Here is a 46,419-nt window from a genome sequence, read left to right on the forward strand (position 1 = left end):
CGGCGATGTGCCGGCTGAGCTCAGCCGGAGTTCACATCAGCTGCGCGGGGTCGTGACGTACTTGACCTCGAGGAACTCGTCGATGCCGACCTGTCCGCCCTCACGGCCGAGACCGGAGTGCTTGACTCCGCCGAACGGCGCGCCCGGGTTCGACACGAGACCGGTGTTGAGGCCGATCATGCCGCATTCGAGCTGCTCGGAGAGCTTCATGCCGCGAGCGAGGTTCTCGGTGAAGAGGTAGCCGGAGAGACCGAAGTCGGTCTCGTTGGCCATCTCGACGGCCTCTTCATCGGTGTCGAAGGTGAAGATCGCAGCGACGGGCCCGAAGATCTCCTCCTTGCGGATCTCGGAGTCCTCCGAGACGTTCGTCAGCACGGTCGGCTCGTAGAAGTAGCCAGGTCCGTCGACCTTCTTGCCGCCGGTGAGGACCTTCGCGCCCTTCTCGACAGCGTCGTCGACGAGGCTGGCGACCTTGTCGCGAGCCTTCTCCTCGACGAGCGGGCCGATCTTGTTGTTCTCATCCAGGCCGTTGCCGACGGTCATCTTGCCCATCTCATCGGCCATGCGCTGCGCGAACTCATCGGCCAGCGAGGAGTGGACGAAGAAGCGGTTGGCAGCCGTGCAGGCCTCGCCGATGTTGCGCATCTTGGCCAGCAGCGCACCTTCGACGGCCTTGTCGAGGTCAGCGTCCTCGCACACGACGAACGGGGCGTTGCCGCCGAGCTCCATCGAGGACTTCATGACGTTCTGCGCGGCCTGCTCCAGCAGTCCGACACCGACCTCGGTCGAACCGGTGAAGGTGACCTTGCGGGCGATGTTCGACTCCATCCACGGGGTCACAACCCGGCGAGCGGAGTTCGAGGTGACGACATTGAGCACACCGGCGGGCAGGCCGGCGTCCTTGAGCACGTCGACGAGCATGAGCGAGGTCAGCGGGGTGAGCTTCGCAGGCTTGAACACCATCGTGCAGCCGGCCGCGATCGCCGGGCCGATCTTGCGGGTGCCCATCGCCAGCGGGAAGTTCCACGGGGTCACGAGCACCGACGGGCCGACCGGCTCACGGGAGACCATAATGCGGTTCTTGCCATCAGTGGACTGCATGAAGTTGCCGGAGACGCGCACGGCCTCCTCGGCGAACCAGCGGAAGAACTCAGCACCGTAGGCGACCTCGCCGCGGGCCTCGGCGATGCCCTTGCCCATCTCGGCGGTCATCACCGTGGCGATGTCCTCCTGGCGCTCGATGAGCAGCTCATAGGCCCTGCGCAGGATCTCGCCGCGCTCACGCGGGGGCACGGCAGCCCATTCGGCCTGCTTCTCACCGGCGACCCGGATCGCCTCCTCGGCATCGGCTGCCGAACCGTCGGCGACAGTCGCGATGACCTCACCGGTGGCCGGGTTCTCCACGTCGATGGTCTTGCCGCCTTCGGCCTCGCGCCATTCGCCGTTGATGAAGAGACCGGTGTTGACCTTGTCCAGAATGGGCTGGATGTCCATGTTCGCCTCCTTGAGAAACGAGAGTTCGTATGAAACTGCGGGGTTCCGCTGCCAGTCTAGACCGCGGCCGCACATTGTGAAGCCGGGCTGAGCGCACATGAGACACCGCAGCGCTGACCGGCGATAGAGCCGGTCAGCTGGGTGGGGAATCAGGCGAGGTGGTCCTGCCACTGCGGGTGCTTGCCGACGTAGCGTTCGACATACGAGCACGTCGGGCGGATCCGGTAGCCGGCATCGACGGTGTCGGTCAGTGCATAGTCGACGAGCGCGCCGGCCAGCCCGCGGCCGCCCCATGCAGGGGAGACGACGGTGTGGTCGAAGTCGCGGATGCCCCCGGCATCCGCCTCACCGGACTGGTGATAGTCGGCGAACCCGATCTGCTCGCCGTCATGCCTGATGGTGTACCGGCTGGCCTCTGCATCGTGGGCCAGGGTGAAGGTCTCGGAGTCGACGGTGATGTCCATGTGCGTCCTTTCATCGGCCTACCGGCAGCCGGCTGGGAGTCCCGACCGCCTCGGAAACGGCAGTGTCCTCACCGCACGACTCTACTCCCGTCATGCGAGCGGCCCGGACGCGGGGCGATCTGCCCGCTAGGCTGGTGGGAGACCGCCGCAGGCCCAACCCGGGAGGACCCATGAAGATCATCGACGGTGACACGATTCTCGCCCACATGGATTACGGGCAGGCGATCGAGGCGCTGCGCAATGCACTGGCCGGGGACTTCGACCCTGCGAACGATTCGGCCCGGGTGTCGGCTGAGCTCAGCCGCGGCGAGTTCCTCTTCATGCCCGCCGAACTCGGCCGCTACTGCGGGTTCAAGGCCCTGACCGTCACCCCGGACAACCCCGATGACGGGCATCCGCGCATCCAGGGCAGCTACCTGCTGCTCGACTCCTACAACCACACCACCCTGGCCTACCTCGACGGGATCGCCATCACGAACATCCGCACCCCGGCCGTCTCACTGGCTGGAGTCAAGGACGCCATCGAGGAGCGGTTCCCCGACGGTGTGCGCCTGGCGCTCTACGGAGTCGGCCCGCAGGCTCTGCCGCACGTCGACGCCACCGCGGCGGTCACACAGATCCACGACGTCAAGGTCGGCGTCAAGAGCCTGGAACGCGCCGATGAGGTGCTGGCCGGCCTCGCCGACCGCGGGCTGAGCGGCTCCCCGATCCTCTCCGGCAGCGAAGGCGCCGAGCAGGCGCTGGCCGACTGCGACCTCATCATCACCGCGACATCGTCCTCCGAGCCGCTGTTCAATGCCGCGAGCATCCGCAAGGACGCGATCGTCGTGGCGATCGGCTCCCATTCCCCGGACAGCCGTGAGCTGCCGGCTGAGCTGCTCGGCCGCGGCACCGTCATCGTCGAAGCCAAGCACACCGCCGAAGCCGAATGCGGCGACCTCGTGCTGGCGATCGCGGAGAACGAGCTGACGATCGATGACGTCGTGACCTTCCGCGACGTCGTGTGCAAGGGCACCGCGATCCTCGACCCGGACAAGCCGGTCGTGTTCAAGACCTCCGGCATGTCGTGGGAGGACCTCGCGATCGCCTCAGCCGTGTACGAGGCGCTCGAACGGTGACGACACCGGCAGGAGAGGCCTTCGCCCCCGTGCAGGTGGGCGAGGCCGACATCCCCGACTGGGTCGTCCTCATCGAGTCCGCCTACCGCGGCGATGCCTCCAGGGCAGGGTGGACGACCGAGGCCGATCTGCTCGACGGACAGCGCCTCGATGCGCAGCTGGCCGCCCAGACTCTGGCCGAACCCGGCACCGTCGTGTTCCTCGTCCGCGCAGCCGACAGCACACCGCTGGCGACCGTGCAGCTCGTCGAGCGCGATGATGCCTGCGCCTACCTCGGAATGTTCGCGGTCGCCCCGGCCGCGCAGGGCACCGGCACCGGGTCGAAGCTCATGGCCTGGGCCGAGGCGTGGGTTGAGGAGAACTGGCACGCCGCCCGGATCCGGATGAGTGTCATCCGGCAGCGCAGCGAGCTCATCGCCTACTACCAGCGCCGCGGTTATGCGCCGACCGGCGAAGTCGAGCCGTTCCCCTATGGGGACGAGCGCTTCGGCATCCCCAAGCGCGACGACCTGGAATTCGCGATCCTGGAGAAGCAGCTCGGCTGAGGAGCATCAACCGATCGCGACGCGTTCGCGGTTCCGGCCCATCGGCAGGCTGAGGGCGGCGAGCGTGTGGATGATGATGCCGGCGATGAGTGCGGCCAGGGCCAGCCATGCGGCAGCCGGCATTCGCTCGCCGAGCACGATCGTGCCCATGAGGGTGGCGGCGATGAGCTGGACGAGCATGACGATCGCCGCCACCGGCGCGGCGATGCGTGTGACCGTGGTGAAGAACAGCGGATAGGCGACGAGGAACGTCAGCGTCGTCGTCCCGAATACCGAGGTGCCGCCGGTCGACAGACGCTTCGACGAAATCGTCATGAGTGCGTGTGCGGCAGCGGCAGTGACGGCCAGGCACACGCCGATGACCCACACCTCGGAGGCGGTCGCTCCGTTCGTCAGCCCGACGACACAGGCCATGGTGACCAGCGGCGGGATCATCGTCAGCCAGCCGGCGTCGTGATGCGCACATGCTTTGTCCGCCTAACCCTGTACAGGTACACTTGATGTGTCAAGGGTTAGGAGGCTCGGATGCCAATACGCGAACTTGGGCCAGCCTTCACGCTCGGGGACGCTCGCGCGGCGGGTCTCACCAAGGATCAGGTGTACTCCTTGCTCGATCGCGACGAGATCGAACGGGTGGGGCGGGGAGTCTATGTGTGTCCCGACGTCCTTCAGCCTGCGCTCACCGTGCTTGCTGCGGCAACCGCGCTTCGTCACGACGCGACGCTATGTCTGACGAGCGCTCTTGTGCACCACGAGCTCAGCGACGCGATCCCGTTCGGTTCCGACATAGCGCTGCCGCGCGGAACTCACCAGCCCGCCGGCCTCTCGAATGTGAGCTGGCATAGCTTCGACCCGGCTACTTTCGCGATCGGACGTGAATATGCAGACGCGGGAGGAGGAGCCAGGGTTGCGATCTACTCCGCAGAGCGGACCATCGTTGACGCTTTTCGGCTCATGCACCAAGAAGGCAGCGACGTTGCGTATGAGTCGCTTCGACGCTGGCTGCGACAGCGAGGCAACACGCCAGCAGGTCTGCTGAAGGTTGCGGGCTCGTTCCCGAAGGCGCTCCCTCGGATCCGTCACGCTTTGGAGGTGCTCCTGTGACTCCGCCAACGCCCTCCAGAGATACCCCAGCGGGGCGCGCGTACAACGACCTCCGTAATCTCGCCAGGCGGCAGAACCGTGACCCAGCGGAGTACATCACCCTGTACGCGCTGGAAGGCTTCTTAGCCCGACTTGCCTCGTCCGAATCTGCCACAGACTTCGTCCTTAAAGGTGGCGTGCTCATGGTGGCCTTTGCTGATCGGCGACCAACCAGGGATATCGACTTCGCGGCGCGAGGGTTCACCAACGATATCCCCGAGGTTGAAAGACGCGTCATAAGCATCCTTGCCGTTCGCCGCGATGACGGGCTCGAGTTCGATCTCGATTCCGTCAACGGAGAGCGGATCCGTGATGAAGCCGACTACAACGGTGTGCGAGTCAAAGTGACCGCACAGTTGGCGACCGCGCAGGTTGCGCTGCATATCGACGTGAACTTCGGGGACCCCATCTGGCCTGCACCCGCAGAGGCGGTCCTGCCGCTCCTATTGGGCGGCACGCTGCGCCTCCTGGGATACCCGGACCACATGGTTCTCGCAGAGAAGATCGTCACCGCCCTCGAAAGAGGAGAGCAGAACACCCGTTGGCGAGACTTCACGGATATCGCCGCCATTGCCCGCTCCCGAGTCGTCTCAGGTGCGGATCTACAGGAAGCAATCGGTGTTGTCGCCCGCTACCGGCAGGTCGAGCTGGAACCGCTTGGTCCGCTGCTGTCTCAGATGCCAGCATTCGCACAGCGCAAGTGGCAAGTCTGGCGAAAGAAGCAGAGGATCGAGCAGTCGACCCCAGTGAGATTCGCAGACCTGCTCGCAACATGTTTGGACTTCGTCGAGCCGGTCCTCGCAGGCAATACAGACCGATTGCATTGGAACTTTTCTTCTCAAGCCTGGGAAGAACCAACGTCGGTAAGTATTGAGCGTGCACTGAATAGTTCGTCGAGCCTCATTGAAGGGGAGAAGACCAGTGAACGAACAGGTACGGACTCGGCTGAGAATGGCTATAGATGACAGCGTGTGCGGCGCGAGGGCCAGCGGATCATGCGGCGCTTGATTCGAGCGGCTGCCCGTTCCGATCTGCCTCCCGGCTTTGACCGTGACCGGTGCGCTGAACTGCGTGTCGCCTCTATCGCCAGCCCGTAGTCGACTTCAGCTCATCGCGACGCGTTCGCGGTTCCGGCGCATCGGCAGGCTGCGGGCGGCGAGCGTGTGGATGATGATGCCGGCGATGAGTGCGGCCAGGGCCAGCCATGCGGCAGCCGGCATCGGCTCGCCGAGCACGATCGTGCCCATGAGGGTCGCGACGATGAGCTGGACGAGCATGACGATCGCCGCCACCGGCGCGGCGATGCGCTTGACTCCGGCGAAGAACAGCGGATAGGCAACCACCGAGGCGAAAACGGCCAGCACGGCCAGGCAGCCGATGACCGCCCACGGCCGGTCCGTGTGGCCGAGGAATCCGTTGGCTGCTGCGAACGGGGTGAGGGCGACCGAGGCGATGAGGAAGGTCAGCGTCGTCGTGCCGAACACCGAGGTGCCGCCGGTCGACAGGCGCTTCGACGAAATCGTCATGAGTGCGTGTGCTGCGGCGGCGGTGACGGCCAGGCACACGCCGATGACCGACACCTCGGCGGCGGTCGCTCCGTTCGTCAGCCCGACGACGCAGGCCATGGCGACCAGCGGCGGGATCATCGTCAGCCAGCCGGCGAGGTTGAGACGGGTGCGCAGCAGCGGCATCGACAGCACCGCCATCGCCACCGGGCTCACGGCCAGCGGCACGATCGTGCCGAGGCCGGCGCCGAGGGAGGCGACCGAGGCGTACATGAGCGACTGGGCGGCCGCGAGCGCCGAGCCGATGATGATGAGGGCGAAGCCGTGCCGGTGCATGATCGCCAGCAGGCTCGGCTCACCGCCGTGACGCTCAGGTGAGAAGACGCGGCGGGCCTCATAGGCAAGGGCGAGGATGATGCCGGCGGCGAGGAACCGCCAGAACGTCACGGTGGCAGCCGACATCGTCGAGATCGCGAAGATGAAGCCGGCGACACCGGCGCCGACTCCCCAGGTGGCAGCACCAGCAGCGACCGAGGCGACACCGGCCCAGTCGGTGCGCTCACCGACCGCCGTGGCAGGTGAGACCGGCAGGCGGGAAGCAGGCGTGAGCGTGTGCTGTGCAGGGGAGTGGACCATGAGGCTCATGGTAGGAGAAATCGGTTGGCACGCGATTGCCGCTATTGCCCTTCAGCCGAGAATCTTGGCATGATTCACTCATGGATACCATCGATCGCGCTATCATCGACCACCTGGCTCTGGACGGGCGGCTGAATAACACCGAACTGGCCGACCGGGTCGGCCTCACCCCGTCGCCGTGCCTGCGCCGGGTCCGTCGGCTCGAAGCCGAGGGCATCATCACCGGCTATCACGCCCGCATCGACCCGGCGGCGATCGACCGGGCGTGTGAGGTCATCGTCCACGTCGACATGGGCACGAAGACCAAGCAGATCGCCGAGACCTTCGAAGGTGAGCTCATCGACTGCGATGAGGTCATCGAGCTGCGCCGCATGTTCGGCAACCCCGACTACCTCGTGCGCATCGCCGTGAAGGACTTGGAGGCCGCCGAGCACTTCATCTCCCAGGTGCTCACCGCCATCGAGGGTGTCGAGCGGGTCAGTTCCCACATCACCATGAAGGTCCTCAAAGCCCCGCTGTGAGGCCGAACATGTAGATACAGCTGACGCCGGTAGGCATCGTTCGTTAACTTGTGATCATTGACGAGTAGTCGAACACATGTATATGGTGTGTGGCACAGGACACATGAGTGATGATCAAAGGAGATCACCCAATGGCTGCTGCCCCGCCAAAGTCAAGTGCGGTACTTAGTACGAACGCGCTAGGAAGTGATCTTGAGTCGATGCTCCCCCTCACGCTTCTGCGTGTGCGGGAGGCGTTCATGGTTCGCATTAGGCCTCTATTGGCCGATGCCGGCATCACTGAGGCTCAGTGGCGAACATTGCGAGTGCTTTATCGACACAACAAGCTTGATTTCGGCGAACTTGCTGACGCGGCCTTCGTTCAGCGTGCGAGCCTAACGCGGATTATTAAACAATTGGCGGATCGCTCATCGGTCACACGGACGATTAACCAGCAGGATCAACGCCAAGTAGATATTGAGCTTACTGCCATGGGGCGTGAACTAGTGGACTCGCTACTGCCGGTTATCGAGGCGACCTACGAGAAAATTGCTGATCAGGTAGGTGATCCCCACCTGATGGGCCTTCGGAATGCCTTGACTGACTTCATCGAGTCTCTCGACGGATAGGCAGCCTGACAGAACGACTTCCTCGAAGCGTAGAGGTGGACGACTTATATGGCGGTCCTGTGGAGGCAGTGACCGCGAACGTTATAGAAGGAGATTTCCATGTTTAAGAATCGAAAGACCGTCATCGCAGCGGTGAGCTCGGCAGCTACGCTAGCCATAGTCCTTTCAGCATGTGGCGAGTCCGGCGCTAGCGGGGGAAGCGACGAAAAGGTAGTTCTCGGCTTCCCCGGCGGCCTTGGACCGACGGATGTTCCCGCCGTGAAGGCGCTCGAGGTCATGAAGGACGAAGGGTGGGATACGGACTACATCGAGTTCGATTCCCCAGACGTCCAGACGCAGGCGCTTATCTCAGGCGACACAAATCTCGCATCAATGGGACCGGCCACTGTCATGGCCGCCGACGTCCAGGGCGGTTCGATGAAAATGGTGGGTGAGAACAACAGCAACGACCTGCTCATTGTGACTGCTGGTGATGTCAACGAATGCTCAGAGTTGGACGGTAAGCCAGTTGCCTATCATTCGGAAGGCTCGACCTCGACGGCGCATCTGCGAGCGTGGATAGACGACCAGTGCTCCGGTACTGAGCCTCAGTGGATGGTCATTTCAGGCTCTGGGAACCGCACAGCTGCGCTCGTCGATGGTCAGATTGCAGGAACTATCGTCCGTACCGAGGACTGGGTTGCAGGAACCGAAGGAACGAACACTGATGCTCATGTCCTCGACGAGCTCTCCGCGACACAGTCGGATCTACTCACTCAGACAATTGTAACTACAGAGGAGAACACGGATTCCGAAGCTACGGACAAATTTCTCGAAGAACTTGACAAGCAATTCCAGGCTGTAAACGAAGACCCTGAAACCTACGCGGAGGGGGCCGCCGACCTGTTGCCAAACATCGAAAACGACACACTCACGAACATCTACGCTTCGCTCGTAGAGCAAAACGTCTTCCCAGAATCGCATGAACTCTCGAAAGACAAAGTCGATGCTACCATCAGCTTTTACGAGGATTCGGAAACAATCCCAAGGGGGGAGGTCAGCAGCGAAGACGTAGCGAAACTGTGATTGGGAGAGAGGGAATACATGTCCTCGGCAATTGCTGACCCACGATCCTCACGCAACCCAATAAATCCAGGCGGAGGTCATCGAAATAATACGCCTAAAATAAGGGTCCTGCGTCTACGGCAACCCCAGACTCAGTTGAAAGCATGGGCTCTGAGGCTGATAGCTTTCGCAATTTTTGCGGGTGTTTGGCAACTCGCCGCGATAAGAGCTGACTCAATTCTAATCCCAACTTTTCTTGAGACCGTCCGTGGATTCTGGGAGCTCACGTTTACGACTGGTGAACTATGGCCGGCGTTAGGCGTATCAAACTTAGCTTTGGTAGCAGGTTTTCTAGCCGCAGTTGCCGTGTCTTTGCCCCTCGGCTTGGCAATGGCGCGCTGGCGAGTGGTTGATGACTTCTTCAATCCTTTGGTGGCAGTTAGCCTAGCGTTGCCAATCGCGCCTTTGGTGCCGGTTATCCTAGTAGCAATGGGTCTAGGTTTATTGCCTAAAGTGGTAGTAATCTTTCTCTTCAGCTGGGTGTTTATCGTTACAAACGTCCGGGCGGGGGTGCGAACTGCCGATAAGTCGCTTATCGATATGGCGCGAAGCTACGGTGCAAGCGAAGCCACGGTCTGGTGGAGGATACTCATTCCAAGTGCCCTGCCTGCGATTTTCTCGGGTTTGCGCGTTGGTCTTGGACGAGCCTTCGCAGGAATGGTGATCGTCGAGCTAATTATGTTGCCTGTCGGTATTGGTGCACTCCTGCTTGATTTCCGTGGCGATTTCCGAGCGGACCTACTCTATGCCACAGTCATTGCGGTTGTGATAGAGGCCGTGCTCATCACAGTCGTCATGCAGTTCTTTGAAAAGCGACTCTCTTCTTGGAGGTAAGAATGATCCGTATCGATAATGTGGCGCACCAGTACGAGACGAAGACCGGTGCGTTGACAACTGCGCTTACTGACGTCAACCTGACCATCGGAGACAACAAGTTCGTTACATTGCTTGGACCATCGGGCTGCGGCAAGACCACCTTGATGCGAATAATTGGTGGTCTTGTCACCCCTACTTCTGGCAATGTCGAGGTAAATGGTAAATCTGTGAACGGACCAGACACGGATTGTGCCGTTGTTTTCCAGAATTTCGCTCTCATGCCTTGGGCGACTGTTCGAGATAATGTTGCCTTTGGTTTGGAGATGAGGGGTGTTAAGAAGTCTGAGCGATATGCAGAAGCCGATAGGCAGATCGGGATAGTTGGCCTTAAGGGGTTCGAAACGAAGCTCCCGAAGGAACTCTCCGGAGGTATGCAGCAGAGGGTGGGTCTGGCTCGCGCGCTTGCTGTCAATACGAACATCATGCTTATGGACGAACCCTTTGGAGCCTTAGATCAGCAAACCCGCCGCTACATGCAGGAAGAACTCATTCGGATTTGGGAGGAGCATCGCAAGACGGTCGTGTTTGTGACTCATGACATGGAGGAGGCGGTGCTCTTAGCGGACCAGGTGGTGCTTATGTCCGCTCGACCTGGACGGATTGAAGAAGTTATTGATGTTGGCATTCCGCGTCCGCGTAATCCCGAGGCAGTGGAACGAATGCCAGAATTTATTGAGATGAAAGAGTATCTTTGGGGACGCCTTCGTGACATGTACAAGCTTAGCGAGCGTGCGTCATGAGTCTTGCAGGTGTCAAGTCGGTCGGGCCGGATGCGGATGGGTTTGAATCGAAGCGCCGCTATGGCGTGGGAAGCGTGATCGCAACTTCATGGCGAGCTTTTGGCTCGCTTCTTGTTCTCCTCGTTGTCTGGGAGGCTGTCGGTCGAGCCTCCGATGTAGTTTGGCTCCCGCCCGTTTCCAAGGTAGTGATCCAGCTAGTTGAGTTGTTTGCAACCGGGGAACTCTCGACCCATCTGTTTGCAAGTCTGTCGTCGCTGGCGATCGGTTTTTCCTTATCGTTAATCATCGGCCTCGTGGTTGGTGTATTAATGGGCTTGTTCCCATCAGTTTACACTGCCCTCGATGTTTATGTTAACGCCATGTTATTCGCGCCGTCGCTGATTTTTGCACCGATTTTTTTCGCGATTTTTGGACTATCGGATGCGACTCGTATCAGTGTCGTGGTCATGTACACGGTTTTCGTTATCATCATTAATACTGCTACCGCGGTCCGTGATGTGGAAGCTCCGCTCCTCGAAATGTCTGCTGTTTTCGGTGCAAACCGGTGGAAGACGCTTCGAAAGATCGTCATTCCGGCCTCTTATCCGCTTGTTATCGCGGGTCTGAGGTTAGGGGCTGGTCGAGCTGTGAAGGGTATGATCAATGGAGAGATCTTCATTGCCTTGGTGGGTATTGGTGGGCTTGCCGCCAAATACGGTAAGGCCTACGACTTTGTATCGCTTTGGGCGATTTCATTGTTCATCATGATCCTTGCTGTAGTAATCAATTTGGTAGTGAGTTGGCTCGAGAAGCGTTTAACTTCATGGGTCGAATGAGTCCAGGTTTCAGTGATGTTGCGGGTGCTTGGTGCGCATGCAACGTTGTGGGTCGCGGGGCTATCCTGTCTCTGCGATGATGTTCCCTGTAACCGGTGGCTTGTCTAGTGGCGCCACTTTGAGGGAAAGGTCGTGTGCATGCCGGTCTCGCCGCGGGTCCGCAGCCAGCTCAAGCTCATGGGCGCCCAGCTCTTCGCCGGCGCCGGCATCGCCTCAGGCTACGCCGTCGGCGGGCTGCTGGCCGAGCAGATCACCGGGCACACCGAGATGGCCGGGTTCGCGCAGATGGCCGTCATCCTCGGTGCCGGGCTCATCTCCTACCCGCTGGCCACCCTCGCCGGAGCGCGCGGGCGCCGCTTCGCACTCTCACTGGGCTTCGGCATCGGCGCTGCCGGCACCATCGTCGTGCTCGCCGGCGTCATCATCGCCTGGCTGCCGCTGTTCCTGGCGGGCATGCTCATGTGCGGCTCAGCGACCGCCGCCGGCCTGCAGGCCCGCTACGCCGCCGTCGACCTCGCCGATCCGGCCCGCGCGGCCCGGGCGATGTCGCTGGTCGTGTGGGCCACGACCGTCGGCTCGGTGCTCGGGCCCAACTTCACTGCCCCTGGCGCCCGGCTCGGCGAGCAGCTCGGCCTCAACCCGCTGGCCGGGCCGTATGTCATCTCGATGGTCTGCTTCGCCCTGGCCGTCGTGTGCACGGCCCTGCTGCCCGGCCGCCTGGCCCAGCAGCTTCCCGAACCGGCCGCCTCTGCAACGGTGCCGGAACAGAAAGTGGAGACCACCGCCTCGGGACCGGAGGCCACCGCGCCCGAGGCGGGTGAGACCGCCCAGCACCCGCACCCGCCCGACCGGTCGCGTTTAGGACTCATCGCCGCGCTCCGGTTCGTCGCCGCCCGGCCGATTCCGCTGTTCGCCATCATCACGATCGTCGCCGGGCAGATGATGATGACCAACGTCATGGTCATGACGCCGCTGCACATGGACCACCACGGCTTCCACCTCGGCGAGGTCGGGCTCGTCATCAGCATCCACATCGCCGGCATGTACGGGCTGTCCCCGGTCTTCGGGTGGATGGCCGACCGGTACGGCCCGTTCACCGTCATCATCACCGGCATCATCAGCTTCGTCATCACCATCATCCTCGGCGTCCTCGATGCACTGCGCGAGGTCTCCTCGATGCCGCTGCTGACGACCGCGCTGTTCCTGCTCGGGGTGTCCTGGTCGATGACGCTCATCGGTGGCTCGGCGCTCCTGAGTGCCAGTGTGCCGGCGCGGGCGAAGCTGACCCTGCAGGGCGCTTCGGATTCGGCGATGAACCTCGGCGGTGCGCTCATGGCGGCCACCGCCGGCACCGTTCTCGGGCTCGGCGGGTTCCTGTGGATCAATCTCTCAGCCTCGTTCGTGCTGCTGGCCACCGTGCTCGTCGGCCTGCGCGCAGCCCTCTACGCTCGCAGGGCGTCCCGGGCGGTGCGCGGACCCCGCCAGCCGGCCGCCACCCACCGCTGAGCGCACAGCAGCAAGGCCCCGGTCACGCGACCGGGGCCTCACTGTGTGAGCAGACTCAGACGGCCAGCCAGATGCCGAGGCCTGCGACGCCGGCGACGATGAGCGTCGACAGGGTGGCCAGCAGCACCGGCATGAACCCGAGCTTGATGAGCGACTTGATGTGCACACCCGAACCGAGGGCGAACATCGCCGCGGTCAGCGCGATCGTCTGGCCGATGCCGGCAGCAGTGACGGCCCAATCGGGCAGCCAGCCGAGCGTGCGGACGATCGCCATGGCGAGGAATCCGATGATGAACAGCGGCACGAGCGGCGGACGGGAAGCCTTGACCTCCGAGTCCGGGCCCGGGGTCAGCGCCGAAGCCGAGGAGCGGCGCACCGAGATCGCCAGGATCGCGACGATCGGGGCGAGCATGAGCACGCGGGCGAGCTTGACGACGACAGCGACCTTGAGCGCCTCGGGACCGATGATCCCGCCGATCGCCACCACCTGGGCGACCTCGTGGGTCGACGCGCCGGCCCACATGCCGGCGGTCTCCTCACCCAGCCCCAGCAGCCCGGCGATGAGCGGGACGGCTGCGATCATGAGGGTGCCGAAGAGCACGACGAGGGCGATCGCGGCGGCGACGTCCTCCTTGCGGGCGCGGACCGTCGATTCGACACCGGCGATCGCAGCGGCACCGCAGATCGAGAAGCCGCAGCCGATGAGCAGTGACAGATCCCGGCCCATGCCGAGCGCGCGGCCGAGCCCGATCGTGCCGAGCATGCCGATGGTGACAACGGCGATGACGACGAGGATCATCTTCCAGCCCAGCGACACAATGTCACCCAGCACCAGCTGCGCACCGAGGAGGATGATGCCCAGGCGCAGGATCTTCTTCGAGGAGAACTGCATGCCCGGAGCCCACGACGCCGGCAGATCGCCCATGACATTGCGCAGCACGATGCCGAGGATGATCGCGATGAGCAGCGCGGAGGCCAGCGGCACGAAGTGCGCGATCCCCATCGCCACCGGCGTGGCCGCGGCACACACGAGCAGCCCGGGGAGGAACTTCCCGAGGCGGTGGTCGGTCAGCTTGTTGCCGGACCCGTGCGGGGCCTGCGGGCTGGAGGCTGCTGGGCGTGCCGGGGCGGCAGTCGCGCCTGCCCGGGTCGTCGTCGAGTCGTTGTTCTCTGCCATGCCCTCCACTTTGGGGGAGCAGGCGGCCGGTCAGTAGGCCCCAGTTCCGTCCCACCCTCATATGAACTTGATATGACCGCCTGCTGGGCGCACACTTGAGACCATGACCTCGCCCGATGATGCGCACCCGCCTGCCGGCCGCCTGCCCGACCCGCAGGTGCTGGCCCTGCTCGTCGAACTCGACCGGCACACCACCTCGATCGGGCAGGCCGCCCGGGCCCTCGACCTGGCCCAGCCGAACGCCTCTAGGATGCTGCGCACCTTCGAACGCGAATCCGGCATCCCGCTGCTCAACCGCAGCCCGCGCGGCACCAAGCTCACCCCGCAGGGCCAGGCGCTCGCCGCCTGGGCTGCAGAGATCATGACCGGTTACGACCACCTGCTCTCCGGGATGGCGGCACTGCGCCGCGAGGTCGGCGCGCGCGTGCGGGTGAGCGCGTCGATGACGATCGCCGAGCACCTGCTGCCGCAGTGGCTCGAGCGCTTCCGCACCAACCATCCGAATGCCGATGTCGGCATGAGCATCTGCAACACGACCGCCGTGTGCGCCAACGTCCGCGAGGGCAGCTGCGACATCGGGCTCATCGAATCGACCCGCGTGCCCGATGACCTCACTGCCCACCCGATCGGCACTGACACGCTTGTCATCGTCGCAGCTCCTACCGTGGCTGCTCAGTTCGCCGCGCCCGAGGCGGTCGACGCCGCCCAGCTCGCCGCCCGTCCGCTCGTGGTTCGGGAGGAGGGCTCGGGCACCCGCGAGGTCATCGAAGCAGCTTTGCGCAGTGCTGGGGGAGTGCAGGTGGCAGCGGCGTTTCCTTCGAATGCCGCCGTCAAAGTCGCCGCGCTCGCAGGCCTCGCCCCGGCGGCGATCTCACGCTTGGCCGTCGAGTCCGAGCTGCGCACCGGCAGCCTCGTCGAGGTGCCGGTCACAGATGAGGTGCGGCTGTCCCGGCCGCTGCATGCCCTGTGGGCGAAGGGTCCGCGGCTGCGCGGGGCAGCCGCGGACTTCCTCGCGCTCATCAGTGCGGAGTGACCGCGCGCCTCACTCTGGCCGGTGAATACTGAGCCGCCCCCGCGTATGGTGGCTGCGGGGGCGGCATGAGTATCAGTTAGAGAGCAGTTTATCCAGGATTCGGTTTCTGGATCCTCGGTTGAAACCTTCAAAGTACGTGCTGTGTGTGACCTTGACCGTTTCGATCGAGTCAGACCCAACAAGGACGATATCGACTGCGCTCGAGTCACGGTACTTGGCTTCCCGGACGGCATATTCTTCGACAGCACGCTCGGCGTCATCACCGAAGTCGAGCTGCTCGAGGAGCTCGTCCTTGGCATGGTCAAAGACCAGCAAGAAATGCTTGATTCCGCTCATTCTTCCTCCTCAGCCGTGCCTAGAACCGCATCTACCTGGATCCACAGGGACTCGAACTCGGCGCTGAGATGCGCTGGCGGAGTCGTTCCCTCGTCCTCATGAGCGTACAACTCAGACAGAACGCGGGCAAACCTCTGAATAACGTGATCTTTTGAATCCTGTTTGAAGTTCTCACCGAGTTGTCCTGAGAACCCTTCTACCATCTGAGCCCACGCATGCATCCTTCTAGATCTCAGTTGTACCTCCAGGTGAAGGCCTGATTCGGAGACCACGACATGGATTGCCCGATAACCGGAATCTCTGGGACAGGATATGTAGTCTCGTCGGTCCACGATTCGGTCGGACCAGCGGTCGCAGAGTGCGGAGTCATAACGGATCAAGTTTGCCAACGAATCTACGACAACCCGTAGACCACCGATATCTTGCATTCGTGAGAAATCTAGCCCGGGTTCTCGGATGCACAGCTTCTCCACGATTGTTGCTTCTCTCTTGAGCCGTTGAGTCACGCTGGCTTCGATGCTGAGCTGAGACGCGAGGCTTCTCAGCTCGGTGTTCAGATCGACCATCGGCCGGTTGAAGCGGGATCGATGAGCTTGCATCGTCCTGATAGCGCCCTGAAACTCCTCTAAGGTCGCTTCACCGCGCATGTACTTGCGCATGATCGAGCCAGCTTTGCGGAGGGCAGACCTCGAAGGAGGTGGAGAAGTTCCTGTGTTCATGCCTGTCAGCCTAAGACGAGGCACGGACGTTGGGCGTGTCCGCCGCCTAGCTCAGACTGCTGATCGTCCGATTCTCGCTCTCGCTCACGTGGACGAAATGCCTCACCCCGGCCGGTGTTCGGTGAAGACCTCCTCGAACACGGCGGTGCCGAACTTCCGGTAGTCGGTGTCGTCGTCGTACCACTCATCGAGGTCCTCAACCCCGCCGCCGTCGGTGAAGCCGAGCTCCTCGATCCGCGTACTCCACTTCTCACCGGCAGCGCTCATGTCATCGGCAAGGCTGTCCTGCCCGGCCTGCTCACCGGCTTCACGGCTCATCTGCTGCGTCTGCTCACCGAGTTCCTTCTGCACCTCGGACGGGAACTCGGTGATGGTCCCGCCGGCATCCTTGACCGCCCCGACTGCCACAGCATTGCCGCCGACGGAGACCTGCATCTGCCCGTCGAAGGCGGCGATCATCGCATCGTAGATGACCTGCTGGTAGGCAAGCGGCAGCTCACGGTAGGTCTTGCCCGCCATATACGCCCCAGGGGAGCGGGAGAAGCTGTGCTCGGTCGGATACGCGATGTGCTTGGCGACATCGAACATGCCCGACTCGGCTGCCGGGATGAGCTGGCCGAGGTCGCAGTCGATGGTGTTGCGCTGCAGCGCCTCATAGGTCTCTGGGAACGGCAGCGACACCGGAGTCGCACCGAGGTTCTGGATCTGCTCGGACTGGGCCGAGGATCCGATCCGGATCTGCCGTCCGTCGAAGTCCTCAGCAGTCTCCAGCGGGTCGGTGCAGATCGTGTAGTACCCGCCAGAGGCAATGAGCGGGATGAGCGGGCTCAGCCCCTGCGCCTCGAACTCCTCGACCAGCGCATCGGAGCCCCACGCCACCTCGGCGCCGGCGGCATTGGCGACGAGCTCACCGGCGTACGGCGAGCTCGGCAGCAGCGCAAGCGCGGTGCTCATCGCATCGAAGGCGGGGAACTCGGCCGGGTCGTAGGCCGGCAGCGTGAAGGCCAGGTCGACGCGTCCGTCGGCGAGGGCATCGTGGACTTCGGTGTAGCCGGCGATCGCCTGGCCCCATACGATGTCGACGCTGATCTTGCCGCCGGAGCGCTTCTCGATCTCCTCGGCCAGCACCGTGCCGCCGGGCGCCATGACGGACTTCTCGCTGGCAGCCGTTGGCTGGTAGGTGATCGTCACCGGGTCGAGATCGGCCAGAGCCGCATCGACGTCGGTCTGTTCGGCCCCGAAGTCGAAGCCGCTGCCGGCGCCTGCACTGTTCGTCGACGGGCCGCCGGCCGATCCTGCGCATCCGGCCAGCATGACAGCCGCCGAGGCGGCCGCGGTGGCGAGCAGACGGCGAGCGAGGGTCGGGCGGGGAGATGATCCGGAGGCAGGCAGTCGTGTCATGTCAAACATCTTATGGACAGCGCACGCGCAGCGGTCTATGAGAGTCCTCACATACCGCTGCGCGTGCGTGCCGGTCAGCTGTTCAGCGTCCAAGCGCTGAGCCGCCCAGGCGCTGTGCCGCCCAGGCGACGTGCCGGTCAGCTCGGGCGGTGCTCGATCGCCTTGCCGTTTTCGTAGTTGTGCTTGGCGAACTCGGTGTAGTCGGTGTCCTTGTCGTACCACTCGTCGAAGTCACCGGTCTCACCGTCGTCGACGTAGCCGAGGTCCTCGATCGCGCGCTGCTGGCGGTTAGTCGCCTCGGCGATCGCGTCGACGTTCTCCTGGCTCAGCTTGCCGTCGGTGACGGCCTGCTTGATGAGCTCCTGGGAGTACTCGCCGACGTTGTCCTGCACATCATCGTCGAACGGCTCGACCTCACCACCGGCTGCCTTCGCCTGGCTGATGGCATCGGCGTTGCCGTCGATGACGGCCTTCATGCCACCGGAGGCGGCCAGGGCATTCGAGTCGAAGATGATCTGCTGGTAGGCCAGCGGAAGCTCCGTGAACGTCTGGCCGGCCAGGTAGGCGCCGGCTGTGCGCGAGAAGGAGTGGTCGGTGGTGTAGCCGAGGTTCGGTGCGACATCGAAGATGCCGGACTCTGCCGAGGGCACGAGCTGGCCGAGCGTGCAGTCGACGGTGCCGCGCTGCAGCGCCTCATACGTCTCCGGGTACGGCAGCGAGACCGGAGAGCCGCCGAGCTTCGTCACCTGCGCAGCCTGTGCCTGCGAGGCGATGCGGATCTGGCGTCCCTTCCAGTCATCGGCAGAGGAGGTCGGCTCAGCGCACACGTTGTAGTACCCGCCCGAGGCAGCGAACGGCGTGAGCGGGACGAGGCCCTTGGACTCGTATTCCTCGATCGCCTCCGGGATCTGCCAGGCGATGTCGCTGCCGACGGCGTTGGTCACGAGCTCGCCGGCGAACGGCGAGGCCGGCTGGTCGGCCATCGCGGTGCCGATCGCATCGATGACCGGGAACTCATCGGGGAAGTAGCCCGGCAGCGTATAGGCCACGTCGACACGACCGTCGGCCAGGGCGTCATGCACCTCAGCGTAGGAGGCGATCGCCTGACCCCACACGATGTCGACGGTGATCTTGCCGCCGGAGCGCTCCTCGACGAGCTCCTTGAACACGGTGCCTGTCGGGGCCATGACCGACTGCGCGCTGGCCGAGGAGGGCTGGTACTTGATGGTGACCGGGTCGAGATCCTTGATGAGCTCATCGACCTCGGACTGGTCGGCGCCGTACTCGAAGCCGTCACCGCCGCCTTCGCCTCCGCCGCCCCCGCCGGCGCTGCCGGCACAGGCGCCCAGCGTCAGTGTGAGTGCGGCGCCGGCAGCCAGGGCACCGGTGGCGTGCGCCCGCCGCGTCTTCATCAGGTGGGTTGTCACGAGAGTCTCCTTCTCTTCCTGCGCCGGGTCAAGCCCCAGCAGGCTGTGCCGGCAGCGCCGCCGGCGGTGTGGGTCGGGGTCTGGCGCCGGGTGGCAGCAGACCGAACGGTTGAGTCGGGAAGTCATCGTCAGCCGCCGGCTGGGTTCATCTGGGCCGGCAGCCAGGTCGCCATCTCCGGGAACAGGATCATGAGGGCGAGGAACAGCACGGCGATCGGCAGGAACCACAGCAGTGCAGTGAACACGTCCTTGAGGGTGATCGTGTGCCCGAGGTTGACCTCCGGCGCCTTGGCGATGTTGTGGACGATGTAGGACAGGATGCCCACCGGCGGGGTGATCATGCCGAGCTCGCCCAGCAGGACGACGAACACCCCGAACCACAGCGCCGAGACGTCCATCGCGTCGAGGGTCGGCAGCAGGATCGGGATCGTCAGCAGCATCATCGACAGGGTGTCGAAGAACATGCCCATGATGAGGTAGACGACCACGAGCACGAGCAGGAAGCTGATGCGCGAGAGCCCGAGGTCGGTGATGAATCCGGTGATCATCGGCGCCAGGCCGGTGATGGCCAGCAGCTTCGTCAGCATCTCCGCGCCGATCATGATGAAGAAGATCGCAGCTGTTGCGCTCACCGTCGAGATCGCAGCCTGCGACACGCGGGTGAGCGGCTTGTCGCGGCGGGTGTAGAGCAGGCACAGCAGCAGGGCTGCGAACGCGGCGGCCGCACCGGCCTCGGTCGGGGTGAAGGCACCGGAGAACATGCCGCCGAAGAGCACGATGAGGATGAGCGGGAAGCCCCAGATGTCACCAAGGGAACGGAACCGGTCCCGCCAGGTCGAGGCCACCGCCTCGGTGCCGGTTCCTGTGCCCTTGCCCACCAGAGCCGGGGCGAAGAGACCGAGGAGGAAGATGAAGACGGCGAAGGTGACCGCCAGCAGGATGCCCGGCAGGGTGCCGGCGATGAGCTGCGGGCCGACCGGCACCGAGGCGATGCCGGCATACACGACGAGCAGGATCGACGGCGGGATGAGGTTGCCGGGCAGGCCGGCGACGATGACGGTGCCCACGGCCACCCGCCGGTCATAGCCGGCACGCAGCATCTCCGGGATGCCGGCCCGGCCAAGCGCATATGTCATGCCGATCGTCGAGCCGGACACTGAGGACAGGCCCGCACCGGCGGCGGTCGTGCCGATGCCGATGCCGCCGGGCAGCCACGAGAACCAGTGATCGGCAGCCCGGTAGATCTTCGACGTCAGCCCCGACTGAGTCAGCAGCATGCCCATGAAGATGAACATCGGCAGCACCGAGTACGACCACTGCGAGACCGAATGGAACGGCGAGGTCGAGAGGATGTTGACGGTGGCTGGGATGCCGGAGAGGGCATAGACGCCGATGAGGCTGGGCACCGCGAGTGCGATCGCGGCAGGCACGGCGAGGAAGAGCAGGATGAGCATCATCGCGATGCACCACATGCCGGCGATCTGCGGGGTGGGGCTGGTGAACAGCCCGGCGAGGCAGCCGGCGAAGAGCGCCAGGCCGATGCCGAGAGTCAGCCAGCTGCCGCGGCCGGCGCGGGCTTCCTGGGCGGCACGCGCCTCGGCCTTCTTGTCGGCGGGCAGCAGCTGAGTGGGGGAGATGGTCATGGCCTGCCTCAGATGATGGTCTCTTCGATGTCCCGTTCGGCCGTCTCACCGGTGAGCGGATTGACCTCGGGATTGCGGGTGCGGGCGGTGATGATGATGTCGACGACGAACAGTGCGGCGAGCATGGCGAACACGACCGGGACGAGGAAGTACACCGGCCAGGCAATGATGTCGGTGACACCTGCGGTCGCGCCCATGTCCATGCGCTTGAACGCCTCCTTGAGCCCGAACCAGGCGAAGCCGATGCTCACGAGTGCGCCGAGGGCGTAGCCGAAGATCTTCGTGATCGCCTGCGGCAGCGGGGCGAGCCGGTCTGAGAGGAGGGAGACGGTGATGTGCTCCTTCTGCAGCTGTGCGGCCGGAATGCCGAGGAGGGCGACGAAGGGCAGGTACCAGAAGGCGACGATCTCGTTGGTGCCGAAGATCGGGGCATTGAAGAGGAACCGCGACAGTGCGTGGACGACGATGTGGGCCATCATGAGTACGACGGCGATCGCGGTGAGGATCGACAGGGATCTGTCGAGCAGTGCGTTGAGCCTGGACACCAGTGTCACCTCGGTTCGTATCACGGTTCGTCGCCCGCTGGTGCGGGCGCCACGGCGTCAGCTGAAGTTGACGTTGGTATCAAGTTAATGATTGTTCAGCCAGTTTTCAAGAACTTTCTATGACCTGTGACACAGCCGAGACAGGTGGCCGCCGCAGGCTCGATGAGACGGCGACGGCCGGGGCAGTCCTGCTGCCCCGGCCGTGCCGGTGACGGTGCCGCGCCCGAGGCGGTGGCTGGGTTTCCAGCTGTGCGTCAGGAGTGGCGTCAGAGGAGTTCGAGGATGGTGGCGTTGGCCTGGCCGCCGCCTTCGCACATCGTCTGCAGGCCGTACCTGATGCCCTTGTCGGCCATGTGGTGGACCATCGTCGTCATGAGGCGGGCGCCCGAGCCGCCGAGCGGGTGGCCCAGTGCGATCGCTCCGCCGTTGGGGTTCATGAGCTTTGTGTCTGCCTCGAGGTCCTTGGCCCAGGCCAGTGGCACCGAGGCGAAGGCCTCGTTGACTTCGAAGACGCCGATGTCTGACATCGACAGCCCCGAGCGTCTGACGGCCTTCTGGGTCGCTGGGATCGGGCCGGTGAGCATGATGACCGGATCAGTTCCGGCCAGCACCGCGGTGTGCACACGGGCGATCGGCGTGAGTCCGAGCTCGCGGGCCTTTTCCGAGGTCATCATGAGCAGTGCTGCTGATCCGTCGGAGATCTGGGAGGCGTTGCCGGCGGTGATGACGCCGTCTTCGCGGAAGACGGTCTTGAGCTTCGCCAGGCCCTCGACGGTGCCGCCGCGGCGGATGCCCTCATCAGCGGTGATGGTGCCGTGCTCGGTCTCGACCGGCACGATCTGCGATTCGAAGGCACCGGCATCGGTGGCCGCGGCTGCCCGTTCGTGGGATTCGATCGCGAACTCATCGAGCTGCGTGCGGTCGAAACCCCACTGCTCGGCGATCATCTCTGCGCCGATCCCCTGGTTGGGGAACACACCGTCGTAGCGGGCGAGGAAGCGCTCGCCGTAGGGGCTCTTGCCCATGAGCGAGGAGCCCATCGGGTTGCGCGACATCGATTCGACGCCGCCGGCGATGACGGCATCGTAATGGCCGGCGATGAGTCCGGCGGCGGCGAAGTGCACCGACTGCTGGGACGAGCCGCACTGGCGGTCGACTGTGACGCCGGGCACCGACTCCGGCAAGCCCGCCGACAGGGCTGCGGTGCGGGCGATGTCACCGGTCTGTTCGCCGGCCTGGGTGACGTTGCCCCAGATGACATCGTCGATGACGACCGGGTCGATGCCGGTGGTCGTCACGAGGTCCTCGATGACGAGGGCCGAAAGGTCAGCGGGGTGGATGCCGGAGAGTACGCCTTCGCGCTTACCGGTCGGGGTGCGGCGGGCGGCGACGATGACTGCGTCGTTCATGTGGACTCCTTTGGAGCGGTGCAGTGGGTGTGACCGAGCTCAACTGTAGCCAGCCGTCCACCGGCCTCTGCGAACGGGGTCACGCTGTGGTGGTCAGGCGAATGATTCCGGGGTGAAGCCTGCCGCAGCGAAGGCCTTCTCGTACACCTCGGCCGGCAGATCGATCCACAGCCCGGTCGAGCGCGCGCACACCTTGCCATCGTGCCGGATCTCGCCGACCATGTGCTTCTTGCGGCCCTCAACCCGGTCGACCCAGGCGACGACGGTGACCTCTGCCCCGAGCGGGGTGCCGTCGAAGTAGTCGATCGACAGCATCCGGGTCAGCGCCGGCGGCGGGGCATCAGTGTTGGCGGCAGCTCCCATGACGTGATCGAGCAGCATCGCCACGACCCCGCCGTGCGCTCGCTGCGGTGGGCCCTCATAGGGTGCGCTCAGCGTTACGGTGCCCTCAGCGCGGCCGTCTGAGTAGCTGAGCTCCATCGGCGGGGCGATCGGGTTGCGCAGCGAGGTCACCGGGCTGCGGTCGTTGGGCAGGTAGGACTCTCGGGCGCCGTGCGCCGGTGCCGCCTGCGACGGATCGGCGGCCAGTGCCTGAAGCTGCCCGGCCAGCTCCCCGACCCGTGCGGCCACAGACGCCTCGTCACCGGTGGCCACGAGCACGTCGATGAGCTCGCGGGTCAGCTCAGCTGTGTGTGCGATATAGGGGGTGACCTGGGACTGGTTGTGACGGTTCATCTCACTCCTCGCAGGCTTTGCGTCCCACCTCTTCTTGTGTGAGACAGATCAAGCCAGTAGTCTGCTGAACAATCGTTCGATACCGGATTCAATCTAGCTGCCGGCATCGACCGTGGCAAGGGCGCACTCGCCCTGCTGGCACAGTCTCACGGCGAAAAGGGAGAGTATGAAGGCCATCCACGTCACCCGCCTCGACGGCCCGGGCGCAGTCGAGCTGCAGGACGCACCCGCACCGTCCCCGGCCGAAGGCGAAGTCCTCATTGAGGTCGCCTGCGCCGGGGTCACCTTCCCCGAGCTGCTCCAGACTTACGGGCAGTACCAGACCAAGCACGAACCGCCCTTCATCCTCGGTTCCGAACTCGCCGGCACCGTCGTCGAATCCCGTTCCTCCCGTTTCGCCCCCGGTGACCGGGTCGCTGCGATCATCCCGAGCGGGGCGTTCGCCCAGTTCGCCACCGCACCCGAGGCTATGGTTCTGCCTCTGCCTGAGGAGCTCTCCTTGGAGGCTGCGGCCGGGATGCCGATGAACGTCCTGACCGCCGACTTCGCCCTGCGCACCCGCGGGAACCTGCAGCCGGGTCAGCGCGTCCTCATCCACGGTGCGGCCGGCGGCCTCGGCTCGGCCTGCGTGCAGATCGCCCTGGCAATGGGGGCTGAGGTCATCGCGGTGGTCTCCAGTGATGAGAAGGCCGCGATGGTCACCGAACTCGGCGCCCAGCACGTCGTGCGCGCCGACGGCTTCAAAGACGCCGTCAAGGACATCGCCCCACGCGGCGTCGACGTGGTCGTCGACCCCGTCGGCGGGGACCGCTTCACCGACTCCCTGCGGTGTCTGGCCCGTTTCGGCACACTGCTCGTGCTCGGGTTCACCGCAGGCTCGATCCCGGAGGTCAAAGTCAACCGGCTGCTGCTCAACAACATCTCCGTCGCTGGCGTCGGCTGGGGCGCCGCCCTGCCGTCCGACCCGCTCATGGCCCAGAAGCAGTGGGCCCACCTGCGCGAATACCTCGCAAACGGCCAGCTCAACCCCCACATCCACGCCCGCTTCAGCCTCGACCAGGCCGCAGCGGCGATCACCGAGCTGGAGAACCGCTCGGTGATCGGCAAAGTCATTCTCGACATCCAGGAGGACCCCCATGGCTGAGGAGCTCGACGTCACCCTCGACGCCGGCGTCATGACGATCCGGTTCAACCGCCCACAGGCGCTCAACGCACTCACCCGAGACACCGTCATCGCCCTCAACACAGCACTCGAGCGCGCCGCTGAAGAGGCCCGCGCCGTCATCCTCACCGGCGACGCACGCGCCTTCTGCTCCGGAGCTGACGTCTCAGCGATGACCGACGGCGAGCTCAAGGGCGTCGGCCTCGACGTCATCAACGAGGCGATCGGCAAGATCCGCGACCTGCGCGTGCCCACCGTCGCCGCCGTCTCCGGCCCGGCCGCCGGTGTCGGTTGTTCGTTCGCGCTCATCTGCGACTACGTCATCATGAGCGAGAAGTCCTACCTCATGCTCGCCTTCACCCGCATCGGCCTCATGCCCGACGGCGGCTCGACCGCACTCGTCGCCGCCTCCGCCGGCCGCCACCGTGCCCTGCGCATGGCCCTGACCGGCGAGAAGGTCCACGCCGTCCAGGCTCACGACTGGGGCCTGGCCACCGAGGTCACCGCACCCGAGGCGTACCTCACCCGGGCACAGGAGATCGCCTCCCAGCTCGCCGCCGGCCCCACCCTGGCACTCGGCGAGACCGAATGGGCGATCAACCAGGCAACCCTGCACGAACTCGACGCAGCCCTGAACCGCGAGGCCACTGGCCAGGACATGCTCAAGGACTCCGCCGATGCCGCCGAAGGCGTCACGGCGTTCCTCGCCAAGCGCACCCCGGAATTCCGCGGCGCCTGAACCTCTCAGCCGCTGCACCCGCACCAATCGCATGACATGAAAGGCGCACCCTCATGCTCACCGGCAACCGCTCGACCATGGGCGATGACTACCAGCTCAACCTCACCACCTTCCTCCGGCATGCCAACCGGACGTTCTCCGATGCACCAGTGACCTACCGCGATCTGGCCGGTCAGTGGCACCAGTCGGACTACGGCGAAGAGTACGTCCGCATCAGCCAGCTCGCCCACGCCCTCGATGAGCTCGGGATCGGTGCCGGCAGCACCGTCGGGGTCATGGACTGGAACTCCCGCCGCCACTTCGAGCTGTACTTCGGTGTGCCGTGCGTGGCGGCGACGATGTTGCAGCTGAATCTGCGCCTGGCGGTTCCCGACCTCGCCTATGTCGTCAACCATTCGCAGACGGACTGGGTCTTCGTCGACGAATCGCTGCTGCCGCTGGCCGAGGCGTTCGCCCCGTCGACCTACGTCAAGGGCTGGGTGGTGCTCACCGACAAGCCGCAGAGCGAGATCGAAACGAGCCTGGAGAACGTGTACTCCTATGAGGAGCTCATCTCCGGCAAGCCCACCGACTACGACTGGCAGGTCATCGACGAGAACACCGCCGCCTATGCCGGCTACACCACCGGCACGACCGGCAAGCCCAAGGGGGTGTTCTACTCCCACCGCGGCATGTATCTGCACACGATGGCCTCGCTGGCCGGCCTCCAGGTCGACTACACCGACGTCGTCATGCCGATCACGCCGATGTTCCACGTCATCTCGTGGGGCTTCCCCCAGACGGCGCTGGCCGCCGGCGCCGGTGTCGTGCTGCCGGGCCGCTTCGCTGCTACGGATATCACCCCGGTGGCCGAGGGGTTCACCCGTTTCGGCGTCACCGTCGCCAACGCAGCACCGGCCCTGCTGACTCCGCTGTTCGAGCACTTCAAGGCTCTCGACACCCCGCCGGACCTCTCTAGCACCCGGGTGGTCTCAGGTGCCAGCGAACCGCCCCTGGCGCTGCTCAAGGGTCTGACCGACCTCACCGGCGTCAGGGTCATCCACGCCTACGGTGCGACGGAGACGACGCCGCTGGTGACCGTCAACTGGCATCTCAAGCCCGGCATGGAGCTCAGCGAGGACGAGGTGTGGGATCTGCAGCGCTACCAAGGTCTGCCGGTCACCGGCATCGACGTCAAGATCGTCGACCCGGCCGGAGCCGAGGTGCCGGCCGGTGAACAGGGCGAGGTGCTCTTCCGCGGACCGTGGATCACGAGCAGCTACCACAACCTCGACGACAGCGCTGAGAGGTTCATGGACGGCTGGTGGCGCTCCGGCGACGCCGGACTGCTGACCGAGCAGGGCTACCTCAAGCTCACCGACCGCCTCAAGGACGTCATCAAGTCCGGCGGCGAGTGGATCTCCTCAATCGACATGGAGAATGCGCTGCTCGATCACCCGCAGGTCGCCGAGGCCGCGGTCATCGCGGTGCCCGACCCCAAGTGGGATGAGCGCCCAGTCGCCTATGTCGTCGCCCGCGAAGACGGTGTGACGAAGGACAGCATCCTCGCCGTCCTCGCCGACCGGTTCGCCAAGTGGCAGCTGCCCGATGACGTCGTCTTCTGCGAGGAGCTGCCGCGCACCTCAGTGGGCAAGCTGGACAAGAAGCTGCTGCGCAGTCAGCACCAGCAGCAGGACTGACCCCAAACACAGAGGAGCCATCCTTCCCATGCCGACGTCGGCACGGGAAGGATGGCTCTTTTTCGTTCTTGTCAGCCCAAAGGCTGGTCGAATATTGACCTTGATCCGCACCCGGGACCGTCACTTTGTGACCGGCCTTCTGCCGGGAAGCACAGGCGCGCAGATCGCAGGCTCGCAGACTGGCTGCGCCAGCTCACCCGTCACGGGTGGATGAGCAGGTACACCCCGTCGCGGCGGCAGGTGACGATCTCCCAGCCGTCGGACATCAGGCCGGTGAACGTGTCGCGCAGCGCCATCCGCCAGCGGGTCGCCAGCTCCGGGTCGACGCCGCGCAGCGACTCGATGTCGCTGGGGATCCGCACGCCGACGACCTCGCATTCTCGCGGCACGTCGCTCAGCCGCGGCTCACCGTCGACGGTGTCGAGGGCGAAGACCGGCTCAGCCTCCTCCAGTACCGCCGGCAGCGGCGGGCGCTTTGGCAGGTCGAGCCGCCAGGACACGAGCATCCGGTCTGAGGCCTGGCCCTCGTTGACGCCGTCGCGCATCTGGCCGTAGAAGTCCTCGTAGTAGTCCAGCGCATTGACGCCGAGCCGGCTGAAGTTGAAGTAGGCGTTGCGGGCGATGAGCGGATCGAACGTCCACGTCATCTGTTTGATCCCGTGGTTGAGGCACCACAGCCGCTGGTGCAGCTTCATCGCCGCACCGGTGCCGCGGCCCACCTGTTCGTGGCGCACACCGGCGATGTGCGAGTGCATCATCTTGCCCAGCGGCTGGCCGAAGAACCCGATCGTCACGCCGATGAGCGAGTCGTCCTCAACATCGAAGGCCCCGGCGACGTAGTTGCCGGCATGGGCCAGCGCCACGATGAGCCCGGGCTCGAGCTGGGTGGTGCCGGCTCTGCCGACGTTCCACACCTCATCGAGCAGCAGCGAGGCCTCGGCCGCCTCAGCGGCGGTCTGCAGGCAGCGCATGACGACACCGGCTGACTCCTGCGCCTGGGCGAGCTGTTCCTCGGCTCCGGCGATGATGTTCGCATTGCTCATGGACTTATTATTCCACGCCAGCGAACTGCCGTCAGGCTGCCGGCCATCCCGCGAGCCGGGCGGGGTCGAAATGTGGCAGGCAGCGGTGTACGTTTGCCCATATGCTCACCGAGACCCCGTTGACTGCCGCCATCATCGGCGCCGGCACGATCGGCCTGTCCTGGGCTAGGCTGTTCGCCTCCCACGGGCACCGCGTGCGCCTGTTCGATCCCCGCCCGGATCTCGACACGGTCGCCGAGAGGCTGGCCGCTGAGACCGAGGCACCGATCGAGGTCTGCCAGTGCCTGACCGAGGCGGTGGGCGGCGCTGACCTGGTGCAGGAGTCCGGGCCGGAGAACCTCGAAGCGAAAATCCAGATGTTCGCTGACCTCGTCGACGCCGCCCCGGCTGACTGTGTGCTTGCCTCATCGTCCTCCGCGCTGCTGCCGACGAAGATCGCTGCGCGTCTGTCCGACGAGGCAGCCGCCCGCATCCTCATCAGCCACCCGTACAACCCGCCGCACGTCATGCCCCTGGTCGAGGTCGTCCCCGGTGAGCGCACCGCGCCCGAGGTGGTGGCTGCCCTCCGCGAGTTCCTCGTCACCTTGGGCCGTGTCCCGGTCGTGCTCGAGAAGGAAGCCCCCGGTTTCGTCGGCAACCGTCTGCAGAACGCCCTGCTGCGCGAGGCCACCCACATCGTCGAAGCCGGCATCGCCAGTGCCGAAGATGTCGACACCGTGCTGAAGAACTCGCTCGGCATGCGCTGGGCTGCCGTCGGGTTGTTCGGCGGCCTACACCTGGGTGGGGGAGAGGCCGGGTTCCGGGGGCTCATGGAGCACATCGGGCCGTCGTTCGCGCAGATCGACGTGACCGAACCGGAGATGTCGGCCGAAGGCATGGAACCGGTCTTCGAACAGGTCGAGCGGGCCTACCCGTCAGCCGAGGCGCTCACGGCCGAACGTGACCGCATGCAGGAGGGCATCCTGCGCCTGCGCGCCGAGGTCGAGTCCGGTGACGCACCCGAACCCGCCGACAACTGGGACGACGAGCCCGAGGAGTGAGGCCGAGCCTGCAGAGTGAGGCCGAGCCTGCAGAGTGAGCACGGTGGGCTGGCTCAGATCCGCACGGCCTGCGCGGCCTGACTCAGACTGCCGCGCGGTAGAAGTACGTCGTCCGGTTCGTGATGAGCCCGGCATCGTCGAAGGTGAGGAAGTCGGCGAACCGCTCGCTGGCCTCCGAACCGTCCTTGAGCGTGCCGGCGAACGATCCCTGCACAGCAGCCTGCTGGCCGGACACCAGCACCTCGGTGACGGTGTGCTTGCCTGAGACGATGATCCGCTCACCGTGGTAGAAGTCGGTGATCGCCTGCCCGACCATCGTCGGGTAGCCCGGCCGGTCATAGCTGGCGTCGGCGGCGAACAGCGCCGATGTCGCATCGGCATCACCGGAGTCGACAGTGGCGTAGTAGCGGGCGGCGAGTTCTTCGATGCTGTGCCTCTCAGCGGTCACGATCGGTCCTCTCAACAGGTGGCGGGACGGAGTCTCAGCGCCAGTCTACGCCGGTTGAACAGCAGGCCCAGCGGCGACTAGCGTGGGCATCAACCGCCGGTGCACAGGCCGGCCTGCACCGTCGCAGCCTTAGGTACGCGGTCCGCGACGGTCGAGTGAAAGGAATCACAGATGTCGCAGTATGCAGTCGTCAATCCCGCCACCGGTGAGGTCGTCGAGGAGTTCCCGACCGCCACTGATGAGCAGATCACCGATGCGCTCGCCCGCTCGCACAACGCCTACGCCACCTGGTCCACCACCCCAGTGGAGGAGCGCACGGCAATCCTGTCGAAGGTCGCCCAGATCTATTCGGATCGCGCTGAGGAGCTTGCCGAGATCATCAAGCTCGAGATGGGCAAAGCCGTCCCGGAGGGCAAGGGCGAAGTCGCACTGTCGAGCATGATCTACCAGTACTTCGCCGACAACGCCGCCGAGTTCATCTCCGAGGAGAAGCTCAAGGGGCCCAAGGACGGCGAGGCCTACCTGCTGCGCAAGCCGGTCGGCTCGCTGCTGGGCATCATGCCGTGGAACTTCCCGTACTACCAGGTCGCCCGCTTCGCCGCACCGAACCTGGCGCTGGGCAACACGATCATCCTCAAGCACGCCCCGCAGTGCCCGCGCTCGGCACAGGTGATGGAGGAGATCTTCGTCGAGGCCGGCCTGCCGGCTGACGCCTACATCAACGTCTACGCCACCAACGAGCAGGTCGCTGACATCATCCTGCCGGATCCGCGCAACCAGGGCGTGTCCCTGACCGGCTCCGAGCGGGCCGGCTCGGCGGTGGCCGCTGAGGCGGGCAAGAACCTCAAGAAGGTCGTGCTCGAACTCGGTGGCTCCGACCCCTACGTCGTGCTCGACTCCGCTGACGTCGCCGCGACCGCCAAGACGCTGTTCCAGGCGCGGATGGGCAACACCGGCCAGGCCTGCAACTCGCCCAAGCGCATGATCGTCATGGACGACATCTACGACGAGTTCGTCGAGAAGATCACGGAATCGGCCAAGAAGTTCACCCCGGCTGACCCGCTGGCAGAGGACTCGCGGCTGAGCCCGCTGTCGTCGAAGGCAGCGCAGGAGCGGTTCATGGAGCAGGTCGAGGCGACGGTCTCCGACGGCGCGACCCTGCTGGCCGGTGGCAAGGCCTATGAGGGAGAGGGCGCCTTCGTCGAGCCGGTCGTGCTCACCGATGTGCAGAAGGGCAAGCGCGGCTACTACGAGGAGCTCTTCGGCCCGGCGTTCATGATCTTCCGCGTCTCCTCTGACGAGGAGGCCGTCGAGCTGGCCAATGACACCCCGTTCGGTCTCGGTTCGGCTGTGTTCAGCTCGGATATGAGCCGGGCGGAGAAGGTCGCCGGGCAGCTGCAGGCCGGCATGGTCTTCGTCAACGGACCCGAGCAGTCCCGGGAGTACCTGCCCTTCGGCGGCGTCAAGCGCTCCGGTGTCGGCCGTGAGCTCGGCCCGCTGGCGATGGACGAGTTCTGCAACAAGCAGCTGTACTACAAGAACAGCTGATCACAGGGCATGACGATGGCCCGCCGGGTTCGCCCGGCGGGCCATCTCCTTCTTTGCCGCGTGCGATCAGCGTGCCGGCTCAGCTTTCACTGCTTCTTCGTCCGCCGGGTGAAGGCGACGACAGCGCTGTCGCACCTGTGCGCACACATGACTGTGGCCCGCCGGGAGAATCCCCAGCGAGCCACAGAATGTCAGCTTTTCAGCTGACGGTCATCACTGCTTGGGGCTCTTGCGACGGCCGACCATCATGGCTGCAGCTCCGACAGCCAGCAGGCTGGCTGCACCGTAGAGCGCGGTCAGGTCTGAGCCGGTGCGCGGCAGCTCGTTGCGATCGCGGTCACGGCCCTTGTCGGAGTCACCGCCGCCCTTGCCGTTGTCATCGGCATGGACGGAGAACGTTCCGTCGCTCTCGCCATCGCCGCAGATGACGGTGACGGAGTAAGTGCCGGTGTACGCAGAGTCCGGAGCGTTGCCCGTCCCGTGGATGTGCTCGATGACGGCGGTGCCGTCGTCGTTGGTGTCGGCGTCGACTTCGTAGCTCAGTTCGCCGTTCTCATGTTCGATGATGAACGTTGCTGCCTCGCCGGGGTAGCAGTTCGTGACGGTGAGCTCGACGCCCTTGTTCTCATTGCGGAAGTCGGTGACGCTGATCTTCTGCGGTGAGATCTTCAGCTTCGGCTCCATGCGCTCGTCGTCGCCGTCGTCCTCACCGATGATCGTGACCGTGAAGTCGAAGGTCTTCGACTCTTCGCCCTCGCGGGTGACGGTGACGGTGAAGTCGACCTTGTCGCCGACCTCGAAGTCGCTTGGATCGCCTTCGTAGTAGACGCCGGTCGTCAGCTCTTCACCCTCAGCCGTCGTCGACTCGTTGGTGAGGTTATTGGTGACTTCGTCACCGGCCTGGAGATTCGAGGCCGTGATGGTGATGCCCTTGTCCGGGTCGGTGAGGTCAGCAGCAGTGATCTCATCCGGTGCCGAGCTCACCTGCGGGTCGAAGGCAGGGGCATCGTCGTCGCCGCCGTCCTCAGCCGGGTCAGAATCTGGCGTCGGATTGGGATTGGAATCCGTGGGCTCCTGGGTTCCGGTGCCTGCTGACTCCTCGGTATTCGAGGCGGCAGGCTCCTCAACCTTCGTCTCGACTTTCTTCTCGTTCGAGTCTTCCGACGTCTTCTCGTCGGCCTGCTTTGAGTCCTCAGACGTCTTACCGGTCTCAGCCGACTGACCTGCCGGCTCGGTGACAGTGTCAGTCTCTTCCGGCGTCGGCTGCGCGAATGCGGCCGAGGAACCGAAGAATGCACCCGCGCTGACGAGCGCGGCGGCCGATGCGCCGGCAGCCAGGCGGCGGAGAGATGTGCGCTTCATGGGGCTGTCCCTTCGAAGGTCAGAGAAATATCAATTCTCTCTGAGAGTAACCTGGGTGACACCGGGTGACAACCAGGTTTCCTGAATGTTCGGTGAATTGGCCGGGATCTGCGGCACTTCGTCCGACAGTCGGCCGATCTGGGGTGCCGGTCCAGGCCTCCGCTCTGAAGCCAGCACCCTAAACCCCGCCTCAGAGCCGGGGGCGTCATCGCCCGTAGCATGGTGCGAGCACATCCGACCGCGATCAGCGGTCACCACAACCGAAGCTCAACGACGAGAAAGGCTCACACCCCATGGCTGCCCACACTCCGCCCCCGACCACCCCGGAAACCCAGGAAGCGCAGTCGAACGCGCAGGCTTCACGCGGGCTCATGCGGCCGCTGAATCACTTCCTCGAGCGCTGGGTGCCGTCATCGCTGGTCTTCGCGATCCTGCTCACCCTCATCGTCGCGATCCTCGCGTTCATCCTCACCGATGCCGGCCCCGTCGATGTGCTCACCGGTTGGGGAGAGGGTCTGGCCGGGCTGCTGGAGTTCATGACCCAGATGGCGCTCATCCTGCTGCTCGGCCACATCCTGGCCAACACCGGCCCGGTCCGCAAGGGTCTCTCCGCCCTGGCCGCCGTGCCGCAGAGCCCGCTCATGGCCTACGTCTTCGTCTTCATCGTCGCCAGCTTCGCCTCCCTCATCACCTGGGGACTCGGCCTGGTCGTCGGCGCACTGCTCGCCCGTGAGATCGCCATCCAGGCTCGCGGCAGGCAGATGAAGGTCCACTTCCCGCTGCTCGTGGCTGCCGGCTACTCCGGCATGGTCGTGTGGCACATGGGCTACTCCGCTTCTGGTCCGCTGACCGCAGCCACCCCGGACTCCTTCCTCGCCGAATCCTTAGGCGGCCAGCTCATCCCGGTCTCCCAGACGATCTTCGCCGGCTGGAACATCGCCGCAGCCGCCGCCGTCATCATCGTCTGCGCCGCGCTGTTCGCTCTGGCCGCCCCGCGGAAGAACGACCCGGTCGTCGAACTGCCCGCCCACGTCGAATCCGAGGCCTACGACCCCGCCCGCGAAGACGTCGTGACACCTGCCGACCGTATCGACGCCTCGCGCATCCTCACCCTCATCACCGGCCTAGCACTGGCCGGCTACCTCGTCGTCCACTTCGTCCAGGGCGGTTCGCTGACCCTCGACATCGTCAACTGGTCGTTCCTAGCGCTCATCTTCCTGCTCGTGCGCAGCCCCTTCGAACTCATCCACCTGACGAAGGAGGCCGCCGCCAACGTCGGTGAGATCCTGCTGCAGTTCCCGCTCTATGCCGGCATCCTCGGGATGATGAAGGCCACCGGCCTCATCGTCGTCTTCTCCACCGCGCTCGTCTCGATCGCCAACCCGACGACCTTCGGCCTGCTCGCCTTCCTCGCCGCCGGCCTGGTCAACTTCTTCGTCCCCTCCGGCGGCGGCCAGTTCGCCGTGCAGGGCCCGATCATGCTCGATGCCGCCGACCAGCTCGGCGTCGACCCGACGGTGGCGATCATGGCGGTGTCCTACGGAGACCAGTGGACGAACATGATCCAGCCGTTCTGGGCTCTGCCGGTGCTTGCGATCGCCGGGCTGAAGATGCGCGACATCATCGGCTACACCACCTTGACCCTGCTCGGCGCCGGCGTCGTGCTCGGAGCGACCCTGCTCATCATCAGTCTGTGACCGCTCCCGAGGCGGTGGCCGGCTTGCGTTGTTAGAGTGCCCTCATGCCTGAGATCCGCGTCTCCGCCCTCGTCATCCGCCACCCTGAGCACCGTGAGCTGCTCATGGTCCGCAAGTCGGGCACCCGGGCGTTCATGCTGCCTGGCGGCAAGCCCGAACCTGGTGAGTCCGCTCGGCACGCGATCATCCGCGAAGCCGCCGAGGAGCTGCATCTTGAGCTTGCCGATGACCGGCTCGCTGAGCTCGGCACGTGGACAGCGGCGGCTGCCAATGAGGCCGGGCAAGCGGTCACGGGCACAGTCTTCGCCTACCGCGGGCTGCCCGGTGGGCTGAATGTCACCGCTCCTGCGGTGTATGAGGAGATCGCCGAGGCCGGCTGGTTCTCCTTCGATGACCTGCCAGCCGACACCACCGAGCGCCGGTTCGCCTCCCTGACCCGCGAGTGTGTCATCCCCAACCTGCCCGACTGGCTGACCGATGGCACGAGAATGCCGGCACAGCAGCGCTGACGTGACCGCGCTGACATGACAGTGCCGCGCAGCCGACCGAAACCGATCCGGCTGCGCGGCACTGCCTGCGGCTCACTTCTTGTTCGACTTCTTCGCTGTCGTCTTCTGAGCTGTCGATTTATTCGTCGCCGACTTCCTAGCTGTCGACTTCTTGCTGGTGGACTTCTTGGCAGCGGCCTTCTTCGGCGCAGCCTTCGTGGTGCTCGTCTGCGGAGTCGTCTTCTTCACCGTGGAGGAAGCGGACTGGGACGATGTGTTCGACTTCGCCGCTATCGTCGTGGCAGGCTTTGTGCTGTCAACCGTCGCCGCAGTGTCGTCAGCGGCGAGTTCGCCGAGTTCGGCGTATGCGTAGAGGGCGCGGTAGACCTCGTGCAGGCTGACGTTCGCTTCGCTGGCGATCATTCGCACGACGCCCAGGTAGTCCTCATACGGCACGCGGGCGGTGTTCTTCGACTCCAGCAGGCCCGCTTCGAAGAGCACACCGACCGAGCGGGCGTCCATGAGTGCGAAATCCGCCGGGTAGACCGCTGAGAGGATCGCACTGGCGAAGGGCTTGCCGACCCCGTCGATGATCGACAGGATCGGAATCCGCCAGCGATCAGGGGTGTCCTCCTCCAGCGCCAGGAAGGTCAGGTATTCGATGTCCTTCTGGGTGGTCTTGTCAGAGTAGCCGGTGAGTATCGGCAGAACGGCAACCGCCTTCCATTCCGCAAAGCGCAGCAGCGACTTGTACTTCAGCCGCTCCTTCTTGCGTGCCTTCTTCGCGTCCTTGGTCAGCAGGCGATCTTCGAGCTCGGTGATCACATAGTGCGGGGCATAGCGGGCGATGAATTCCGAGGTGATGCGCAGAGCCGTCATGACGGCATTGTATCCGTCACAGTCGTGATCAGATCGCATCTGTCACAGTCGTCGCCACCCGGTCAGACGCCATAGAACAGGACAGCCGCCGTAAGTCCCGCGAGCAGGGCCGCTGCGATGACGACGCTCATGACGATGACCACCGGGCGTGCGCCCCGCGAGCGGCGCAGCGCGGCCGCAGGTGAAAAGCTCGACCGGTCGGGAGCTGGGCTCGGGGTGCGGGTGTTCGGGGGAGTGGCCGGCAGGCCGTAGAGGTCTCGCGGGATGTCCCGATGAGGTGGGCGTGAGTACACGGCAGACTCCTGCAATCAGCTCGGCGGTGGAGGGCTCACCACCGAGTCAACCCCGGGCTGCTGCATCAAGGGTGCTCGGCATGTGTCAGGTCAGTCACAAGTCCCAGCGCTGGAGCAATTCACAGCGCCGGGCGTAGAACTGGGCGGCGCACCATAGTGCACCGCCCAGTCTCGCGTCTCTGTCAGCCCGCCTCAGCGGGCGTCAGCCGATCGGCTCAGCAGGGACGGGTCTCCGGGGAGACGGTGAGCTTCGGATCGCTCTTGACGACTCCGCCGAGGGCATCATCGATCTTCGAGAGCACATCGGCCTCAAGCTTGACCCCGGCGGCCTCGGCGTTCGAGGTGATCTGCTCCGGGCGTGACGCTCCGACGAGTGCGGCAGCGACATTGTCGTTGGCCAGCACCCAGGCGATCGCCAGCTGCGCCATCGTCAGGTTCAGCTCCTGGGCGATTGGCTCGAGCTTGGCGACGGCTTCGAGGGTCTCGTCCTCGAGCAGGCCGGCGACGGCCTTCGCGCCGCCGGACTCATCGGTGGCACGCGAACCCTCGGGCAGCGCCTGGCCCGGCTTGTACTTGCCGGTCAGCACACCCTGGGCGATCGGCGACCACACGATCTGCGAGATGCCCAGCTCCTGGCAGGTCGGCACCACCTCGGGTTCGATGACCCGCCAGAGCATGTTGTACTGCGGCTGCGAGGAGATGAGCTGGATGCCCAGATCCTTGGCCATGCCGTGGGCAGCGCGGATCTGCTCGGCGGTCCACTCGCTGACACCGATGTAGAGGGCCTTGCCGGCGCGCACGACATCGGCGAAGGCCTGCATCGTCTCCTCCAGCGGCGTCTCGTAGTCGTAGCGGTGTGCCTGGTAGAGGTCGACGTAATCGGTCTGCAGGCGGGAGAGCGAACCGTTGATCGACTCCATGATGTGTTTGCGCGACAGGCCGCAGTCGTTGTGCCCACGCGGGCCAGTGGGCCAGTAGACCTTGGTGAAGATCTCCAGCGACTCACGGCGCTGACCCTTGAGGGCCTCGCTGAGAACCGATTCGGCCTTGGTGTTGGCGTAGACGTCTGCGGTGTCGAAGCTCGTGATGCCGGCGTCGAGTGCGGCGTGCACGCACTTCGTGGCGATCTCGTTCTCCACCTGGGAGCCGTGGGTGAGCCAGTTGCCGTAGGTGATCTCGGAGATCTTGAGTCCGGAGTTGCCGAGGTAACGGAATTCCATCAGGTAGTCCTCTCTTGCAGATCAACGGCCGGCGCCTGCCTGGCGCGGCCTCACCTCCTCACATTACCGGCAGCACTAACGGGTGAGGGCTGACAAGGCGCACTGTGTTCCCTGAACCGCTCATGGTTGAATGGTGTCCATGACTGCCGAGTGGTCTGAGGTGCGGGTTGCCGTGTCGAACGAGCAGTGGGATGAGGCCATCGCACAGCTGACCGGCATGCGTCGGATACCGCAGGACATCGCCTACGTGCTCGCCCGGGAGTCCGACGACCACCCGGAGTTCCGCCAGATCCTGCTGACCCTTGATTCCGTGCAGGACTGCGTCATCAACGCCGTCGATCCCGAGCGCACTGGGCGCTGGAACTCGATGTCGATCATCCGCCACTTCGCTTCGCCGTTCGCTGACTGGATCGACAAGCCCGCCTACGCGCTGCGCTCCTTGATCGCCACCCGCCGGCAGAAGCGCGCCTGCGGGGTGCGCGAGTCGGTGGTCCTGGACAAGGAGAAGGCCGGCGAGCCGATCCCCACGGACACCGTCGGCGAGGTGTGGGAGAGGATCCTGCGCGAGGAGGGATTCCTCAACGTGCCGCGCAGCCAGTTCCACGAATGGCACTACGAAGACGTCATCCGCCGCTTCCCGGAGAAGTCGAGCCACGGCGCCGAGGAGCCGGCGAAGCCGGGGCTGGCGAAGGAAGCCGCGCGGATCATCTGCGGGTGGGGACCCGAGGAGCTGCGCGTGCAGCTCGCCAGCAACCCGGACCTTCCCCTTGATGTCCTCCTGACCCTCATCGACGACCCGGTCGAAGCGGTCGCCCGGGCGTGCGCGGACAACCCGCAGTGCACCGGCGACCTGGCCAACCGCCTCGAGGCCCGATTCCCTGATATGGGTGCGGTTCTCGACAAGCACCCGAACGCTGACATCGATCGTCAGCTGCGCATTCCTGCCTGCGACGTAAACGAGGAGATCCTGCCCTCCTTCCTCAGGGCAACCATGGCCACCTCTGAGGAAGCTGACCAGCTGCGCTCGCGGCTCACCGTCGGCAGCACCGCTGATGCAGCACTCGGTTCGGTCTGGCTCGAAGTCGCGTGGCGGGAAGCCGAGGACCGCATAGCGCTGAGCTGATGACGCTGGTGCATATGTGCCTATTCCGGGTTGCCGTGCAGGGGCCCAGGCTAGGGTGATGAGCATGAGTTTTCCGACACGATCCGACCAGTTGCGTCGAGTCGGCGTCCAGGCTGTCAATCGTGGCCGGTCGATCGCACGCACCAGTGCGGCATTGGTGCGCGGTCGTCTCGCCGAACGCGGACTTGATCCGACATATGCACCGCAACCGGACGACGCTTTCGTCGTCGCGGCCTATTTCGCCGGGGATGCAGCCAGCCTCTACCAGCTGCGTGAATGGCTGCTGCCGTTTGAGAGGCTGTCTGAGCGCCTTGTCGAAGAAGGCCACGGTGAGGCCCCGTTGGCGATCTTCTGTCGCAATGCTGATCACGCCCGCCGCATCACACCGGCTACGCAGCTTCCGATTCGTTTCGGCCGACTTGCCAAGGACCTTGAAGCCTTTATGGGCCAGTCGAGTCTGCGTGTCGTCTTCTACGTCAACCAAGCCACGATGAACTTCCAGGCGCTGCGCTTCACCCGGCCAGCGCATGTGCACCTGAGCCACGGGGAGAGCGAGAAGGTCTCGATGATCTCCAATCAGCTCAAGGCCTATGACTACATCTTCACTGCTGGCCAGGCCGCTCGCCAGCGCCTCTTAGACACGCTTGTCGGATTCCGGGAGCAGGGAGGCGAAGTGCGCATGATCGACATCGGTCGCCCGCAGCTCGACGCGCCGCGCCAGGCGCCGCAGGCCTGGCGGGAGATGACTGATAGCGCACGGTTGACCGTGTTCTACGCACCCACCTGGGAGGGTGATTCGCCGTCGATGGCGTACGGCACCCTCAAGCACAACGGCCCGGCAATCGTGCGCGGGCTGCTTGATTCCGGCTGTCGGGTGATCTTCCGCCCCCACCCGCGCACCGGGGTCATGGACGTCGAGACAGCACAGGCGCTTGCTGCGGTCAAACAGTTGGTGATCGAGCATCCGCGCGGATACCTCGATGATGATGTGCGGCTGGGGTGGCAATTCGACGCAGCTGATGCATGCCTTGCCGAAATGTCGGCAGTGGCCTTCGACTGGCTCTCGACAGGCAAGCCGCTCGTACTCATCCGGCCGGATGATCCCGGTGCAGAAGTGCTGCCCGGTGGGCTCTTCGACCGTGTGCTTGCGGGTGAGGCGCGTCAACCGACTGAAATCGTCGATCTAGTGACCGCAACTGCGGGTTCGTCCGACAGCGGTGCGGCGTGCGATGCCCAGGCCTACTACCTCGGAAACACGGAACCGGGTCAGCAGCAGCTTCGCTTCGAAGCTGCGACCATTCAAATCGTCGGAGAACGCAGCACAGAGTGAATGCAGTGGGCCGGGGCGCACTGATGCAAGCCAGGTGAGAGGCAAGAGACGGTAGGCCTCCGAGGGGCGTTCGCGCAGATTTTACCTAAGCGTAATGAAGCCGTTACCATTATCCGGATCCTGGCCTGCTTCCCGGCGAGGCCCTGTTACCGTCGCTTCCAAACAATGGAGACTTCACCAATGCGCCGCATCATCACTTACGGCACGTTCGACCTGCTGCACTACGGCCACATCCGGTTGCTGCAGCGGTGCAAAGAGCAAGGCGACTATCTCGTAGTAGCGCTTTCGACGGATGAGTTCAATGCTGGCAAGGGAAAGAAGTCGTACTTCAGCTACGAAGATCGCAAGCGAATGCTCGAAGCGATCAGGTACGTCGACCTCGTTATCCCAGAGGAAACGTGGGAGCAGAAACCCGACGACGTACAGCAGTATCACATCGACGTATTCGTCATGGGCGACGACTGGGAAGGGAAGTTTGACGAACTCGAAGAGCACTGCGAGGTCGTCTACTTGCCGCGCACCCCAGAGATCTCAACCACACAGATCAAGTCCGACCTCTCGTCGTAGGCCTGGAGAGCGCGAAGTTCGCAGTGTGTGCGATCATTCGGTGAAAAGGCCGCGTCAGCGATACTACGCATGGAGGAGTGGCGATGTCAGTACTGGTGACCGGTGGTGCCGGGTACATCGGCTCTCACGTTGTTCGCATGTTGGAGCAGCGGGGTGACCGCGTTGTGGTGGTGGATGATCTGTCCACCGGTGTCGAGAGTCGCGTCGGAAGCACGCCGCTGGAGCGGATTGACCTAGCCGAGCCCGATGCTGAACCTCGGCTCGCGCAGGTGATCTCCGAGTACGGCGTCGACTCCGTTATCCACTTTGCTGCAAAAAAGCAGGTGGGAGAGTCCGTTGAGAAGCCCATCTGGTACTACCGGCAGAACGTTGGTGGGCTGGCCAATCTGCTCGCTGCGATGGAAGCATCCAGCGTTGGTACCATGGTGTTTTCATCCTCGGCAGCAACATACGGTATGCCGGACGTGCCACAAGTGCCGGAGGACATCGACTGCAAGCCGATTAACCCGTACGGCCAGACCAAGCTGATCGGCGAATGGATGATCGACAATGCCATGGTCGCCACCGGCCTCAAGGCTGCGAAGCTGCGCTACTTCAATGTCGCAGGCACGGCTTGGGACGACCTCGCCGACACAGCTGTCATGAACCTCGTGCCGATCGTGCTTGACCGGCTCGACCGCGGAGAGGCGCCGGTTATCTTCGGTGACGACTACGACACGCCGGACGGCACCTGCATCCGTGACTACGTCCACGTTGCCGATCTCGCTGAAGCGCACATCTACGCCCTCGACTACCTCGCAGCTGGCGACGGCCCACCCGCTGAGTCCGTCTTCAACGTCGGCACCGGAGCCGGGGCCTCCGTCAGCGAGGTGATCGACACGGTAGCCCGCGTCCTGGACCGCCCGATCACGCCTGTCATGGGAGAACGTCGCGCTGGTGACCCGCCACAGCTCGTTGCCAATGTCGAGCGGATCGGGCGCGAATTCGCGTGGAAAGCACAGTACGACCTCACCGACATCATCACCTCAGCTGTGCGAGCGAAAGGCCTCACCCCGCGCACCTGAGCGCCAACTGCGTGTCCTCGGCGTGAACTCACGGTAAACTGTGGCGCTAGACCATTCATTGATCCGTGATGGCACAAGGAGGAAGAGTGCTGAGTCCTGCCCGGCCACAGCGGCCGTCGCTAGAGGAGCTGCGTGCCGTCGCGCAGCCTCCCGAAGTGCGCAGCCGCAAGAATGCCGAGCACTGGACAGCGCAGTTGTACCTTCGGCACATCTCGATCTACACGACCGTACTGCTCGTGCGCACGCCGATCACCGCCAACGGCGTCACCGGCCTCATGATCCTCTCTGGCTGGCTTATCGCTGTCTCTCTGCTCATCCCTGGGCTGTTCGGTGCCCTGCTCGCCCTGTTCTTCTCGCAGCTGCAGATGTACCTCGACTGCTGCGACGGCGAGGTTGCGCGCTGGCGCGGCACCAAGGGCGCCAAAGGCGTCTTCCTCGACAAAGTCGGTCATTACACCACCGAGGGACTTGTCGCGATTGCTCTCGGGGCAAGGGCAGTCGGTGAGTTGTCGAATCTCAAAGCCGACCCAGCTGGGATGTACCCCTACCTGCTGGCCGGCACGATCCTCGGCTTCCTCGTCGTGCTCAACAAGGCGCTTAACGACATGGTCCATGTCGCTCGCGCTTTCAACGGTCTCGACAAGCTGCCGGACACAGCGCAGGCGACAGCCATTCCTTCTGGTCTGCTGGCAACCCTCAAGCGCGTCGCCCGATTCGTTCCGTTCCACCGTCTGTATCACTCGGTCGAGATGTCGATCCTGGCTGTCGTCGCCTCGATCATCACGCTCATTGCCTCAGCTGGCGGCGGTCCAGAGCTCGTCGGCGAGCGCTGGCTCATCACGCTTATGGTGCCGTTGTGCGCACTGTCGGTGATCGGACACTTCTTGTCGATCATGGCCTCAAGGAGATTGCCGGCATGACACACGAACAGATCCACACGCATAAGGACGCCACCCAGCCTATCCCGGCCGAGGCGTTCAACACTCCGCAGCTCGAATCGCTGCGCGACACCTCGCGTGAGCGCCGTAAACTCGAACGCGCGGTACGCGCCCGCCACGGCAACTTGCCCGGTACGACGGACGCGGCAGCCAAGCCAGCTGAGACGATGAAGTCCCGGCTGTACTCATTCGGCGTCGTGGTTCTCACCCAGGGCAAGCGCATGGACGACCTGCGCCGCGGAATCAACTCATTGCTGGCGCAGCGCGGCGTGGAGCTCGACATTATCTGCGTAGGTAATGGCTGGGAACCAACCGGACTGCCCGAGCAGGTCAAGACGCTGGCTTTGCCGACCAACATCGGTATTCCTGCCGGCCGCAATGAAGGCGTTCCCCACGTCGACGGCGAGTTTCTCTTCTTCCTTGATGACGATGCCTGGTTGCCTGATGACTCGACACTGATGCGCATGGCACAGCTCATGCGCACCAAGCCGAGCATCGGGCTCATTCAGCCGCGTGTCGAGGATCCTGCCGGCACCCCAGCACCGAAGCGGTGGATACCCCGTCTGAAGAAGGGCAATGCCGGTCATTCGTCGAACGTCTTCTCGGTCTGGGAAGGTGCAGTCTGTCTGCAGCGCAAGGCGTTCGACGCTTGCGGCGGCTGGCCAGCGCCGTTCTGGTATGCCCATGAGGGCATCGAGCTAGCCTGGCGGATCTGGGACGCCGGCTACCAGGTCTGGTACATGGGCGATGTCTCGGTTGCCCATCCAGTGATCGACCAGCGGCGGCACGAAGAGTACTTCTACATGAACGCCCGCAACCGCGTGTGGCTGGCCAGACGGAACCTGCCGCTGCCGTTCAGCCTCGCCTACGTGGCGTCCTGGACGCTTATGCAGACCACACGTTGGGCGACCAAACCCGAGCAGCTGCGGCCCTGGTTCAGCGGCTGGATCGATGGTTGGCGCGATGACCCCTGGGGTCCTGAAGAAAATCACGAAAAGCTCTCCACTCGCGGGCTGCTGCGGATGGCCCGCTACGGCCGACCGCCAGTCGTGTAGAGCTGACTGGTTCATTTGGACAAGGGTGTGGGGCCCGCGGCTCGTGCGGCTCAGCACTCTCCAGAACCGCTGTCGTATGGAGAAGCACCTGAATCGGAAAGGGTGGAAATGACCGACCTAAGGCTCTCCCTCATCATCCCCGTCTACAACTCGATGCCATACCTCACAGAGCTGCTCGATTCTGTGTTCTCACAGACGATGTCGGCCGCAGAGTTCGAAGTCATTGCCGTTGACGACGGCTCAACGGACGGTAGCGGCGACGAACTCGACCGCTTTGCCGCCTCCCACAGCAACCTGCACGTCATCCATCAGGAGAACTGGGGGTGGCCAGGCCAACCGCGCAACCGGGCTCTGAATGCGGCTCGCGGCCGCTATGTTTTCTTCGCGGACTCCGATGACAAGTTCGACCCCAGTGCGTTCACCGTGATGTGTGACTTTGCTGATGCACACGCCTCCGATATCGTGCTGCCGCAGATGGGGTCGATCAACGGCCGCTGGGTGCAATCCAAGCTCTATGCCCGCACGCGCATCGATGCGGACCTTTCGAGCGTGCTGACGACACTGGGCCCGACGAAGCTCTTCCGTCGAACGTTCCTCGACAAGCACGGACTGCGATTCCCCGAGGAGAAAGTCAGGCTCGAAGACGGCATCATGCTCTCGCGTGCCTATTTCCTGGCGCAGCGGGTGTCGGTGGTCACCGGCGCAGACTACTATCAGATCCGGTCCCGCGACGACGGGCAGAACATCAGCTCTCGCTACCTCGACCCCGATGAGTACACCTGGGCGATCGCTCAGGTGAGCCAAAACATTCGCGATTACGATCCGGATCCTCAGCGAGCCGACCGGATCATCCTCGATTTGTACCGTCGCAAATGTTTGAAGTTCTACGCACCGGATCGGTTCGTCAGGCTCAAGCAGGAGCGCGCAAAGCGATTCATCGAGGTGCATCAGCGGTTCCAGCGGGAGTTCATTCCCGTCGAACTGGAAGCCGCCCTTGAGGAGCCATTCCGCAGTCGCAGCGAATGGGTGAGAGCCGGCGACATCGAGGCGATTCGCGTTGGTTCACAGATCGCAGCTGTTGAGCTTGCCCCCACGCTTGTGCGGTGGAAACTCACCTCCCGCGGTGCCGAGCTGCAGATCCGTTCCCGGGTCTTCTCGGCCGGCGCTGCGGACGAGTCGCATGTCCTGCAAGTCTCAAAGCGCGGCTCGAACTGGAGCTACACACTTCCGGCGGTACGGCTGGCTCGAGGTGCTGATAAAGAGAGCAGCACCATCACGGCAGAGTTCCGGTTGGGCTGGCGGAGACTCCTGGTTCCGAGTGAACGCGTCGTCGATCTTCACCTCATCCGCCGAGTGGGTTATGACGACGACCCGCGCAAGGATCTGGTGCAGCGGGCCCGCGTCGCTTCGGCGCCTGAAGTCGAGGCTTCGCTGGTGGCGCGCGGGAACGTGCATCCGTACTGTACAGCACAGGGCAATATCAGCATCAAGCTGACTACCGGTCGGCTTGGTGAAATTCTGGCCTGGGCACGGAAGATCAAGAACGCAGTGAGGCGCTGATCGGATTCAGAGCCGTGCCGGCTCGATAGCAAGGCTGAGATTGCCGCGTTCCGTTTCAAAGAATCTGCCGACGTGCAGACTAACCGCGAGGTCCGCTCCATTCGCGACTGCCATTCGTCTGTGCTGTTGGGCTCCGGCCGCAGTGAGCCAGAAGTCGTAAGTGTCCGGGGGCGCTGCCAAGAAATGGCCAAGAGGTATAGACACGTTGAAGGATTCATCAACGTGCAGGTCAATGGGGACCTCGAAGCCGTAGAGCCCGCTGCGTGACCGTACCCGCAGGAAGACGTCAGCGCCGGCCGACGTCCAGTCACCCGCAGTCATACCGTGCAAGACCACTGTGCTCTCCTGCAAAGAAACCGCTGAAAGTCGCGCAGGCCGCCCAGCGACAATGGGGCGCCTCACTGGCTCCACAAGCTCGTAGCATAATTCAGCCCACATCCGTGTGACAGCGGCATCGTCGAAACGTCGAGCGCTCCTTATCGCAGCGTGACGCATCTCTGTTCGCTCTTCGTCGCTCAGATCGAGGAACTGGCGGATTGTTTGAGCGAGCGCGCCGGCATCACCAGGAGGTACGAGGAAGCCGTCGCGTCCGTGGGTGATGATGTCGCTGGGTCCGTAGCGGACGTCAAAGGCGATCGGAATGCAGCCCGCAGCCATTGCTTCAACTAGTACCAGGCCAAAGCCCTCGAAATCACTACTTAGCACCAGAAATGAAGCTGATTCCAGCTGAGTGGTTGTATCCGCGCTGTAGCCCCGAAGACGCACGCTGTGCCTGAGATTGTACGCGTCAATGAGTGCTTCGAGTTCGCTTGCATCAGGACCGGAACCAAAAACGTCGAGACGTGCGCTGGTTTCACCGAGCTGAGCGAAAGCGCGTATTGCTTGATCCACACGCTTTTGCTTAGTGAGGCGCGCGAGCATAATGCCAGAATCTCGGTGTCGGGGCTTCAGGTGGCTCGCCTGCTGCTCTGGCGTGCTGCGCGAGTTGGGTATTACGCGAGTACGGCGGTAGGAGCTTTGGAACGCTTGATGAAACTCGTTCTGCTGGCGCCGCGTAAGAAATGTGAGCATGTCAAACTGTGCATGATCTACCGACATTTCCCTGCGTGTCCTGGTGAACGGACCGAAGGGGGTTGATGCTGCGGGCTGCAGATGAGTGTTGTGGAAGACCTGGACTGTGCGCACATTGGGGCGCTGATAGTGGCGAAAGAATGAACCAACAAATGCTGAATCATTGATGATGATGGCTTGCCTGTTGCCGACGACTGAATCAATCCATGCGAAATAGAAGTCGCGCATTCTCGTCCATGCGCCTATCGGGTCTCCGGATGAGTCGCACAGGAGAACTCCTCGGCCGCGCGGGTCCTTTCGTTCATCCCGGATATAAACACTACCGTTCGCACGCAGGTGCTCGACGCCAATGATGTTGTCACCTGAGTCGTAAAGAACCCTCCTATTGCCTTCGCCGGCGCTCTCGCTTCGTGCAACAGGAGTTGGTGGCTTTGTCGGAACTGGCTGGGTGGATAGTGCAAGTCGATCGAGCGCGACATGAGACGCAGCAGCTACCTCTGTCCAGCAGTTGCGCAACTGTACACCGTGACCTAGAAGACCTCTGGCCCGAAGGCTCTCAGTTTTTGCTGCGACGTTCAGTTTGGGGTCGAGCGTTAGAACTGGGATGTCGATA

The 46,419-nt window shown here is 64.1% G+C and carries 46 protein-coding genes; 26 read left to right on the top strand and 20 right to left on the bottom strand.

Annotation, left to right across the window (positions count from 1 at the left end; all coding sequences use genetic code 11):
• Nucleotides 1–36 precede the first annotated feature (36 nt).
• Together M3C25_RS07280 and M3C25_RS07285 are read right to left on the bottom strand one after the other, a co-directional pair.
• Nucleotides 37–1,494: an NAD-dependent succinate-semialdehyde dehydrogenase gene (locus M3C25_RS07280; RefSeq protein WP_259855552.1), complete on the bottom strand. Its 1,458-nt coding sequence runs from the start codon at nt 1,492–1,494 to the stop codon at nt 37–39.
• Nucleotides 1,495–1,643: 149 nt separating this feature from the next.
• Nucleotides 1,644–1,958 carry a GNAT family N-acetyltransferase gene (locus tag M3C25_RS07285; RefSeq protein ID WP_259855554.1) on the bottom strand — a complete coding sequence of 105 codons (315 nt, stop codon included), beginning with the start codon at nt 1,956–1,958 and terminating at the stop codon, nt 1,644–1,646.
• A 170-nt stretch (nt 1,959–2,128) separates the two neighbouring features.
• Here M3C25_RS07285 and M3C25_RS07290 point away from each other — a divergent pair, with 170 nt between their 5' ends.
• Together M3C25_RS07290 and M3C25_RS07295 are read left to right on the top strand one after the other, a co-directional pair.
• On the top strand, nt 2,129–3,076 hold the full coding sequence (locus M3C25_RS07290; RefSeq protein WP_259855556.1) for an ornithine cyclodeaminase family protein: 948 nt from the start codon (nt 2,129–2,131) through the stop codon (nt 3,074–3,076).
• Nucleotides 3,073–3,621 carry a GNAT family N-acetyltransferase gene (locus M3C25_RS07295; protein WP_259855558.1) on the top strand — a complete coding sequence of 183 codons (549 nt, stop codon included), beginning with the start codon at nt 3,073–3,075 and terminating at the stop codon, nt 3,619–3,621. Before M3C25_RS07290 ends, M3C25_RS07295 begins: the two co-directional genes overlap by 4 nt.
• A 6-nt stretch (nt 3,622–3,627) precedes the next feature.
• Here the strand turns inward: M3C25_RS07295 and M3C25_RS07300 are convergent, their stop codons facing one another.
• On the bottom strand, nt 3,628–4,056 hold the full coding sequence (locus M3C25_RS07300) for a hypothetical protein (RefSeq protein ID WP_259855560.1): 429 nt from the start codon (nt 4,054–4,056) through the stop codon (nt 3,628–3,630).
• A gap of 90 nt (nt 4,057–4,146) precedes the next feature.
• Here M3C25_RS07300 and M3C25_RS07305 point away from each other — a divergent pair, with 90 nt between their 5' ends.
• A complete protein-coding gene (locus tag M3C25_RS07305) occupies nt 4,147–4,725 on the top strand; it encodes a type IV toxin-antitoxin system AbiEi family antitoxin domain-containing protein (protein ID WP_259855562.1) in 579 nt (192 codons plus the stop codon).
• Nucleotides 4,722–5,729 carry a nucleotidyl transferase AbiEii/AbiGii toxin family protein gene (locus M3C25_RS07310; RefSeq protein WP_259855564.1) on the top strand — a complete coding sequence of 336 codons (1,008 nt, stop codon included), beginning with the start codon at nt 4,722–4,724 and terminating at the stop codon, nt 5,727–5,729. Before M3C25_RS07305 ends, M3C25_RS07310 begins: the two co-directional genes overlap by 4 nt.
• 138 nt (nt 5,730–5,867) lie before the next feature.
• Here M3C25_RS07310 and M3C25_RS07315 read toward each other — a convergent pair whose 3' ends face one another.
• A complete protein-coding gene (locus M3C25_RS07315; protein ID WP_259855566.1) occupies nt 5,868–6,905 on the bottom strand; it encodes a DMT family transporter in 1,038 nt (345 codons plus the stop codon).
• Nucleotides 6,906–6,985: 80 nt separating this feature from the next.
• Here M3C25_RS07315 and M3C25_RS07320 point away from each other — a divergent pair, with 80 nt between their 5' ends.
• The 7 genes from M3C25_RS07320 (at nt 6,986) to M3C25_RS07350 (ending at nt 13,075) form a co-directional block, all read left to right on the top strand.
• Nucleotides 6,986–7,426, top strand: a complete 441-nt coding sequence (locus M3C25_RS07320; RefSeq protein WP_259855568.1) for an Lrp/AsnC family transcriptional regulator — start codon at nt 6,986–6,988, stop codon at nt 7,424–7,426.
• Between the two features lie 131 nt (nt 7,427–7,557).
• Complete coding sequence (locus M3C25_RS07325) at nt 7,558–8,034, top strand: MarR family transcriptional regulator (RefSeq protein ID WP_259855571.1); 477 nt, start codon at nt 7,558–7,560, stop codon at nt 8,032–8,034.
• Between the two features lie 99 nt (nt 8,035–8,133).
• Nucleotides 8,134–9,099, top strand: coding sequence for an ABC transporter substrate-binding protein (locus tag M3C25_RS07330; protein ID WP_259855573.1), 966 nt, complete (start codon nt 8,134–8,136; stop codon nt 9,097–9,099).
• Nucleotides 9,100–9,444: 345 nt separating this feature from the next.
• Entirely contained in the window at nt 9,445–9,972 is a 528-nt protein-coding gene (locus M3C25_RS07335; RefSeq protein ID WP_259855574.1) for an ABC transporter permease, read from the top strand.
• A gap of 2 nt (nt 9,973–9,974) precedes the next feature.
• Nucleotides 9,975–10,754 carry an ABC transporter ATP-binding protein gene (locus M3C25_RS07340; RefSeq protein WP_259855576.1) on the top strand — a complete coding sequence of 260 codons (780 nt, stop codon included), beginning with the start codon at nt 9,975–9,977 and terminating at the stop codon, nt 10,752–10,754.
• Nucleotides 10,751–11,569, top strand: coding sequence for an ABC transporter permease (locus M3C25_RS07345; protein ID WP_259855578.1), 819 nt, complete (start codon nt 10,751–10,753; stop codon nt 11,567–11,569). Before M3C25_RS07340 ends, M3C25_RS07345 begins: the two co-directional genes overlap by 4 nt.
• A 138-nt stretch (nt 11,570–11,707) precedes the next feature.
• Nucleotides 11,708–13,075, top strand: a complete 1,368-nt coding sequence (locus M3C25_RS07350; RefSeq protein WP_259855580.1) for an MFS transporter — start codon at nt 11,708–11,710, stop codon at nt 13,073–13,075.
• A gap of 55 nt (nt 13,076–13,130) precedes the next feature.
• On the opposite strand, the gene M3C25_RS07355 is transcribed toward M3C25_RS07350, so the two are convergent.
• Nucleotides 13,131–14,252 (bottom strand): YeiH family protein, encoded by a 1,122-nt coding sequence (locus M3C25_RS07355; protein WP_259855582.1) that lies wholly within the window; start codon nt 14,250–14,252, stop codon nt 13,131–13,133.
• A 103-nt stretch (nt 14,253–14,355) separates the two neighbouring features.
• Here M3C25_RS07355 and M3C25_RS07360 point away from each other — a divergent pair, with 103 nt between their 5' ends.
• Nucleotides 14,356–15,285 (top strand): LysR substrate-binding domain-containing protein, encoded by a 930-nt coding sequence (locus tag M3C25_RS07360; protein WP_259796983.1) that lies wholly within the window; start codon nt 14,356–14,358, stop codon nt 15,283–15,285.
• Between the two features lie 72 nt (nt 15,286–15,357).
• Here M3C25_RS07360 and M3C25_RS07365 read toward each other — a convergent pair whose 3' ends face one another.
• From M3C25_RS07365 to M3C25_RS07400, 8 genes are all read right to left on the bottom strand, one after another.
• Nucleotides 15,358–15,621 (bottom strand): hypothetical protein, encoded by a 264-nt coding sequence (locus M3C25_RS07365; RefSeq protein WP_102161900.1) that lies wholly within the window; start codon nt 15,619–15,621, stop codon nt 15,358–15,360.
• Nucleotides 15,618–16,340 (bottom strand): RelA/SpoT domain-containing protein, encoded by a 723-nt coding sequence (locus tag M3C25_RS07370; RefSeq protein WP_259855584.1) that lies wholly within the window; start codon nt 16,338–16,340, stop codon nt 15,618–15,620. The genes M3C25_RS07365 and M3C25_RS07370 overlap by 4 nt, the downstream gene beginning before the upstream one ends.
• Before the next feature lie 102 nt (nt 16,341–16,442).
• Entirely contained in the window at nt 16,443–17,741 is a 1,299-nt protein-coding gene (locus M3C25_RS07375) for a TRAP transporter substrate-binding protein (protein WP_259796987.1), read from the bottom strand.
• 137 nt (nt 17,742–17,878) lie between these two features.
• Nucleotides 17,879–19,168 (bottom strand): TRAP transporter substrate-binding protein DctP, encoded by a 1,290-nt coding sequence (gene dctP, locus M3C25_RS07380; RefSeq protein WP_259855586.1) that lies wholly within the window; start codon nt 19,166–19,168, stop codon nt 17,879–17,881.
• A gap of 128 nt (nt 19,169–19,296) precedes the next feature.
• The gene (locus M3C25_RS07385) at nt 19,297–20,811 is read right to left on the bottom strand and encodes a TRAP transporter large permease (protein ID WP_259855587.1); all 1,515 of its coding nucleotides are present in this window, start codon (nt 20,809–20,811) and stop codon (nt 19,297–19,299) included.
• An 8-nt stretch (nt 20,812–20,819) separates the two neighbouring features.
• A complete protein-coding gene (locus M3C25_RS07390; RefSeq protein WP_259855589.1) occupies nt 20,820–21,356 on the bottom strand; it encodes a TRAP transporter small permease in 537 nt (178 codons plus the stop codon).
• Between the two features lie 266 nt (nt 21,357–21,622).
• On the bottom strand, nt 21,623–22,765 hold the full coding sequence (locus M3C25_RS07395; RefSeq protein WP_259855591.1) for a thiolase family protein: 1,143 nt from the start codon (nt 22,763–22,765) through the stop codon (nt 21,623–21,625).
• Between the two features lie 93 nt (nt 22,766–22,858).
• Entirely contained in the window at nt 22,859–23,500 is a 642-nt protein-coding gene (locus M3C25_RS07400; protein ID WP_259855592.1) for a PaaI family thioesterase, read from the bottom strand.
• A 166-nt stretch (nt 23,501–23,666) separates the two neighbouring features.
• Here M3C25_RS07400 and M3C25_RS07405 point away from each other — a divergent pair, with 166 nt between their 5' ends.
• The 3 genes from M3C25_RS07405 to M3C25_RS07415 are packed head-to-tail and all read left to right on the top strand — an operon-like array spanning nt 23,667 to nt 27,080.
• Nucleotides 23,667–24,644: an NADPH:quinone oxidoreductase family protein gene (locus tag M3C25_RS07405; protein WP_259855593.1), complete on the top strand. Its 978-nt coding sequence runs from the start codon at nt 23,667–23,669 to the stop codon at nt 24,642–24,644.
• A complete protein-coding gene (locus tag M3C25_RS07410; RefSeq protein WP_259855594.1) occupies nt 24,637–25,401 on the top strand; it encodes an enoyl-CoA hydratase in 765 nt (254 codons plus the stop codon). Before M3C25_RS07405 ends, M3C25_RS07410 begins: the two co-directional genes overlap by 8 nt.
• A 53-nt stretch (nt 25,402–25,454) precedes the next feature.
• The gene (locus M3C25_RS07415; protein ID WP_259855595.1) at nt 25,455–27,080 is read left to right on the top strand and encodes a long-chain-fatty-acid--CoA ligase; all 1,626 of its coding nucleotides are present in this window, start codon (nt 25,455–25,457) and stop codon (nt 27,078–27,080) included.
• A 200-nt stretch (nt 27,081–27,280) separates the two neighbouring features.
• Here the strand turns inward: M3C25_RS07415 and M3C25_RS07420 are convergent, their stop codons facing one another.
• A complete protein-coding gene (locus tag M3C25_RS07420) occupies nt 27,281–28,123 on the bottom strand; it encodes a hypothetical protein (protein WP_259855596.1) in 843 nt (280 codons plus the stop codon).
• Between the two features lie 101 nt (nt 28,124–28,224).
• Here M3C25_RS07420 and M3C25_RS07425 point away from each other — a divergent pair, with 101 nt between their 5' ends.
• Nucleotides 28,225–29,163: a 3-hydroxyacyl-CoA dehydrogenase family protein gene (locus tag M3C25_RS07425; protein ID WP_259855597.1), complete on the top strand. Its 939-nt coding sequence runs from the start codon at nt 28,225–28,227 to the stop codon at nt 29,161–29,163.
• A gap of 82 nt (nt 29,164–29,245) precedes the next feature.
• Here the strand turns inward: M3C25_RS07425 and M3C25_RS07430 are convergent, their stop codons facing one another.
• A complete protein-coding gene (locus tag M3C25_RS07430) occupies nt 29,246–29,611 on the bottom strand; it encodes a nuclear transport factor 2 family protein (RefSeq protein WP_259797020.1) in 366 nt (121 codons plus the stop codon).
• Between the two features lie 171 nt (nt 29,612–29,782).
• Between M3C25_RS07430 and M3C25_RS07435 the strand changes: the two genes are divergently transcribed.
• Nucleotides 29,783–31,159 (top strand): NAD-dependent succinate-semialdehyde dehydrogenase, encoded by a 1,377-nt coding sequence (locus tag M3C25_RS07435; protein ID WP_259855598.1) that lies wholly within the window; start codon nt 29,783–29,785, stop codon nt 31,157–31,159.
• Nucleotides 31,160–31,372: 213 nt separating this feature from the next.
• Here the strand turns inward: M3C25_RS07435 and M3C25_RS07440 are convergent, their stop codons facing one another.
• On the bottom strand, nt 31,373–32,521 hold the full coding sequence (locus tag M3C25_RS07440) for a prolipoprotein diacylglyceryl transferase (RefSeq protein ID WP_259855599.1): 1,149 nt from the start codon (nt 32,519–32,521) through the stop codon (nt 31,373–31,375).
• Between the two features lie 371 nt (nt 32,522–32,892).
• Between M3C25_RS07440 and M3C25_RS07445 the strand changes: the two genes are divergently transcribed.
• Complete coding sequence (locus M3C25_RS07445; protein ID WP_259855611.1) at nt 32,893–34,218, top strand: short-chain fatty acid transporter; 1,326 nt, start codon at nt 32,893–32,895, stop codon at nt 34,216–34,218.
• Nucleotides 34,219–34,262: 44 nt separating this feature from the next.
• A complete protein-coding gene (locus M3C25_RS07450) occupies nt 34,263–34,727 on the top strand; it encodes an NUDIX hydrolase (RefSeq protein WP_259855600.1) in 465 nt (154 codons plus the stop codon).
• A 72-nt stretch (nt 34,728–34,799) separates the two neighbouring features.
• On the opposite strand, the gene M3C25_RS07455 is transcribed toward M3C25_RS07450, so the two are convergent.
• The 3 genes from M3C25_RS07455 to M3C25_RS07465 form a co-directional block, all read right to left on the bottom strand.
• The gene (locus tag M3C25_RS07455) at nt 34,800–35,585 is read right to left on the bottom strand and encodes a hypothetical protein (RefSeq protein WP_259855601.1); all 786 of its coding nucleotides are present in this window, start codon (nt 35,583–35,585) and stop codon (nt 34,800–34,802) included.
• Nucleotides 35,586–35,647: 62 nt separating this feature from the next.
• Complete coding sequence (locus M3C25_RS07460) at nt 35,648–35,878, bottom strand: hypothetical protein (RefSeq protein WP_259855602.1); 231 nt, start codon at nt 35,876–35,878, stop codon at nt 35,648–35,650.
• 215 nt (nt 35,879–36,093) lie between these two features.
• A complete protein-coding gene (locus M3C25_RS07465) occupies nt 36,094–37,098 on the bottom strand; it encodes an aldo/keto reductase family protein (RefSeq protein WP_259855603.1) in 1,005 nt (334 codons plus the stop codon).
• Nucleotides 37,099–37,237: 139 nt separating this feature from the next.
• Here M3C25_RS07465 and M3C25_RS07470 point away from each other — a divergent pair, with 139 nt between their 5' ends.
• From M3C25_RS07470 to M3C25_RS07500, 7 genes are all read left to right on the top strand, one after another.
• Nucleotides 37,238–38,221 (top strand): hypothetical protein, encoded by a 984-nt coding sequence (locus tag M3C25_RS07470; protein ID WP_259855604.1) that lies wholly within the window; start codon nt 37,238–37,240, stop codon nt 38,219–38,221.
• A gap of 58 nt (nt 38,222–38,279) precedes the next feature.
• Nucleotides 38,280–39,551: a CDP-glycerol glycerophosphotransferase family protein gene (locus M3C25_RS07475; protein WP_259855612.1), complete on the top strand. Its 1,272-nt coding sequence runs from the start codon at nt 38,280–38,282 to the stop codon at nt 39,549–39,551.
• Between the two features lie 180 nt (nt 39,552–39,731).
• On the top strand, nt 39,732–40,118 hold the full coding sequence (gene tagD, locus M3C25_RS07480) for a glycerol-3-phosphate cytidylyltransferase (protein WP_165883543.1): 387 nt from the start codon (nt 39,732–39,734) through the stop codon (nt 40,116–40,118).
• Nucleotides 40,119–40,201: 83 nt separating this feature from the next.
• The gene (gene galE, locus M3C25_RS07485; protein ID WP_259846071.1) at nt 40,202–41,182 is read left to right on the top strand and encodes a UDP-glucose 4-epimerase GalE; all 981 of its coding nucleotides are present in this window, start codon (nt 40,202–40,204) and stop codon (nt 41,180–41,182) included.
• Nucleotides 41,183–41,250: 68 nt separating this feature from the next.
• Nucleotides 41,251–42,102: a CDP-alcohol phosphatidyltransferase family protein gene (locus tag M3C25_RS07490; RefSeq protein ID WP_259855606.1), complete on the top strand. Its 852-nt coding sequence runs from the start codon at nt 41,251–41,253 to the stop codon at nt 42,100–42,102.
• On the top strand, nt 42,039–43,175 hold the full coding sequence (locus M3C25_RS07495; protein WP_311200515.1) for a glycosyltransferase family 2 protein: 1,137 nt from the start codon (nt 42,039–42,041) through the stop codon (nt 43,173–43,175). Before M3C25_RS07490 ends, M3C25_RS07495 begins: the two co-directional genes overlap by 64 nt.
• A gap of 108 nt (nt 43,176–43,283) precedes the next feature.
• Nucleotides 43,284–44,735 (top strand): glycosyltransferase family 2 protein, encoded by a 1,452-nt coding sequence (locus tag M3C25_RS07500; protein WP_259855615.1) that lies wholly within the window; start codon nt 43,284–43,286, stop codon nt 44,733–44,735.
• 6 nt (nt 44,736–44,741) lie between these two features.
• Here the strand turns inward: M3C25_RS07500 and M3C25_RS07505 are convergent.
• The coding region (locus tag M3C25_RS07505; protein ID WP_259855607.1) for a glycosyltransferase at nt 44,742–46,419 on the bottom strand (1,678 nt) is incomplete at its 5' end.

It is taken from the genome of Brevibacterium luteolum, assembly GCF_025147615.1.
Classification (GTDB): domain Bacteria; phylum Actinomycetota; class Actinomycetes; order Actinomycetales; family Brevibacteriaceae; genus Brevibacterium; species Brevibacterium luteolum.

Bases quoted from the DNA above. Each gene is read 5' to 3' on its own strand.
- M3C25_RS07280 (WP_259855552.1), bottom strand. From the start codon at position 1,494: ATGGACATCCAGCCCATTCTGGACAAGGTCAACACCGGTCTCTTCATC.
- M3C25_RS07285 (WP_259855554.1), bottom strand. From the start codon at position 1,958: ATGGACATCACCGTCGACTCCGAGACCTTCACCCTGGCCCACGATGCA.
- M3C25_RS07290 (WP_259855556.1), top strand. From the start codon at position 2,129: ATGAAGATCATCGACGGTGACACGATTCTCGCCCACATGGATTACGGG.
- M3C25_RS07300 (WP_259855560.1), bottom strand. From the start codon at position 4,056: ATGATCCCGCCGCTGGTCACCATGGCCTGTGTCGTCGGGCTGACGAAC.
- M3C25_RS07305 (WP_259855562.1), top strand. From the start codon at position 4,147: ATGCCAATACGCGAACTTGGGCCAGCCTTCACGCTCGGGGACGCTCGC.
- M3C25_RS07315 (WP_259855566.1), bottom strand. From the start codon at position 6,905: ATGGTCCACTCCCCTGCACAGCACACGCTCACGCCTGCTTCCCGCCTG.
- M3C25_RS07320 (WP_259855568.1), top strand. From the start codon at position 6,986: ATGGATACCATCGATCGCGCTATCATCGACCACCTGGCTCTGGACGGG.
- M3C25_RS07325 (WP_259855571.1), top strand. From the start codon at position 7,558: ATGGCTGCTGCCCCGCCAAAGTCAAGTGCGGTACTTAGTACGAACGCG.
- M3C25_RS07330 (WP_259855573.1), top strand. From the start codon at position 8,134: ATGTTTAAGAATCGAAAGACCGTCATCGCAGCGGTGAGCTCGGCAGCT.
- M3C25_RS07340 (WP_259855576.1), top strand. From the start codon at position 9,975: ATGATCCGTATCGATAATGTGGCGCACCAGTACGAGACGAAGACCGGT.
- M3C25_RS07345 (WP_259855578.1), top strand. From the start codon at position 10,751: ATGAGTCTTGCAGGTGTCAAGTCGGTCGGGCCGGATGCGGATGGGTTT.
- M3C25_RS07350 (WP_259855580.1), top strand. From the start codon at position 11,708: ATGCCGGTCTCGCCGCGGGTCCGCAGCCAGCTCAAGCTCATGGGCGCC.
- M3C25_RS07355 (WP_259855582.1), bottom strand. From the start codon at position 14,252: ATGGCAGAGAACAACGACTCGACGACGACCCGGGCAGGCGCGACTGCC.
- M3C25_RS07360 (WP_259796983.1), top strand. From the start codon at position 14,356: ATGACCTCGCCCGATGATGCGCACCCGCCTGCCGGCCGCCTGCCCGAC.
- M3C25_RS07365 (WP_102161900.1), bottom strand. From the start codon at position 15,621: ATGAGCGGAATCAAGCATTTCTTGCTGGTCTTTGACCATGCCAAGGAC.
- M3C25_RS07370 (WP_259855584.1), bottom strand. From the start codon at position 16,340: ATGAACACAGGAACTTCTCCACCTCCTTCGAGGTCTGCCCTCCGCAAA.
- M3C25_RS07375 (WP_259796987.1), bottom strand. From the start codon at position 17,741: ATGACACGACTGCCTGCCTCCGGATCATCTCCCCGCCCGACCCTCGCT.
- M3C25_RS07385 (WP_259855587.1), bottom strand. From the start codon at position 20,811: ATGACCATCTCCCCCACTCAGCTGCTGCCCGCCGACAAGAAGGCCGAG.
- M3C25_RS07395 (WP_259855591.1), bottom strand. From the start codon at position 22,765: ATGAACGACGCAGTCATCGTCGCCGCCCGCCGCACCCCGACCGGTAAG.
- M3C25_RS07400 (WP_259855592.1), bottom strand. From the start codon at position 23,500: ATGAACCGTCACAACCAGTCCCAGGTCACCCCCTATATCGCACACACA.
- M3C25_RS07405 (WP_259855593.1), top strand. From the start codon at position 23,667: ATGAAGGCCATCCACGTCACCCGCCTCGACGGCCCGGGCGCAGTCGAG.
- M3C25_RS07410 (WP_259855594.1), top strand. From the start codon at position 24,637: ATGGCTGAGGAGCTCGACGTCACCCTCGACGCCGGCGTCATGACGATC.
- M3C25_RS07415 (WP_259855595.1), top strand. From the start codon at position 25,455: ATGCTCACCGGCAACCGCTCGACCATGGGCGATGACTACCAGCTCAAC.
- M3C25_RS07420 (WP_259855596.1), bottom strand. From the start codon at position 28,123: ATGAGCAATGCGAACATCATCGCCGGAGCCGAGGAACAGCTCGCCCAG.
- M3C25_RS07425 (WP_259855597.1), top strand. From the start codon at position 28,225: ATGCTCACCGAGACCCCGTTGACTGCCGCCATCATCGGCGCCGGCACG.
- M3C25_RS07435 (WP_259855598.1), top strand. From the start codon at position 29,783: ATGTCGCAGTATGCAGTCGTCAATCCCGCCACCGGTGAGGTCGTCGAG.
- M3C25_RS07440 (WP_259855599.1), bottom strand. From the start codon at position 32,521: ATGAAGCGCACATCTCTCCGCCGCCTGGCTGCCGGCGCATCGGCCGCC.
- M3C25_RS07445 (WP_259855611.1), top strand. From the start codon at position 32,893: ATGCGGCCGCTGAATCACTTCCTCGAGCGCTGGGTGCCGTCATCGCTG.
- M3C25_RS07450 (WP_259855600.1), top strand. From the start codon at position 34,263: ATGCCTGAGATCCGCGTCTCCGCCCTCGTCATCCGCCACCCTGAGCAC.
- M3C25_RS07455 (WP_259855601.1), bottom strand. From the start codon at position 35,585: ATGACGGCTCTGCGCATCACCTCGGAATTCATCGCCCGCTATGCCCCG.
- M3C25_RS07465 (WP_259855603.1), bottom strand. From the start codon at position 37,098: ATGGAATTCCGTTACCTCGGCAACTCCGGACTCAAGATCTCCGAGATC.
- M3C25_RS07470 (WP_259855604.1), top strand. From the start codon at position 37,238: ATGACTGCCGAGTGGTCTGAGGTGCGGGTTGCCGTGTCGAACGAGCAG.
- M3C25_RS07475 (WP_259855612.1), top strand. From the start codon at position 38,280: ATGAGCATGAGTTTTCCGACACGATCCGACCAGTTGCGTCGAGTCGGC.
- tagD (WP_165883543.1), top strand. From the start codon at position 39,732: ATGCGCCGCATCATCACTTACGGCACGTTCGACCTGCTGCACTACGGC.
- galE (WP_259846071.1), top strand. From the start codon at position 40,202: ATGTCAGTACTGGTGACCGGTGGTGCCGGGTACATCGGCTCTCACGTT.
- M3C25_RS07490 (WP_259855606.1), top strand. From the start codon at position 41,251: ATGGCACAAGGAGGAAGAGTGCTGAGTCCTGCCCGGCCACAGCGGCCG.
- M3C25_RS07500 (WP_259855615.1), top strand. From the start codon at position 43,284: ATGACCGACCTAAGGCTCTCCCTCATCATCCCCGTCTACAACTCGATG.